Origin of the sequence: Synechococcus sp. 65AY6A5, from assembly GCF_002760415.1 — a bacterium.
Classification (GTDB): domain Bacteria; phylum Cyanobacteriota; class Cyanobacteriia; order Thermostichales; family Thermostichaceae; genus Thermostichus.
Genome location: NZ_AXUW01000001.1, coordinates 53857 through 107440 on the forward strand (window position 1 = coordinate 53857; position 53584 = coordinate 107440).

Consider the following 53584-nt stretch of genomic DNA (forward strand, 5'->3'; position numbering starts at 1 on the left):
GTCGCTCTGGGCGTCGTAGCCCCAGCAGTCGCGGGTCCAGTGGCTGTAGCGCCGGCCCCGCTTGTTGAGCAGGCCAGCCCGTTCTCCCAGGCCGTAGATGCGCTCGGCGGGGTGGAGGGATTTGACCAGGCGGATGTCATCGGATCCCCAACTGAGGCCGGCGGGGAGATCGGCACAAAAGACCTGGCCTTGGGGATCGCGAAAGCTAAAGCGGAGGGGATCCCGGTCGATCTGCAGTTGCACCTGAGAGGTGGCTAGGTGAACTTGGGTGGGGCTTTCCTGCAGCTCAAAAAAAGCCGGCGGCCACTCTTCATCCGCCAGAGCCACATCCCAAGAGCGGCGGGGCAAGAACTCGCCGCTGGGGCTAAAGCGCAGCCGCAGCAGACGAGGGGTGAGCACCTGCACAGACCAGCAGCCCTGCCTGCAGAGCAATTGGATCCCTCTGGGATGGATCTGGAGTTCCTGCAGGGATCCGCAGGTTTGCCGCTGGGGTGGGCGGGCGGGGAATTGGCCGAAGATCTCGCCGGGTTCCAGCATGGGTTGGGGACAGATCGCCGCCCTCAAGGCTAACCCAAGGCCGCAAGGGAACAGGGAGCTCCCCACTCTTGTGCGCAGCCAACTTTGCTCCCATCGGTACATCTTTTTGTGAAGAGCAGCAGCAATGATCGGCTAGCTCAGACCTCAAAATCCATCGCGAAAACGAGGCGGCAATGGCCATGCGGATCCCGGCGATACCACTCCTCTCCTTGTTGCTTTTGGGAGGGGTATTTGTCCCTGCTGCCGTGGGGGCCTACCCGGTTAGCCCGGAAACGGTCATGTCCCTGCAACAGGGGGATCACGCCCAAGCTCTGCCCAGAGCCAAAAGCCAGCAGCGCTTTCGGGTGGTGACGTTGGCAAGCGGGCTGGAGCATCCCTGGGGAATGGCCTTTCTGCCGGATGGCACCATCCTGGTTACCGAACGTCCGGGCCGGCTGCGCCGAGTTACCGAGCAGGGGTTGGATCCCCAGCCCATTGCCGGGGTGCCGGAGGTGTTTGCCCGCGGCCAGGGAGGGCTGCTGGATATCGCCTTGCACCCCAACTACGCGGAGAACGGCTGGATTTACCTGTCCTATGCGGCTCCTGGGCCGGGCGGCGGGGGGACGCGGGTGGCGCGGGCCCGCCTGGGGGAGAAGGGACTCCAGGATCTGGAAGTGATCTTTGACATGGAGCGCAAGACGCCTGCCCAACAGCACTTCGGCTCCCGCCTGGCCTTTGACGAAGAAGGGTTTCTCTACATCAGCACCGGCGACCGCGGCGAGCGGGATCGGGCTCAGGATCTGGGGGATGCTGCTGGCAAGGTGTTGCGCGTTACGGATACAGGCGGGATCCCGGCGGACAATCCTTTCGTGAATCAAGCGGGGGCTTTGCCGCAAATTTTTACCTACGGCCACCGCAACATTCAGGGAATGGCCCGCCACCCCGATACAGGAGCCATTTGGACGCACGAACATGGGCCGCAAGGTGGGGACGAGATCAACATCTTGGCCCCCGGCATCAACTACGGCTGGCCCCTGATTACCCATGGTCGGGAGTACAGCGGCGAACCGGTTGGTCAAGGACTGGCGGCAGCTCCTGGATTGGCTTCGCCGCTGCTGCACTGGACCCCCTCCATTGCCCCTTCTGGCATGACTTTCTACACAGGAGAGGCTTTCCCCGAATGGCGAGGCAACCTATTCGTGGGAGCGCTGGCCGGGCAACACCTGGCGCGCTTGGTGCTGGATGGGGATCGCGTTGTGGCAGAAGAGCGCCTTCTGGAAGGGGCGGTTGGCCGTATCCGGGATGTGCGCCAAGGGCCGGATGGCTTGCTTTACCTGCTGACGGATGCCCCCAACGGATCCCTGTTGCGCTTGCAGCCAAGCTCTTGATTGGGGTTAAGCTACATGGCCCCAGCCCCGGCAGAGTTTCTAACTCCCACTGCCGCCACTACAAGAACTTGACATCTTGCTCAAGGGGGAGTGGCTCTCCTGTTTGGGAGTCCGTATGGTGACAGGCAAAGCATTCCTCTGGAGTTAGCTTAATAACCTGACCTGGAGCGGGAAGAAAGAACATCCTTAGCTCTTTGGTCGGGATCAAGACGGTTTTGCCATTTGGGGCCTTGCGCTTGTGTTTTTCGTCAGTGAAGGTCCTGACAACGCAAGATATTGGATAGTATTCGCTGGTTTGGAGCTTGGCTTCCAGAAGCGCTCTCCAGTAGGGGCTGTACCCGAAAACCCACTGACCCTTGGAAAACTTGAGATCGAATGCTTGGCTCCAAATTCTGCTGTAAAAGGTGATAATAGACGTCTTGACTTTGTAGGCTCCTGTTATCTCCTCTAAGTGAGATAAAAACTCGCCGGCAGTCAATGATTGAGGAGGGTTGGTGAAGGGACTCATGCAGCATCTCCTGGCTTTTGGTTATAGTCAGGGGAGCCCTGCATCTTCCCAGCCTACCCCGATTGAAGCACCTGCCTAAGGGCAGGGAGGAAGCTGTCTGTCCTCGTTGCCGATAAGCGGTGGCTCCCCAGCAAAGGCGGGGGAGCCTGTAGACAGAAGCAGCACCCAGCAGGAGAAGGGGGAGCTCTGTCTGCTAAAGGTCAAAACCTATGGGCGGTACAAGATTCGAACTTGTGACCCCTTCCGTGTGAAGGAAGTGCGCTACCACTGTGCTAACCGCCCTTACTCTCACTCTAGCAACTGCTAGAGCTGGACTACTATCTTACACGATTCTTACACGATCGCGCCGCCTCTGCACAGCCGGTTGGCTTGAGAAGTTGAGCTGGAGGTTTGAATCCGGCTGGAGATGGCCGGGATCCCGCTTGGGGGCTACAGTGAGGGACAGAGGCTAGGGGCACTATGGCCTACTCACCGACTGAAGAGGCAATTGCTTTGCTTATCGATTTGGCGGAACGGGGCGAGATTAACCCGTGGGATGTGCAGGTTATCGACGTCATCGATCGGTTTTTAGCCCGTATGGCTCCCACTGCCAGCAGCCATGACCTGTCGGAGTCGGGACAGGCTTTTCTCCATGCCGCTATGTTGGTCTATCTCAAGGCGATGGCGCTGTCGAAGCCGGAAGACGAAGAAAGTGAGGAGACCAACCCGGTGCAGGTGGAGGAGGATCCCTGGCTGAGTTGGTCGTCGGCCCAACTGGATCGCGTGTTGCAACCCAGGGCCGTGCCCCGCCCGAGTCGGACTCGGCCCATCACCCTCAAAGAACTAATCGGCCACCTGCAGGAGCTGGAGACCTTGCTGGAACAGCGCCTTGAGCCTGCCTCAAGGCCCCTGGCTCAACGGGTTTCTCGCAAGCAAGCGCTATCAGCAGTCGCTCAGTTGGCCCACCCAGAAAACCTCGTAGAGACCGCCGCCGAGCTGGAATCTCTGCTTGCCCAACTTTGGCAGCAGGGTCTCGCCCAAATCAGCTTTGACGACCTGCAGCAATACTTTTGCCAAGAAAGCGCTCTAAAAGGCAGTGGCGGGGCTTCCCACCCGATTCAGGTGTTCTGGTCGCTATTGCTAATGGCTTCTCGCTCGCAGGTTGAGCTTTACCAGGAGGAGTTCTACGGCCCCTTGACCATTCGTCCCTGCCGTAGGGGATCCCTCCTAGAATAGATCCTACCCAGGGATCCCTTTCTGCCGCTTTCCATGAAGACTGCGGCTCAGTCGTGGTTGCCCTCCCGCTGGCCTTCCACATCGTTTCGGGCCCGATCCGCCCGTTTGAGGTCTTCTCCGTTCAGGCGCAGGGGCAGCAAAGACTCCGCTTCGCCGTCACGGACGGCAGAGGTTTCCCGATCCAGGTAATACTCTTCAAGGCGCTCGCTGCCGGCATGCTCTTCGCTGAGGGGCTCTGTGGCGCGAGGCGAAGAGGGAGAATGCAGTAACTCAGCAGGAGGACAATCCTCGGAAATGAGCAAATCCGAGGTGCTGAGCACCCCTTTCGGGATGGAGGAAAGGCGCTGGGCAACAGCTCCGATGCTCTCCAAACGAATCATCTCCTCCCAGGAGCAAATCTCCTCTTCGTCTTCCGTTTCGTAGCGAACCAGGATGGTATCCCCTTCGATATCGAGGATCTTGGCTCGTTCCAGCCAGCGTCCCTGATCGCGCAGGTAGATCCACACATCCTTGCCTTCGCGGCTGAGTTGATAGATCCTACGATGAAGCACGGTCCCCTCCTGAGATGAAAGATCCGGGCGAACTGTTGTGGGGGTTACCCAGTTCATCCTTCCATCTTAGCTGCTGGATCCCTCCGCTGTATGCTTTTTGCGCGGCGGGATGGAGCCTTTAATCTGGCTTTAATCTGGTTTTAATCTGGAAGGGATCCGGAAAGGCCGTCTCTCCATGCCCCAAGCCGTTTCAGAGTACTTAATAGTAACCATAGATACGGAAAACCATGCGCATTGCCATTGTCGGGTTGGGGTTGATCGGCGGATCCCTGGCCCTCAAACTCAGCGAAGAGGGTTATCCCGTCTGGGGGATCAGCCGCAATCGGGCCACCTGTCAGGCGGTGCTGGAACGGGGAGCGCTGCAGGGCTGTGGAACCGATTTGGCTCAGTTGGCTGATTTCGATCCCCAGGTGGTGGTGATCTGCACCCCCCTGGAGCAGGTATTGGTCACGCTGGCGGCCTTGGTGCCCCATCTATCGCCGCAGACGGTGGTGAGCGATGTCGGCTCGGTGAAACAACCGATTGTTGCTCCGGCAACGGAATTGTGGCCGCTGTTTGTTGGAGGGCACCCGATGGCCGGCAAGACGTTGCAGGGCATCCAGGCGGCGGAAGCCAGCTTGTTTCTGGGGCGGCCCTATGTACTCACTCCCCTCCCCCAGACGCAGCCGCAGGCGATCGAGGCGATGAAAGAACTGGTGACAGCGGTCGGTGCAGAAGTTGTCCTGGCCGATCCGAAACGCCACGACCAGGCGGTGGCCTGGATCAGCCATTTGCCGGTCATGATCGGCGCCGGCTTGATCGCTGCTGTCGGCCAAGAGGAGGATCCCGACATTCTGGAGTTGGCTCGCACCCTGGCCAGCAGCGGGTTCCGAGATACCAGCCGTGTCGGTGGCGGGATCCCGCAGTTGGGGCTGGAGATGGCCCGTCACAACCGACAGGCGCTCCTGGCCGCCCTGCGTGGCTATCAAGTCCAGTTGGGGAAAATAGAGCGGCTGATCGAAGGCGAACGGTGGGAGGAGCTGCTACAGATGCTGCAACGAACCCGCCAAGAATGGCAACAGTTCCGGGTCAATCAAATACCGTCCTGAGGGGCTACCTGTAGCTGCCGTAGGGGATCGCTGGCTCGACTTTGCCACTGCTCATTAGTGCCTTGTCTTCCTTCGCAGAGATTTCTAGGGTAGGAAACATATAGAGTAGGTCGACTAGCGATCAAGGCCTGTGAGCACCCTCCTTGCTGAAGATGACACCCTTTACCGCCAACATGTGCACAGCCTGCTGATGCAGCATCTGCCTCAGTTTGGCCCGGTGTACATGGCCTCCAACGGCAGAGAGGCATTGGAGCTCTACCGTCAGCACCGTCCCAACTTCCTGTTGTTGGACATCCGCATGCCCGAGATGAGCGGGATCGAGGTGGCTCGACAAGTTTGGTCGGAGCAACCCAGTACGCGCATCATCTTTTGGTCCCACTTTGCCGATGAGGTTTATGTGCGGGAACTGCACAAGATCGTGCCGCCGCAAACTGTCTACGGCTATCTCCTGAAGAATTGCACCGACGAAAAATTGGTCAGTGCCATCCAGGCCGTGGTGCAGGATGAGCAATGCGTGATCGATCGGGAGGTGCGGGGGGTCGATTCCCGTTCGCAAAACAAAATTACCGGCCTCAGCGATGCTGAGTACGAGGTGTTGATCGATATTGCCCTCGGCCTCACCGATCAAGCTATTGCCGCACGGCGGTTTTTGTCGCGGCGAGGGGTGACCAATCGTCTGCGCAATCTCTACGACAAGCTTGAGGTGAGCAACGACCAAATTGAGAGCGAGGAGTGGGGCACAACTTTTAGCTTGCGGGCCCGCGCCATTCGCCTTGCCTTCAAGCGGGGTCTGATCAACGCCCAACTCCTGGATGAGGAGGAGGTGCACTTGGATCACTGGCTCAGCCGCTACCGCCTAGAGCCTTTGGATTAGTATCCAACCGGGTAAAAAGGAGGGGCTTGCTCGGATGCCTCCAGAGGCTTGGCTTTGCTCTGCCCCTGCCCAGAAGCCGTGCTGGGGAGGGCAATTGGCACCTCGATCATCCGCTCCGGTACCAGAGGCACCATGTCGGAGCGATCGGCGATTTCCCGCAAGGAATTGGCGATGGACTCTTGGGTGAGGAGAAACTGTCGTTCGTTGCGCTGCATCTGCTGCCACACTTGGTAGCGCTGGCTCCATCGGCTTTGGGTATGCACCGTCCAACTGTACACACTCAGCACTGACAACCCCGAGACGATGGCCATGCCCGTGGAGATCTGCTTCCACCAGATCAGGTGCTCTCTCCAGGCGGGATCCCGGCTATGGGGATAGGCTGATTTCGAGGGTTGGGGGCGACGGGTTCTGACTTTGCCGGCGGGGAGGGGCGGGGTAGTCCTTAGATGGGAACGAGGGGCCAAGGTCGCGGTTTTGCGCTGGACAGGGAGAAAACTGCGGCCACGGCTCGCGTTCAAAGGCTGGCTGACCATAGGGGTTTGCACCTCACCCACACCAAGAAATTGCTGCCAACTGGGCCCCACTCTATCCGATCTCCACGCACCTCAGAGGGCCTCCAGGGGGGCAGGGCGGCAACTTAGCTGCTGCGGGCAGCCACTCGCAGTTTGGCGGAGCGGGCGCGGGAATTGCGTTGCTGCTCCAGCTCGGAAGGGCACAGGGGTTTGGGGGTGAGCACCTGCCAGCGGGGATCCGTACGAAAGGCCCATTTCACCAGGCGATCTTCCAGGCTATGAAAGCTGATCACGGCCAACCTGCCGCCGGGTTTTAGCCAATTGGGAGCCTGGGCCAGCAGGGTTTCCAGGGCTTCCAGTTCTCGGTTCACGGCAATGCGCAGGGCCTGAAAGATCCGCGTGGCCGGGTGGATGCGGCCCCGTCTTGCCGCCGGCGGCACCGCCTGCCAGACTACGTGGGCCAGTTGGGTGGTGGTGAAAAGGGGGCGGGAGCGTTCGATGTGGTGGGCGATGCGGCGGGCAAAGCGCTCCTCGCCATAGCGAACGAAAATGTCGATCAAGTCCTCGACGGGGCGGCGGTTGACCCAGTCGGCAGCCGTTTCCTGATCGGCAGTGGGATCCATGCGCATATCGAGCGGCCCCTCGGCGCGAAAGCTAAAGCCCCGCTCGGGGCAGTCCAGTTGGGGCGAGCTCACCCCGAGGTCGGCTACGATGCCATCGAAAGGGATCCCCTGCCCTCGCTCATCCCGAAAGCCGTGCCGCTGCAGGTCGAAATCGGCAAAGTTGAGGTGCCAGAGTTGGAGGCGATTGCCGGGGATCCCGGCTGCGGCCAGACGCGCCTGGGCCGCCTGCAGAGCCGTCGGATCGCGATCCAGCCCCACCACGCGATCCGCTCCCCTCTGCAGCAGCGCCAAGCTGTGCCCACCGCCTCCCAACGTCACGTCCAAAAACGCGCCGCCCTGCTGGGGTTGCAGGTAGGCCACCACTGCCTCCGTCAAAACGGACTCGTGGTGGTACAGAAGCATTTCCCCAAGCTCAGCTCTTGCCAAGTCCATAGGCGCAGGGGGTGGCTTTGATTCTTTCCCCGCTCCTAGCTTTACCTATTGCAGGATCGGTAGACAACTCTAGTACCATCAAACGCTAGCATTCACAACGTAAGGGCTTGCAAAAAAAAGGCCGAGGCCAGGCCCCGACCGAGGAATCCATGTTGTTAAGCTCATCCTCGAGGATAGGGTCGGCTGCCGTCAAAAGACGGGCTGTCTTCCAGTGGTTCAGGATCATCTGGGTGCAAGGCCGACCGCCGGCAAGAGCAGGGCAGGTTCCAGCCTAACGTATGATTAAGACTGCTCTTGCCTTTGTCTGTTCTTTAGTTTGGTGTTACGGCTGCTGTGCTGACCACCGCTTCTTCTGCCGACATCCTGACGCTCTCGCCCGCCCGCGGCCTGCGCGGTCAAGTGAGCATTCCAGGCGATAAGTCCATCTCCCACCGCGCCCTGATGCTGGGATCCCTGGCGGAAGGGGAAACCGTCATTCACGGCCTGTCGTTGGGGGAGGATCCCCGCAGTACGGCAGCCTGTTTTCGGGCCCTGGGGGCCGATATCCCAGAGCTCAACAGCGAGTGCGTCCGCATCCAGGGGGTGGGCTTGGATCGCCTGCAGGAGCCGGCAGAGGTGTTGGATGCCGGCAATTCCGGCACCACCCTGCGCCTGATGTTGGGGATCCTGGCTGGCCAGGCGGGTCGCTTTTTTGCTGTCACTGGGGATCGCTCCCTGCGCTCGCGGCCCATGGGACGGGTGGTGGAGCCGCTGCGGCAGATGGGGGCCAACATCTGGGGACGGGCCGGGGGCAACCTGGCACCTCTGGCTGTGCAGGGGGGATCCCTAAAGGGGATCCACTACCACTCGCCCGTGGCCTCGGCCCAGGTAAAGTCCTGCCTGCTGCTGGCGGGCCTGTTGGCAGAAGGCACTACTCAGGTTACAGAGCCGGCCCTTTCCCGCGACCACTCGGAGCGGATGTTGCGGGCCTTTGGCGCCGAGATCTCTGTCGATGTGGCGGCAAAAACCGTGGCGGTGGTGGGGGGATCCCGCCTAGTGGGCCAGACGGTGCAGGTGCCAGGGGACATCAGCTCGGCAGCCTTCTGGCTGGTGGCCGCCTCGATTGTGCCCGAGAGCGAATTGCTGCTACAGGATGTGGGTCTCAACCCCACGCGCACCGGTGTGCTGCAGGTGTTGCAGGAGATGGGGGCCGATATTCAGGTTGAGAAGCGGCGGGAGGTGGCCGGCGAGCCTCTGGGGGATCTGCGCGTGCGCTCGGCCCGTTTGCGGGGTTGCAGCATTGCCGGCGATCTCATTCCCACCCTCATCGATGAGATCCCGGTTTTGGCGGTGGCGGCAGCCTTTGCCGAGGGGACTACGGTCATTCGCGATGCGGCGGAATTGCGGGTTAAAGAGAGCGACCGCTTGGCGGCCATCGCCCAGGAACTCAGCCGGATGGGGGCCCAGGTCACCGAATATCCCGACGGCCTGGAAATCAAAGGGGGGATCCCTCTGCAGGGGGCCGAGGTGGATAGCCACGCCGACCACCGCATCGCCATGAGCTTGATGGTAGCTGCCCTGGCCGCCCAGGGATCCACCACCCTTCGAGGGGCCGACTGTGCCCGCATCTCCTACCCCGACTTCATTCCCACCCTGCAGCGGCTGATCAACCCTTCGTCCGCCTCCTAGCCAGCCAAGAGCCAACCTTTGCCAATGTCAGACCAGCCCATCGCCATCGAGCACCTCTGCTTCCGCGTTCCTCCCGGTGGCCAGAGGGCCTTTATCCTACAAGACGAGCAGGTTTGGGGGCCGGCCCTGCGCCAACAGCCGGGCTTTTTGGGCAAAGAAGTCTGGCTGGATGTAGAGGATCCCGAACTTGTCCACCTCATCCTCCGCTGGGCCAGCCGCGCCGCCTGGAAAGCTTTCCCCCCGGAGCAGGCGGAAGCCTTGGATCGGCAGATGCAGCCCTTCTACGTGCGCCTGGAGCAGGCCAAAGAATACCAGCTCTGGCAGCCCGGCCTGCCAGCAGAGGAAGCGGCCAACTAGGAAGCCTCAAAGCCCACCTCGGCAGCCGTTGAGTCGGCCCTAGTGGATGCTGCCGCCCGCTCCTGCTCCACCAACTCCCGCAGGCTGGGCATGGTTACCGCCAGAGCCCCTTCGCGCCGTTTGAGACCCGCCTCAAAGGTCTCGGGGGTCACGATCCCGCCGGAGATGAGCATCTTAAAAGCATCCTCCACCGGCATGAACACCTCCACCACCTGGTCTTCCGGCACGATGGCGTACCAGCCGGTGGTTGGGTTGGGCGTGGTGGGCACGAACAGGCTGAGGGAGCGCTGCGGCCCATCCGGTCGAATGGGAGTTTGAATGACGCCCGTTACAAAAGCTAACGCCCAAACCCCAGGCCGAGGATATTCCACCAGCACCACCCGTCGAAAGCGCTGGTTGTTGGGGGCAAACAAAACGCTAACCAATTGCTTCAGGGTTTTGTAGACCAGCCCCGCTATCGGGATGGCGTGGAGCAACTGCTCGCTTAGGTTGAGCAGCCACTGGCCAACAATGTTGCGGGCCATGAAGCCAATCAACAAAATGAGCAGGATTGGCGTCAGCAAGCCCACCGCCAGATCGATGAGGTTGATCAAAATCGGGTGCAGCCCCTGGATGGGATTAAACTGCTTGGGAATGCTGGTCAAAAAGCCAATGCTCCAGGTGGCCACTTCCACCGTCAGCCAAATGGTGGTTGCCAACGGGATCACCACCAGCAACCCCGCCACGAAGTAGTTCTTGAGATGCTGCTTCCACTGGGAAATCATGGTGAGATCGTTCCGTCGAGTCAAACAAGTGGACGCACCGAGCCGATGCAAGTGGAGCTTGCAGATGGCAACCATGATACCTGCCTTCTGCATCTCTCTCATGGGCATCAGCTGCAACTTGCCTGGAGAGAGGTTGGAGCTGCTCCAAAGCGCAAAGCCCCAAACTCGGCTGAGCTGATATTGTTATCTTAGGTCGATATAAAATTTTGTAAAGGCAGGGATCCCTCCTAGAGGCTTTGTGGTCAAGCCGTAGGATGCTCCCTCATCTCTGCCGGATGTCGTGTGGGAGGCCCTATGTCAGAGTCGGATTGGTTAGAGCACACCTGTCAGGTGGAGGTCCCGGTTCCTATCGAGCAGGTGTGGGAGCTGTGGGCCAACCTCGCCCTCATGCCGCGCTGGATGAAGTGGATCCGCTCGGTGGAGCTGCTGGATCAGGAGCTGTCGCGGTGGACACTGGATACGCGCGGCCTCACCTTCAGTTGGATCTCCCGCACCCATACGGTGGTGAAGCATCAGCACATCGGCTGGCAATCGGTGGAGGGGCTTCCCAATCGGGGGGCACTGCGGTTTTACGATCGCAAGGGCAGTACTATTGTCAAGCTGTCGGTGGCCTACAAGATCCCGGGGCTCCTCGGCAAAATCTTGGACGGCCTGTTTGTGGGCAAAGTGGTGGAGAGCACGATTCAAGCGGACTTGGAGCGCTTCAAAGCCTATGCTTTGGAGCAGGCAGGGCGGGCCGCCGACAATGCCTCCGCTGGCTAGCCTCGATCTTGCTGCCGTTTTCTGCTGCCCAGTGAACCGTTGCCAATCTTCGTTGCCCAAGGTCTGCTTCATGTCCGATCCCTCCCTCGAGCCTGTCATCACCTTTTCTCATCAACCGGTGGACAACCGCAACATTCGCTTCTCCCTGGAGCGGCAAGATCTGGATCTGGATCAGCTCCTGGTGTTGTTGAACCGCAACGCCTTTTGGGCCCAAAATCGCCGGCGGGAAGAGATGGAGCGGGCCATCGCCCACAGCCACCCGGTGGTCAGCGCCTGGGACGGGGAGCGCCTGATTGGCTTTGGCCGCGCCACCTCCGATGGGGTTTACCGGGCCGTCCTCTGGGACATCGTGGTCGATCACGAGTATCGACGGCAGGGCATCGGGCGCAAGCTGGTGGAAACCCTGATCAGCCATCCCCACCTGCAGTCGGTGGAGCGCATCTACCTGTTTACCACCCATCAGCGCGGCTTTTACGAGCGCATTGGCTTTGTGGAAAACCCCAGCACCACGCTGGTTTTGCACGGGCGTCCGCTGGATTTTTTGATCCCGGCTGCCGAACAGGAGCAGGTCTGACCAACAGGGATCCCTGGGGCAAGGGGAGGCGTAGGTCAGTGTATCTTGAACAACAGTGGGTTGGCTCCGCCTTGGGAAGAGGACGCGCTAGCCTGAAGCAAAAAGGGTGAGAGGGTGTACCTATGGCCAATCGCCTCGCCACGTGTTCCAGCCTTTACCTGCGCAAGCACGCCGAGAATCCGGTGGATTGGTGGCCTTGGATCCCGGAGGCCCTGGAGAAAGCCCGGGCCGAGGACAAGCCGATTTTTCTGTCCATCGGCTACTCCAGTTGTCACTGGTGCACCGTCATGGAGGGGGAAGCCTTCTCCGACCCGGAGATCGCCGCCTTCCTCAATGCCCATTTTTTGCCCATCAAGGTGGATCGCGAGGAGCGGCCTGATCTAGACAGCATCTACATGCAGGCGCTGCAGCTCATGAGCGGGCAGGGGGGGTGGCCCCTCAATGTCTTCCTCACGCCCGACGACCTGGTGCCGTTCTACGCGGGCACCTATTTTCCGGTGGAGCCTCGCTTTGGCCGGCCGGGGTTTCTGACCGTACTGCAGCGCATCCTGCAGTTTTACCGCCAGGAAAAAGACAAAATCGAGGACATGAAGGGCCAAATCTTGGCGGCCCTGACCACCCTCAGCGACCTGGTGCCGGAAGACCATATTCCCCCTGACCTGTTGCGCTCCGGGATCCCCAAAATCCAACCCTTGCTGGCCAACGCCGGGGCAGTGCAGCAGTTTCCCATGATGCCCTACGCCCAGTTGGTGTTGCGCTCGGCCCGCTTCGACCCGCCAGAAGGGATCCCCGGCTCGCCGACGGCGCTAGAACGGGCCAAGGAGCGAGGGATGGCCTTGGTGTTAGGAGGGATCTTCGACCATGTGGCCGGCGGGTTTCACCGCTACACCGTGGATCCCACCTGGACGGTGCCCCACTTTGAAAAAATGCTCTACGACAACGGCCAGATCTTGGAGTTTCTCTCCGAGCTGTGGGCCCACGGGATCCAGGATGCGGCCATCGAGCGGGCGGTGCGCCTGACGGTGGAATGGGTGGCGCGGGAGATGACCGCCCCTGCCGGGTATTTCTACGCGGCCCAGGATGCCGACAGTTTTGCCCGAGCAGAGGATGCGGAGCCCGAGGAGGGCGAGTTCTACGTCTGGCGCTGGCAGGAGCTGCAGGATCTGCTGGATGCAGAAACCTTCCGCGCCCTGCAGCAGGCTTTCTTCCTCTCGCCGGGGGGCAATTTCCCCGATCGGCCCGGCTGTATCGTCCTACAGCGCAGGCAAGGAGGGGAGCTGCCGCCGGAAGTGGAAACGGCTTTGACGACCCATTTGTTTCGAGCTCGCTACGGCTCCACCGAGCGGAGAACCCCCTTCCCGCCCGCAGTAGATGCCCAATCGGCCCGCCGGCAATCTTGGCCAGGACGCATTCCGCCGGTCACCGACACCAAGATGATCGTCTCCTGGAACGGCCTGATGATCTCCGGCCTGGCGCGGGCCTACCAGGTGTTTGGCGAGGAGGACTATCTGCGGTTGGCCCTGCGGGCCGCCCAATTCATCCTCAGCCAGCAGCGCCACCCCCAGACGGGATCCCTGCTGCGGTTGAACTACGATGGCACAGCCCAGGTACCTGCCCAATCGGAAGATTACGCTCTGCTGATCAAGGCCCTGTTGGATTTGCACCAGGCCTGCCTGCCGCGGACAGGCGATCCCAGCTCCCAGTACTGGCTGGAGGCCGCCATTCGGCTGCAGCAGGAGATGGACACGCGACTGTGGGATGAGGCCAGGGGGGGATACTTTGTCAGCGACGCCCAGAGCACCCCGGAGCTGCTGGTGCGGGAGAAGGAGTTTCAGGACAACGCCACCCCCGCAGCCAATGGGGTGGCTGTTGCTAACCTGGTGCGCCTGGCCGCCATCACCGGAGATCTGGACTACCTGGAACGGGCAGAACAGGCCCTGAAAACCTTTGCCCACATCATGAGCACCCAGCCGCGGGTCTGCCCCAGTTTGTTCGTCGGGCTGGATTGGTACAACAACTGGGTAAAGGCAACCCTAGAAGCGGAGCACATTGCTGCGCTGCAACAGCGCTCTTGGCCCACCACCGTCTTTGCCCTGCCCACCGCAGCCGAGCCGTTGCCGGCAGGAGCTGTGGGGTTGGTGTGCTGGGGCAGCAAGTGTCTGGCCCCCGCCGCTTCTCTTGAGCAAATCCAGTCGCAGATCGGCAAAGGGCAAAACCGAGCCTACTGACATTGGCTCATCCTCTTCCAGAAGAACTCGGGATCCCGCCCCGAGAATCTACTGGCTGGCCAGCTCAGCTTTCCCCGGGATTTTCCACCCCATAGAACTCAATGCGGTAGCTCTGGATGCGAGTGCCTGTCTTCTGCTCTACCTGGGCCAGCAGCTCCGGCGGCAGCTCCACATCTACGTCCAGGATGCGGTTGCTATCCAGGCAGTTGACATGGCTGTGAGGATGGGTACGATTGCCGTAGCGGCGCCCATCGGCGCGATCTAGGCACTCGATGATGTTGTGGCTGGCCAGAGCCTCCAGATTTTGATAGACGGATGTGTGGCCAATGGGCTTGCCCTGCCGATTGAGGCGGTCGTAGATCTCTCTGGCAGAAAGGTGCTCGCCGCATTGCCACAGCAGTTCCAAAATATAGCGACGCTGCCGGCTGAGGCGCAGATTGCACTCCCGGCATCGCTCCAAAGCAGCTTCCAAAGAATCCACAGGGCGAGGCATGGGCAAACCTCAAGTCATACCGAGTCTGAGATAGCTGGTTACTCATTCACACTAGTTTAACATTCCTAAATCGAAGTTTCCAAAGGCTGATCTCCAGATCTCCGTCGGGCATCGACCTGTCCAGGCAGTGTGCGGAGGAAAGGGCGCCAACGGGAGCGCGTCAATTATCAGTTATTTTCTTCAGTTATTTACAATACGATATCGCCTATCTACGAATATCGCTGGGGTGTTGAGGAGAAGCGGGATGCGGCGGCGCCAAATGATCTTAGGCCTGTTGGGATTGGCCGGCAGCAGTGGATTGGTGGGGGCCTATTGGGCCAGTCGGCAGCGCCCTGCTTCTGTGCCTCTATCCGCAGAGATGGGATCCCCTGCTTCCCCGCCTCCTACCCCTCGGCCTACGCCCACAGTTGTCCCCCATCCGGAAGCTCCCCGGGGCCTTTACATCCCAGCCCGCCGCGATCTGCGCCTGATGGTGATCAGCGACCTGAATGGCATCTACGGCTCGGTGGACTACGACCCGGAGGTGGATCGGGCCATCCGCCTCATCCCCTATTTCCAGCCGGATATCGTCTTGGGGGGAGGGGACATGGTGGCTGGCCAAGATCCCCGCCTGTCGGAGGAGCGCATCCGCGCCATGTGGGCAGCCTTTGACCGGCATGTGGCCGGCCCGCTTCGTGCTGCCAAACTGCCCTACGGCTTCACGCTGGGCAACCACGATGCGTCCTGTGCCCGCAGCACGCGCGGGGGCTTTCTCTTCCAAAAAGAACGGGATCTGGCCCGCGAGTTTTGGAACGACCCGGCCCACGATCCCGGTTTGAATTTTGTGGATCGAGGCGACTTTCCCTTTTATTACACCTTCGAAAAAGACGGGGTGTTTTACTTAGTTTGGGATGCCACCTGCAACTACATCCCGCCGGAACAGATGGCCTGGGCAGAAGCGGCGCTGGCCAGCGAACGAGCCCAGAAGGCCAAGTTGCGCATCGTCATCGGTCACCTACCTCTCTATGCGATTACCGTCGGACGCGACGATCCGGGAGAGGTGCTGCTGGAGGCAGACGCCAAACGGGCCCTGCTGGAGAAATATCGCGTCCACACTTACATCAGCGGCCACCACCACGGCTACTACCCCGGCCACAAGGGGCAACTGCAACTGCTCCATTGCGGCATCCTCGGCTCCGGCCCCCGCCCCCTCCTGAATAGCCCCCTGCCCCCCCGCAAGACCCTTACCCTCATCGATGTGGACTTCGACGCTCCGGAGGTTACCTACTACACCACCTACCACATGCGGGATCTGAGCGTGATCGACCAAGCCGAACTGCCCCGCTTCATCACCGGCCACAACGGCCTGGTGCTGCGCCGCGATGTTAACTGGGATAACCTCACCCCCGAAGAAATCGCCACCTGCCAAGCTCGTATTGGATCCCTGTGCCGCGACGACTGACTCTTAAGCTCAGGAGCGTTGCATCTCGGCAAAAGACTGATAGCTCCTCTGCGGATGGTAGAGATGGCGCTGCTGCACAATGTCCTGTATCGACACCTGGGAGAAGTGCCGCTTGTGCAGATGGGATCCCCGCCTGCGCTGGGCCAGGCACAAGTGTAGGAGGGGATGGACAAGGCCATAGAAGTCGTCGTCTTGGCAGCCCCGAGCGGCAAGGAGTGGGCCTCGAAGTGGCTTGCAGATGTGATATCATCAATTTCCAACCCTTGGGCAGATGCGCAGCCGCATCTTCAGCGAGGGCTGTTAACTCAGAGGTAGAGTACCACCTTGACACGGTGGGAGCCGCTGGTTCGATTCCAGCACAGCCCATTGTCAGAGGATCCCAAAGACTCTGCCAAAGTTCGAAAAGGCCTTGTCCGGCAAACCCTCTCGGCTTTCAGGGATCCCGACAATTCCATGCAACCTGCGAAAATCCAGGGGGGGACGGGCTCCTCTCTGCAGCGGCTGTTTTGGAGGGCTGGAGCGTTGGTCTGGGGTTACGGCCAATTTCTTCGGATCCCGGCCAGGGATCCCTATACTGGAGTAGGAGCCCTGGAAGGCGCCGGCGTGGCAAGGGTAGCATTAGGTCAAACTGCGAGAGGGGGAAACGACCGATGGGATTGTTCGATCGGGTCAGCCGGATCATCAGAGCCAACCTCAACGCGCTGATCAGCAGTGCCGAAGATCCGGAGAAAATCCTGAACCAAACCATTCAGGACATGTCTGAGGATCACTACCAAATGCGGCAGGCAGTTGCCCAGGCCATTGCTGCCCAGAAGCGGATCGAGCGGCAGTACGAGCAGGCGCAGCAGAACGTCGACGAGTGGCAAAGGCGCGCCGAGTTGGCCCTGCGCAACAACAACGAGGCCCTGGCCCGCGAAGCGCTGGTGCGCAAGAAAACCTTTGCCGAAACCGCCCAGAGCCTGAAGCGGCAGTTGGATGAGCAGACCAAACAGGTGGAAGTCTTGAAGGCCAACATGACCAAGCTGGAGAGCAAGATCGCCGAGGCCAAGACCAAAAAGGATATGCTCATCGCGCGGGCTCGGGCGGCCAAAGCTTCCCAACAAATTAACCAGGTTATCGGACGGGTGGACGCCACCAGTGCCTTCGCGGCTTTCGAGCGTATGGAAGAGAAGGTAAACGCCCTGGAAGCTCAGTCGGCGGCCGTGGCCGAGCTGGCGGTGGACAACTTGGAGCGACAGTTTGCCGCTTTGGAAGCAGGTGGCTCGGACATCGATCACGAGCTGATGATGCTGAAAGCGGCGATGGGGGGCCAATTGCCCGCCGGAGAGCAGAAAGCTCTGCCGAGAGATCAATCTGCTGCCACCAGCGAGAGCGAGGTAGATGTAGAGCTAGAAAATCTACGCCGCGAAATCGACCGGCTTTGAACGAATGGGAGGTAGCGTCTTCTTGAGAGTGTCTCCTCTGGGCTCAGGGGCGTTGGGGTATGCTAAGCAGGGGGACACAGAGTGGTAAGCTAGCCCAGAAGAGCTCTTGGCCTGCCTCTGGTGGGGTTAGGGTAGCCTTCTGCGTTTTTGCGAGAGAAACAAACAGCGATGACCACAGCGAGTATCAAACCTCTGCTGGACGCCAAGCAACTGTTGCAGGCTTATGCGTCTGGCCGGCGGGATTTTTCTGGAACCAACCTGAGCGGAGCCCAGTTGAGCGGCGCGAACTTGAGGGGCATTGTCCTGCGGGATGCCGACTTAAGTGGGGCGGATTTGCGCGAGGGGGATCTGTCGGGCGCAGATCTCTCAGGGGCCGACCTGCGCGGAGCCAAACTGCGGCGGGTGAACCTCATTGGGGCCAAGCTGGTCAAGGCCGATCTGCGGGGGGCCAACCTCTACCGGGCCAAGTTGCTCAGGGCCGACCTTAGCGAGGCCGATCTCAGCCGCGCCGATTTGCGAATTGGCGCCGATCTGCGGGGAGCCATCATCACCAACACCCGTTTTCGCGGCGCCCTCTACGATGAGTACACCAAGTTTCCGGAGGGGTTCAACCCCACCGAGATGGGCATGTAATCCCAGGCTTTCTAGGGAACCAGCTCCTGCCACAGTTGGGCTGCATCGGCGGCAGCCGCCACAAAGGGCGGGTTGTGCAGATCAGGCTTGTTGTAGCGCAAGGGATCCCCTTTTAGATCGGTGACGCTTCCCCCGGCTTGCTCGACGATGCAGTGGGCAGCAGCAGTATCCCACTCCATGGTTGGGTCGAAGCGGGGGTAGAGATGGGCGGATCCCTCGGCCACAAGGCAGAGTTTCAGGGCGCTGCCCACCGACTTCACCTCGAGGGAACCGTAGCGCCGCCGCAGCCGCTCGAGAAATTGCTCCGTCTCCGGGCCGCGGTGGGAGCGGCTGGCCACCACTTGCAGAGGGGCCTGGGCGGGCGGGCGGGCCCGGATGGGCTGATCTCCTCTATAGGCCCCCAGCCTTTGCACAGCCCTGTAGGTAAGGCCGAGAGCGGGGGCATGGACGACGCCTAAGATGGGGATCCCTGCCTCGACGAGGGCGATGTTCACGGTGAACTGGCCGCTGCGCCCGATAAACTCGCGCGTGCCGTCCAAGGGATCCACCAGCCAGAACTGCCGCCACTGTTGCCGCTCCGGATACGGGATCCCGCCGGATTCTTCCGAGAGCACGGGGAGGCCGGGGGTCAGATCTTGCAGGCCCCGCAGGATCAAGTGGTGGGCGGCCAGATCGGCTTCGGTGAGGGGGGAGGAGTCGGCCTTGTCCCTGACCCGGATCTGATCTTGCCGATAGATCTCCAAAATGGCCTGCCCGGCTGTTTCCGCAAGGCGGCTGACATGGGGCAGGAGATCGGCCAGATCCTGCATGGGCAAACTCTCCAGGTTTAGCGACGCACCGGAATGCCGTGGGCGGCCAAATCGGCTTTGATCTGGGCAATTGTCAACTGGCCGTAGTGGAGCAGCGAGGCCAACAGGGCTGCTTCTGCTCCCCCCTCTTGCAGAGCCTGGCGGATGTGGGCACATTCCCCTGCCCCCCCTGAGGCGATCACCGGCACCGCCACCGCCTCGGCCACGCGGCGGGTCAGCTCCAAGTCGTAGCCCGCTTGGGTGCCGTCGGCGTCCATGCTGGTCAACAAGATCTCCCCCGCCCCCCGCTCGGCCACGGTTTTGGCCCACTCCACCGCGTCCAGGCCCGTCGGCTCCCTCCCCCCGCGCACGTACACTTCCCAACCGCCACCCTGAGGTTTGGCACGGGCGTCGATGGCCACCACGATGCACTGGGATCCAAACCGACGGCTGGCCTGGGTGACCAGATCCGGATCCCGGACTGCCGCCGAATTGAGGCTCACCTTGTCGGCCCCGGCCCGCAACAGTTGCCGGATCCCTTCCAGATCGCGGATCCCACCTCCCACCGTGAGGGGGATAAACACCTGCTCCGCCGTGCGCCGCACCACCTCCAGCAAGATTTCCCGCTCTTCGTGAGTGGCGGTGATGTCTAGAAAAACCAGCTCGTCAGCTCCCGCCTGGTCGTAGGCCTGGGCCAGCTCCACCGGATCCCCGGCATCGCGCAACTGCACAAACCGGATCCCTTTGACCACCCGCCCCGCCGCCACATCCAGGCAGGGAATGATCCGCTTGGCCAACATCGCCTTCTCCTCCGCTGGCGCGATGGCCTAGCCAAAGGTGATGACTAAGAAAGGCTCCTGAAACTTGGCCCCGGTTACCTGCCGGCCTGCCAAGCTGGGGGGCAAGAACAAGTTGCGCCGCTGATCCCCGGCGGTGATGGTCAGTTCCGGCCCCGACTGGCTCAGCTCGATCTGGGCCTTGCTGAAGCCGGGAATAAACAGCTTGACGGTACGGGCTCCCTCGTCGATGGCCACCGGCGGCGGCACCTGCGGCACCGCGAAAATCCCTCCTACCGCCTCTTCCAAAGCCGACCAATCGGATCCCTGGCGCCGCGGCAGGATGCGCACAGGCAGCGGAGAAAAATCGGCAGCCGACACTTCCCCAGGAACCAGCGGCATGACCCAGAGGCCACCCACCGTCAGCCCCACCATCTGGGCGCTGCCCCAGAGGTAGCGGGCAGTCTGCACGGCCATCGGATCCGGGGTGGTTACCAGGTGGGCCAACACGCGACGAGGATCGGCGATGGCCTGGCGTCCCTCCTCGAAAATGTTGGTCATCCCCCCCAGCCGATTCGACAGATCCTCTAAAGACGAGAACTCCACTGTGCTGACCGATCGCAGCAGGGGCTCGACGAAAGGGCGCAGGGTTTTGGCCAAGTCGGAGCCCAAAAAAGCTTTAGAAGCCCGCCGCCAGTACCAACTGGCCACCTCCGGGATCCCAAAAGCCCGCAAGGTGGTCAGATCCCCCGGCCCATCGTAGAGAATACAGTCGTACTGGCCGCTGGCATCGTAGCGACGCAGGGCTTCCAGAGCCAGGGCCTGATCCATCCCCGGCAACACCCCCAGCTCCTGGCCGTAGATCTCCCGGAAAAAGGGAGTGCGCACGTATTGGGCTTCCAGCTCCTTGGCCGCCGTCCAGTGTTGCTCCAGGAGCTGAGTTGTGCGCAACTGCACCACACTTAAATTGGCGGCAATGGTTACCGGCTCGCCGGAAAGCGGGATCCCGCCCAAGAGCATCTCCAGCCCCGACCCCGGCTGATGGCCCACCAACAGCACCCGCCGCCCCTGCTGGGCTGCTGCCCGGGCCGCTGCCACGGCCAGGGTGCTCCGGCCTGTGCCCCCTTTGCCCAAGAAGGTAAGGATCTGGCTCATTCCCGCTCTCCAGACTCTCCGTAGATGTCGATGTACAGCGATTGCCCCGCCAACTGAGCTGCCGCCATCATTACCTGCCGAATGGCCTGCAGGGTGCGCCCGCCTCGCCCCAACACCCGCCCGCGATCCTTGGGGTCAAAAGCCAGCCGCAGCCATACCTTGCGCCCGCCACAAGTGGTTTCCACATCCATTTGCGGCGGGCCACCGCTGAGCAACGGCTCGATCAGGAGATGGACAAGGGCCTCGTAATCCGGCATGGGGAGCTAGACGACAGGGAAGAACAACTGCCGAGCCAAGCTTAACCGAAAGCGTAGCCGACCCTAGGCCTCAACCTGAGGCTTTTCCTCCTCAGGCTCCGGCTCCTGGGAGTTCGGTTCCGCTGCCGCCCCAGCCGGCTCGACTTCCCCCGGTTGCCCTGCCATCTCGGCAGAGGCCTCGCAAACAGCGGCAGGCTCCTCTGTGGACGGCGCCGGATCAGGGATCCCAGCCTCCGGCTTGGCGATAGCCGGGATGCGAATCGCGGCAACCACTCCGCCCTCGCCGGCTTTGAGCATCTCGTAGATGCCGGCCTTCCTGAGGAGGCTGTCCACCGTATCTGTAGGCTGAGCGCCACAACGCAACCACTTGAGCAGGCCTGCCGTCTCCAGAACCGTCTCCTTGGTGCGCGGGTTGTAGTAGCCCAACTCCTCCAGCGGACGACCCTCGCGGCGGGCCTTACTTTCGATGGCGACGATGCGATAAGTGGGTTGCCGTCTTTTTCCGTAGCGCTTGAGCCGCAATTTAACCATGGGGTGTCTGCTCCTCGGGGGTGCTCCGCAAGCTGTAAAGGGTTACCAAGAGAAAAAAAGATGAAGCAAGCCAAGTTGCCGCCCCTTCCCACATCCCAGCGGAAGTCTTGGCGGCTAGCTATGACACAGGCCCTCTATTGTAATCGATTTTTCCTCGGCTGAAAAAGGGTCGAATCGACACCAGGTGGCATCTTCGTGGCAAAGTTGAAGAGGAAACCCAAGCTCAGCAGCAACCCCTATGGTCAACTACGCCGACTTGACAGATGAGCAGCGCCAGCTCTACCTCAAAGCCTTGATCGCGGTGGCCTGCGTGGACGGCCAGTTGGACGAAGAGGAGAGCAACTTTTTCCTGCAAATTGCAGAAGGGATGGGCGTCGAAAAACAGGTGGCCCAAAGCTATCTGGCCGACGAGACAGGCGCAACCCTAGACCTCAGCCGGATCCCTCCTCTACACAATGCAGCCGGAGCCTTGATCCTGAGAGATTTGGCGGCGATGGCGGTGGTCAACAACGAGCTGGCGGAAAAAGAAGAGGCCCTGATTTTCGAGATCGGCAAAGCCATGCAGTTCAGCCAGGAAGAGATCAACGAGTTCTTGGACTGGGCCTTCATGGGCCTGCAATGGCAACTGAAAAGCGCCGCTCTGCTGGAGCGCTACGCTGCCGACGGCAACAGCTAGCCTTGGCTTGAGCAAAGCCCAGCCCACCCCCATGGGAAAGGCTTGTATCCACTAGCTGATGTAGCGATCCAGGGCCCGCTGCAGCTCTTCCAGTTCCACCTCGATGTTGCCACTTTCGATGGCGTGGCGGATGCAGTGACGGATGTGATCGTCAAGAATAAGGCGCGCCACCCGATCCAGTGCCCCCTTGACAGCGGCAATCTGCAGCAGCACATCCGGACAGGGCTGATCCTGCTCGATCATGGAGCGGATCCCGCGCACATGCCCCTCGATGCGAGCCAGACGATGGATCAGCTTGCGCCGCGACTGCGGGTCATGGTGGTGAGGCTGGGCTCGCCCCGATAGAGGTGGCCGCTCCAGTGCAAGCTCCCACTCCTCCTCCCAATCGGGTTCTGCAGGGAGGGGGGGGACAGAGCCGGTTGGCACTGGGGGAACGGGATCCGACATAAAAAAGCAGAGGACTGTTTGCATGATACCGCTCGCTTTTCCCCGAGAACGTTGGGGTGCTCTACAATAAGGGGAGATATGAAATTTTGTAAAACCTCTCATACTTTGGCTCCATGACCTCTGTGCTCTCCCCCTTTGGCCCTGTAGAAGCGGATCTGGAGCGTTTACGCCAGAACCTGTCGCGGCTGGTTAGCGCCAAACACCCAATTCTGGCCATGGCTGCCGAACATCTGTTTTCGGCGGGGGGGAAAGGGATCCGACCGGCGATTGTGCTGTTGATTGCGCGGGCTACTACGCCGGATGGGGAGATTACCCCGCAGCATTGGCGCCTGGCGGAAATTACCGAGATGATCCACACGGCCAGCTTGGTGCACGACGATGTCATCGACACTGCCGATGTGCGGCGGGGCATCGACACAGTAAATACCCTTTTCGACAACCGCGTAGCGGTGCTGGCGGGGGACTACCTCTTCGGCCAAGCTGCCTGGTATTTGGCTAACCTGGACAATCTGGAAGTGGTGAAGCTCCTGTCCAAGGTGATCATGGATCTGCCGGAGGGCGAGGTGCGCCAGAGCCTCACCCGCTTCGACCCGGATGTGTCCTTGGAAGAGTACCTGGCCAAGAGCTTCTACAAAACCGCCTCCCTCATATCCGGCAGTTCTAAGGCCGCCGGGCTGCTGAGCGGGGTCAGTCCTGAGGTGGCCGATCGCCTCTTCGACTTTGGCCGCGACCTGGGCATTGCCTTCCAAATCGTGGACGACCTGCTGGATTTCACCGCTTCGGCAGAGATGCTCGGTAAGCCGGTGGGATCTGACCTCATCCAGGGCAACTTGACGGCACCGGTTTTGTTCGCCCTGGAGGAGTTTCCCCAGATGCGAGAGCTGATCCTCCGAGAGCTGGCCGAACCCCAGGATCTCCAGCAGGCCCTGGAGTGGGTTTACCAGAGCAATGGGATCCCGCGCTCCCGCGAGTTGGCGCGAGACTATGCCCGTCGGGCTGCTGAGGCGTTGGAAGTTCTCCCCGATTCGGTAGCCCGCCGAGCTTTGTTTCAGATGGTGGACTATGTGCTGGAGCGGGCCCGCTGAGAGGTTTTCCCAGGTTTAGGTTCGACTCCCCGAGGCCTGCGCCCCTTCAGAAGAGAGCTCCGGATACTCTGGCGGGGTGAAAAAGTGCAGGCGATTGGGGGGCCAAAAGCGGAAGATGGTGTTGCCGATGATGTTCTCTTCCGGCAAAAATCCCCACACATGGGAGTCTTGGCTGTCGTTGCGGTTGTCCCCCATCACAAAATAGGAGCCGGGGGGGACGAGAAATTCGGATCCCTGGTTGGGCACGCCGGGGCAGCGCTCGCCCGGACAGGAGTAATTGGGGGGAGCGTAGATATAGTCCTCCTGGAGCGGGATGCCGTTGACGATCACCTTGCCATCGGCAATGCGGATGCGATCCCCCGGCAGGCCGATCACCCGCTTGATGTAGGCACCGTCGAAGTTCAGCTTGGCAGGCGGGTAGAAGACGATGATGTCGCCCCGTCTGGGGGAGCTGAAGCGGTAGCTGATCTTTTCCACCACCAGCCGATCTCCTTCTTCTAGGGTGGGCAGCATCGAATCGGAGGGGATCCAACGTGCTTCCGCCACAAAGGTGCGAATGCCGAAGGCCAACAGCAGCGCCAGCACCACTGTCAGCAAGTTCTCCCGCTGAGCCTGCCACCAAGCGCGGGATCTGGAGCCAGCGGAGGTTTCTCCTGGCGGCAGCTTGGGCTGGGGCAAAGACGTCGGATCTTTTGACGACATGGCGGCTAGCGCACAAGACTGCACGATCTCCAGATTATCGCACTCAACCGAGGCAGTAGGAGCAGAGGCTGTCCGGTCAAGCCGACGCTAGAGAGACAAAAGGCCGGGAGTAGCCTAGGATCGATAGGCGGAGATACCCTGCTCGTGACTTCCAAGCCCCATGACGATTTCGACAGAAGAGCGCCTAGAGCGGGTCGAGCGGCTGGTTGAAACCAACAGCCAAGCAATAGCTCGCCTCACCCAACAACAAGGGGAGATTCTGGATCGGATCGATCGGCTCTCAGGAGATACCCAAAAGCTCTCGGAGCGGGTCGAGAAGCTCTCGGGTGACGTCGAAAAGCTCACTTTTAAGTTCGACACCGCCCAAACCATTGGGGAACGGCTGGAACGTCTGGCCACCAGCCTGATTGCCGGGGCCACCATCAGCATTATTGCCGGGGTGATTTTGGTGCTGTTGCGGGAGGGATCCCGCTAGGAAGAAGCCGCTCAGGTTGTCGTGGGAATGGGACGCCTGGAGCGAGGAGGAGAGGCTTCTGGATTCCTACGGGCAGGGATTGGGGCAGGAGAGCAGTGGCCCGGCCTGTATCCAAATGCCCATAGGAGATCAACTGCCGGAATTGAGTTTTTCCCAGTCCTGCTGGCGGATGGCGATCATCTGGGCTTGGGCCTGAATGGCCGCCAGCATTTCTGTCATCAGGGGCCAGTCGCTGCCGGGGGGGGTGGGGTATTGCTTCAGCTTCTCGATTGTGGTGCTGAGGGCAGCTTGCAGTTGTTGCAGCAGTTGATGGGCCTGCTGGGCCAAAGCCACAGTCTCGGAGACGCGGAGGCGGTTTTGGCCTTGCTGATACTTGTGGAGGGTCTCCCCTCGCAGAATGCTGAGGATGGCGCCTTCCCTGGAGGAGGAAACCTGGCCACTCTTGGAGCGCTGGGGAATGATGCGCAATTGCAGCACCAGCGGCTCCCCCCGATACATCCGCTCTGCTTCCGCCTGCTGGGGCTCCCCGATCAGCCCTGCATCCAGGGCCATCATCCGCTTCATGGCGGCGATCAACTTTGCCCGTATCGACTCCGAGAGATCCTTAAATAGATCCCGCAAAATCCCCTGCTGGCGGTAGCGCACCCGACACACCAACCCCTCCTGGGGTTCAACAAAAATTTGCTCCGCTTTCTCCTCCAAAGCTCGCCGCAGCATCGAGTTCAGCAACTGCTGCGCCGTCTCTTCCGATTCGTCAACAGGAAGGGGCGGAGCAGTTGGCCGTGCCGGCAGCGGCTGGGTGGGGGTCAGTCGGCTGGGCGGCTCGGCCACGGGAGCAGGAACTTCCCGGGTGACGCGGCTGGCTTGGGCCTGGAGGCGTAGCTGCTCCACCTCTGCCGGGCTCGGCGGATGGCTGAAGTAGTAGGCAATTAAATCCTGCTGCTGCTCAAAAGTAATCGGGATCGGCTCAACGGAGATCTGGGAATAGGCGAGCATCTTGCTCACGTAGTCCAACGCCGCCAAATCCTGGGGATCCACCATGCCCAAGATCAAGCTGTCGGTGTCCAGAGCGAGGGGCACAACCTGGTAGTAGATGCAGATTTCTACCGGCAGGTATTGGGCAATCAGGACCGGCACCCGCGCCCGGTCAACAATGGAGTGTTGTCCCACCGCCAAAGAGGTATCTGGATTGGTCATGGCAAGCCCGCAGTGGATCCCGGAGGGGCGAGGTGTCGTTCTCGATCATAAAGCCTGTGCCCCTTAGCTCTGCGCCCCGCAATACCCTGACTCGTCTGACCGGCACAAGTAATGAATAATGTAATACTAGGAGCATTCATCACCAGCTACAGTGAAAGAAGTTGAGCCTTGTTAAGTCTGGGAGTTAACATCGACCACGTCGCCACCCTGCGCCAGGCTCGCCGCACCGTAGAGCCGGATCCGGTGGCCGCGGCGGTGATCGCCGAGTTGGCAGGGGCAGATGGGATCACGGTGCATTTGCGCGAGGATCGCCGCCATATCCAGGAGCGGGATGTGCGGCTACTGCGCCAGACGGTGCGCACCCACCTCAACTTGGAGATGGCCGCCACCGACGAGATGGTGGCCATCGCCCTGGAGATCAAGCCCGATTATGTCACCCTAGTGCCCGAGCGGCGAGAAGAGGTCACCACCGAGGGCGGTCTGGATGTGGCCGGGCAGGTGTCGCGTCTTAGCGAGGTGGTAAGCCAACTGCAGGGATCCGGCATTCCCGTCAGCTTGTTTGTCGATCCCGATCCCATCCAGATTGCCGCTGCTGCTCAGGTGGGGGCGCGCTGGGTGGAGCTGCACACCGGGCGGTATGCGGAGGCCTCCTCGGAAGCCCAACGGGAGGCGGAGCTGGCCCAGCTGCAGAAGGCTAGCCAACAGGCCATTCAACTGGGGCTGCGGGTCAATGCTGGGCACGGCCTCACCTACTGGAATGTGGGCCCGGTGGCGCGGATCCCGGGCATAGAGGAGCTGAACATTGGCCACAGCATCATCAGTCGGGCAGTGCTGGTGGGGTTGGAGCGAGCGGTGCGAGAGATGCGTCAGGCAATGGGGTTAGGAGTGGGCCCGGCATGAACTCGGAGTACTACGGCTACGACAACGGCTACGATTACGTTCTCGAGCAGGCTGAGATTGACCGCCTGCTGGATCTGCTGCCGGCCAGCATGCGGGAGAGCGTGAAGATCTTGCCGGCCTCGGAGCGGCAGACGGTGGTGATCAAGGGCCGCCGACAGATGCCCTGGGAACGGCAGATGCGGCTGTTCATCAAACCCTACGAGTGGCGACAGTTCACTCCCCTGCAGCGGGCAGGGCTGTTTCTCCACAAGGTGGGCTACTACAGCCGGGCAGCCTCGCGGCAGATCGACTTTTACCTGGCCATAGCGGCTCTGGGAGGGCTGAGCCTGATCTTCGAGGTCGTGCAGCAAGACCCGGTGGGGGCGACGGTTTCGGGAGGGTTGAGCGGCTTGGCGCTTTGGCAGTTGCGCCGCGACCAGACCAACGACCGCCGTCTTCTGGCTGCCGATGCCTACGCCGTGGATCGCCTGGTGTTGCGCGGGATCCCACGGCTGCAGGCGGTGGAGGCGCTGGGGCAGGCGCTGCACGTGGAGGCCCGTCTGGAGGGGCGCTCCGGCAACGACCTGCTGGACATGTTGCGCTATCAAAATCTGAAGCGGTTGGCCCAACGCCCGGCAGAAGATATCGTGTTGAGCTAGGGCTGGGGGGACTTAGCCATGCTCTCCCCCTCGCGGCTGGGATCCCTGGTGGGCCAGGGGGCATGGGGCCACCACCTCTTGCAGGTGGTGACAACCGACTCCACCAACCGGCTGCTTTTGCAGTGGGGGCGCCAGTTTCCTCAGCCCCTGCCGCCGGGCACGGTTTTGGTCAGCACCCGCCAACGGGCAGGACAGGGCCAGCACGGGCGGGTGTGGCACTCGGAGCCGGGGGGGCTGTATCTGTCGGTCTGGCTGGGATCCCCGCCTCTGCGGCATTCGCTGCTGGAGTTGACCCTGACGCTGGCCTGGGGTGTTGTGGATAGCCTACGACAGAAACTGGGGATCCCGCTGCGGCTGAAATGGCCCAACGACCTGGTGGTGGTGGATGAGCAGTGTCCGGGTTCTCTGCGCAAGCTGGGTGGCCTCTTGGTGCAGAGCCGCTTTGGGGAGAGAGGGCAACTGCTGGGGCTGGTGGCCGGCGTTGGGGTCAATGTCAACAATCCCGTGCCCGCTGGCGGGATTGCCTTGGCAGAAATTCTGGGATCCCGGCAGGACAGCACCGCAGTTGCCGCCTGGGTTTTGCAGGGGATGGAGCGCGGGTTTCAGATCTGGCTGCAGGAGGGGTTTGCCCCTGTGCGCTCCAGGTACGAAGCCTGGACGGTGAAGCCGCAAGTCCAATGGCTCCCTGGTGAGGCGTCGGCTACGGTTTTGGGCCTTGCCGAGGATGGCAGGCTGCGGGTACAAACTCCAGGAGGACAGATCCTCGTCCTTTCTCCCGACCAGGTGCGCCTGAGCTATCAAGCGTCTCTTGCCAGTGGCCCTTCGTTTCCTCCTGAGTGACCCGTGTTGGATCCCTTGCGCATGTCGGCAAAGTCTTTTTGGCTGCGTCTTCTCTCCCGGCCAGGCAGCCGGTTGGCGAGAAGGGCGCGGCTGCTGCGGCGGCTGGGCCTGGGCTTAGGGTTGGGACTGGGCCTGCTGCTCTGCTTCTCTTCCACCGCTCTGCTGGCGCAGACGCAACTCCATCCTCTGCCCCCTCCTCCCTCAATAGGCCCGGCTCTGGACACCCCTGGAGCAGAAGCCCTGCTGTTGGATGGTGCCATTCCCCTGCCGGCGGGCAGCCCAGAGTCTCCAGGCTTGGCGTCCAAACCTGGCAGCTCTCCAACCCTGGAGGCAGAAACCCGCGCAGAGACGGTGGTGGGGCGGGAAATTATTATGGAGCCGCCAGCAACCCAGAACTTGGCCGTCGATGCTCAGCCGGAAAGTGGGGTGCCGGTGGTGCTGATGGAGCGCAGCTCCGGTCGCCGCATCATCCTCATGCCAGGCGAAGAGATTCGTATTGAGGATCCCAGCCAACCCCAAACGCCTAAGCCGCCAGCGCCGGCATTGCCCGAATTGGCGACAGGTGAAGAACAGTTGCTCTATCCTTTGCCCCACCCCGTGCCGATTACCTCTGGGTTTGGCATGCGAATTCACCCCATCCGCGGCCAGCCAGAGTTCCATGCCGGCGTGGATCTGGGGGCCAGCCTGGGCACGCCAATCCTGGCTGCGTTGAGCGGCAAGGTGGTGAGCGCGGGATCCTTGGGAGGCCTGGGAATTACGGTTGTGCTGGACCATGGCGGCAGTCGGCGCACCCGCTACGGCCACATGTCCGAAGTCGCGGTAAGAGCCGGGGAAGTGGTGGAACAGGGATCCGTGATCGGCTATGTGGGGGCAACCGGGGCGGTAACCGGGCCACACCTGCACTTTGAGCTGTGGAAGCGGGCAGGGGGGCAAGGCTGGGTGGTTTTGGACGCCACAGAGGAGCTGAAGGTCGCCGTTGCCCAGTTGCCGGGTTAGCCAGAGCCGGCTTGGGTTAGCATAATTGAGCGGGATCCGAGTCGGCTGACAACCGGCCTACGGGGCCAGCTTTTGCGGACGTGGCGGAATGGCAGACGCGCTAGACTTAGGATCTAGTGCCGCAAGGCGTAAGGGTTCAAGTCCCTTCGTCCGCATGGCCAAACAAGCTCCTCATTCCCGGCCTTTTTCCTAGAGGGAGAAGGAGAAAACTGTGCTACTCCCTTTCCAGGCTGGGACAGCCGGTATAGCGGGACAAGCTCTCCCTGGGGCGAGGAGCGCAGTGTCCTGGGAGAGGAGTTGGGGTGAGGGAATGGTTTCAAACTTGTCCGAAGTGGCTGCAGGATCCCATAACCTTTTGGGCTGGTCTTGGGGAAAGTCTTCTGCCGCTAGCCGGGGAAGATCACTTGCAGGATTTGCTCAGGAGCAATCGAGTCGATCACCCCGTTGGCAGCCTTAACGGCGCGGAACGGCCCTTCGGAAGGCAGCAGCCGCTCCGGCTCAGTGGGGCCAAACACAGCCACCAGGGGAGTTTGGGTGGCTACTGCTAGGTGCATGGGGGCGCTGTCGGTACACAACAGCAGGGTGGAGCCAGCAATCAAGGCCGCCAGTTGGCCCAGGTGGGGAGGGCGGCTCACCGGCAGATCCGGCAGTTGCGACAGAAAGCCCTCCGCCAGCTGCTCATCTTCTGGCCCCAGCAGCAGCACCAGCGGCAGCTCCGGCCGCTTTTCCCGGAAGCCCTTGATGACCTTGACCCAGCTGGCGGGGGGGTAGATTTTCTGAATTCCCTTCTCCTGGGACAGTTGGCTGGCGCCGGGATGTAACAGCACGTAATCTTGGGCAGCATCCCCCAGCAGGCGCTTGCGTTCCTGCTCGGCCCACTCCAGGTCTGTCTTCTTTAGGCGAACCTGAGGCAGGCCTGCCGTCGCAGTGATGCCAAACCCCTGCAGCAGGTCGTGATACATGCTCGCTGCATATTGGGCCGGCTTCAGGGGCACCGGGTCGGTCAGCCAAGGTCGCCCAGGCCCTGGTGGAGCATAGCCAACCCGCTTCGGGATCCCAGTTAGCCAAAGCAGCAGCTTGACCCCTAAGCTTCTGCCCAGGCTCAGCACCGCATCGTACTGCCGTTCCCGGATTCGCCCCAGCAGATCGCTGATATCTCCCAACGAGAGCTGCTCTTTAAACGGAAAGGTTAGCACCCGATTCACCGAGGGACAAACCTCGTAGGCAGCTGCCGCCCGCGGCTCCACCAACACCTCTAGCTCCGCTTCTGGAAAGCGCTGCCGCAAACTTGCCAGGGTGGGAAAAAAAAGAATTTGGTCGCCAATCCCTCCCGGCACCAAAGCTAGAATTCGGGGGGCCAAAGGGGCTTTGCCGAGAACTGCTTGAGAAGCAACCTGCATAGAACATCCTGTCGATAGCTGTAGCCGACCTAGGGAATCCCTGGCCAGGGACGTACCGCGTTTACTCTATCTCAGATTGGGATAGATTCGGAGTGGGCTGGGATCCCAGCAGTCCACTTGTAGCGAAGATAAGGGAAGAATCACTTGGGGCCAGAGCGTTGTGGACGCCGAAAATCAGCTTTTCCGCCTCAGGGAAGAGGCATAGGCGATTTTAATCGCTGATTTCTCTCTCTGCTACACTGTACATACTGACCTACCTTCGTGAAAAACCTAGCCGGCAGCTAAGCAAGACAAACCAAGCAGAGCCTTGGCATTATGTCCTTGCTTGCGCTAGCGGGACAGGGCCGTGAGAGCTGTCTAGAGGCGGCTTGACAACGCCTTTACGAGTCCAGCAACGGACTGGGTAAGAATTCTCCAGCTTTCTTTAGTTGGTGGGAGTGTCGAAAGCTCTCATCCTCGATAATCGGCTGTGGCCGCTACCTTCCCAAAAGGCAGCACCGTGACGGATGAGCCTATTCCGCTGCTGGACTTGACCTTGCAATACCGCGCTCTGGCTGAAACCCTTCTGCCCGAGGTGGAGGCGTTGCTGGCCTCAGGCCAGTACATCGGGGGAGAGGCGGTGCGGCGTTTTGAGGAGCTATTCTCTCGGTTTCTTGGCGGCGGGGACCTGGAGGCTGTTGGCTGCAATTCCGGCACCGATGCTTTAGTGCTGGCCTTGCGCGCCCTTGGGATCCAAGCAGGTGACGAGGTGATCACCACTGCCTTTAGCTTTTTTGCCTCCGCCGAGGCTATCGACTTGGTGGGGGCACGGCCGGTGTTTGTGGATGTGGATCCCTGCACTTTTAACCTGGATCCCCAGCTTCTGGAAAAGAGCATTTCCCCCCGCACCAAGGCGGTGATCCCGGTGCATCTGTTCGGCCAGGCGGCCAACATGACCGAGATTCTGGCCATCGCGCGGCGACATGGGTTGGCCGTGATAGAAGATTGCGCCCAGGCGGTGGGGGCCTGTTGGGGGGGCAGGCCGGTGGGAACCTGGGGAGATATCGGCTGCTTCAGCTTTTTTCCCACCAAAAACTTGGGGGCAGCAGGGGATGGTGGGGCGGTGGTGACCCGGGATCCACAATTGGCCCGCAAGGTTCGCATTCTTAAAGAACACGGCCAGACTCGCCAATACCAGCACGAGCACATCGGCCTCAACAGCCGCCTCGACGCGCTGCAAGCCGTGATCCTGTCGGTTAAGTTGACCCACCTGCGGGAGTGGAACTGGCGGCGGCAGGGGATTGCCGAGTCCTATCACCGCCTGTTGCAGGGGATCCCTGGGCTGATCCTGCCCCAGGTGGCGGTGGGGGGCAACTCGGTGTGGCACCAGTACACGGTGCGGGTGCCTGGTTCCGACTCGACGGACTCGCGGCGGCGGGACCGGTTGCAAAAGCAGTTGCAGGAGCGGGGCATTGCCAGCCGCGTTTACTACCCCATCCCGCTGCATCTGCAGCCGGTGTACCGCAAAAAGTTGGGGTACAAACCTGGGGATCTGCCCAATGCTGAGCTCTGTGCTGCTCAAGTGTTGTCCTTGCCCTGTTTTCCTGAGTTGACTCTCCAACAACAGGAGCGGGTGGCTGCGGCCATTGCCCAAATCCTCACCGAACAAACCTGCTCCTAGTGCCTGATCCCTTTACGCTGCAAGATACGGGTATTCTTGCGCGGAGGGTTGGGGAGCAAGAATTAGCGGTACAGGGCTGCAGAGGAGGCAGGCAAATGTTATTGAAACTTAGCCAAACGGCACTTCAACTCCTGCAATCGTTGCAGTGGCCGCGGAAGTTGGGGATCCGCCCTCCCCAGTTGTCCTCAAGGCAGCGGGTTCGTTTTCTGCGCCGCTTCCGCTTTACCCGCATCGGGGGGCGGTTTGTTGGGATCACCCTCTTGGTAAGCATTGCCGCCTTCAACACCGGCAACAATCCCCTTTACTTGGTGCTGGGGATGCTGCTCAGCCTCATTCTCCTCAGCGGCATGCTCTCCGAGCTTACCCTCAAAGATCTGGAGGTGAGCCGGCAGTTGCCCAGCCGCATTTTTGCCGGCCAGCCGGTCTTGGTGGGGCTGACGCTGGTCAACCGCAAACGGCGCCTGCCCAGTTTTTCCCTACAGGTCAGCGAGCGCATTGAGGGGCTCAGGCGGGCCGATTGGCCTTCCAGCTACGTTTTGCGCTTGGATCCCGGCGCCAAGCTAGATACCTTCTATCAGCACACTTTTTCACGGCGAGGGGCGTGGCGGCTGCAGGGCTTTGAAATTGCCACCAGCTTTCCCTTTGAACTCTTCCGCAAGGCAGTGGAAATTGAGGATGCGCAGACGGTGATCGTGTTTCCTCGGCCTGCCCCTGTGCAGGGTTTGCTGCTGCCGGATCAGTTCAGCGGCGGCAGCCGGTTGCGCCCTCAGCCGGGCCAGGAGGGGGACTATCTCAGCTTGCGGCCTTATCGTCCCCAAGATGATGTGCGCTCGGTGCACTGGAAGATCTCGGCCAAACGGGATCAACTGGTCGTGCGCGAGCTGGAGCGTCCCCGTTCCCAGGCCATTGTCCTCTGTTTTGAAAACCGCTGGCAGCCGCGGGGAGAAGGCCCTGAAGCGCATCGCAACAAGCTGGAGCGGGCCGTAGAGCGCTGTGCCGGGATCCTCACCTATCTCATCCGGGAAGGCCACCCGGTGGCGTTGGCCACCTTGCAGGAGCGGACTCCTTTCGGAACGGATTTGGCCCATCTAGATTGCCTATTGGCCCTCTTGGCTCAACTGACGTTTGTCGGGGATCCGCAACTCAATTCTCAACTGAAAAGAGAGCCTGATCCCTCTGTCGGGTTTAACCTCACCCCCCAAGATCGCTGTGTGCTGCTGGCCCATCCCGGCCAGGATGGAAAATCTGCCCCGGCCCATCTCATCCACACGGGATCCCTGCTGCAATTTATCCCAATTGAGTGAACCTCAGACTCATTTTGATAGCGGAATCCGTCGGGGAGCGTTTGGAAAGCTTGAGTCGCGGATCTCTTTAAAGCTTTAGGTTGAACTGCTGGAAAAGTGTCTGAGTAGGTAAAGTCTGAGGCTCATGGGAGAGGATTCCAGGGGAGTCAAACTCCGCTACTCTAGCTCCCCAACTTTAGGATCCCTTTATCCCCCTTCCGGGCGGTGGTTGGTGGTGGGGATGTAGATGCGGCTGCCGGCCCACTGCAGTTTTTCTCGCAGGGTGCGGAAGTAGGAGAGGTCTTTTTCTAGGATCAGCAGCTTGGCCGGCAGGTGAGCCCGTTGAATTTGTACCCACTGGCCGGGGTTGACCGATTGGGCCAAGACGCCATCGCTCCAGAGGCGGGTCAGCCCTTCCGGATCGGCAAGGGGCCAGATCTCCACCGTAGCCGTGCCGCCGATGACGATGGGACGGCTGGACAAGCTGAGGGGACAGATGGGGGTGATGATGATGGCCTCAAAGCTGGGCTCCAGAATGGGGCCGTTGGCTGCCAGGGTGTAGGAGGTGGATCCCGTCGGTGTAGCCACCAGCACACCATCCCCGTGGTACTGATCCAAAATCTCGCCATTGACTTCGATTTCCAGGATGGCGGCGGGCAGGCGTTCCCGGTTGATGGGCTTGAGGCACATTTCGTTGAGGGCGTAGTACACGTCACTGACCGGGCGGCCCTGCCGCTTGCCCTCGCCAGGAATAGCCCCCTGCCCCAGTTGCACTTGCTCCCAAATCTGGGCCTGCAACATCATCCGGGCTTGCAGGACGAAGTCTCCGGCCTGGATGCGATCCCAGGGATCCTGGTGCAGCACCCGCTCTGACTGGGCCAAAAACCCCAGCCTGCCCCCCGACTGAATGGGCAAAATGGGGATCCCATGGGGGGCCAGGTGGCGGGCCGCCGCCAACACCGACCCATCTCCCCCCAGTACCACAGCTAGGTCGATGGGATCGGAAGTGGCCTCCAGGAAGACCGGGTAGGGGTTGTGGTGCAAGCCGGTGGGGGCTGTTAGCACCGTAACGCCGCGCCGGCGCAACTGCTCCGCACACAGTTGACAGGCGGCCTTGCTCTCCCGATCCCCCTCTTTGTAGGCAATCACCACCAAGCCCAAGTCCATAAGCCCTCGCGCAGGGATCCCTTCCGATCATCCCCCTTTGGGCTGAAGGTTGCCCAGAAGGCTGAATTTCCCCCAGCATTCCCTTGCGCTTTTTTCACATTTACTGGAGATCCTTAAAAAAATCTCTAAATAGTCATTCCAAATGGTAATAAAAAACGGCTTGTCGCAACGCTGTCGCGCACGCGCTGGCGGCGCAAAGCGCTATCCCTAACTCCCCTCTCCCTTTGGGAGAGGGGCTGGGGGTGAGGGGGGCTGGGAGAGGGGCTGGAGGTGGTCGCGCCGGCGGCGCGGAGCGCTTGGGCCTCCAGAGAGTCAAAGATTGGGATCCCTGAAGTTGGACTGAGCAATGGGCGGGTATGAATTCCAGCAATTGGTTTATCGTATGGACATCTTGGCCTGAGCTGCCTTTTCTTGCGCCTGCAAACCTATGTCTTTTGATCTCACCAATCGCATTTTGGGCGGTCGCTACCGGCTAATTCAAGAAATCGGTGGTGGCGGCATGGGATCCGTCTTTCGCGCCTTGGACTTACACAACAACCACCAAGAGGTGGCGGTCAAGATCCTGCACGCGCCCTTGCTGCTGAGCCGGGGCGACGCCCAGATCGATTTGCGCCGCCGCTTTGCCGAAGAGATCCGCATCAGCATCCTTCTGGGACAGCATCCCCGCATCGTCAAAGTTTTGGATCACGGCCAAGAGGGCGAGCAAGCCTACCTGGTGATGGAGTACCTCAAGGGGCAGGATCTGGGCAAGCTGATGCGGGAAAAAGGGGCTCTGCCGCTTCGGCAAGTCATTCGGTTGGCCCTGCAGGCTTGTGAAGGGCTGCACTTTGCCCACACGTTCCGCGCCAAGGTAGATGGCCGCGAGATTCGGGGCGTGATTCACCGCGACATCAAGCCCAGCAACCTGTTTCTCGAGCAAGTCTTGCAAGAGGGCCAACTCACGTCTCAACTGAAAATCCTCGACTTCGGCGTGGCCAAGACCCTGGCGGATCACACCCTCAGCCTAGGCACCCACAAAGGGGGCGGATTTATCGGCACGGCCCGTTACGCCTCTCCTGAACAGATACGGGGCAAGTCTCTGGATGCCCGCTCGGATATCTACTCGTTTGGGGTGGTGCTCTACGAGATGCTGACGGGATCCATGCCCTTTCAATTGGAAACCGACTCGTTGCACAGTTGGATCCACGCCCATTGCTACGAAAGCCCCCTTGAGATCAACCCGGAGACAACTCCGCAGCCGATCCCGCCCGCCTTGGCAGCGGTGGTGATGGATTGCCTGAAGAAAAACCCGGACGAACGCCCGCAGACGATGCAGGAGCTGGGGGAGCGGCTGCTGCAGGCCTATGAGCTGACGGTGGCCACTCAACTCCCCAGCAGCCAGGCCAGTACCGTGATTCTTCCCACCGGCGGTGCCAAGGCTCAAAACGAGGCTCCACCCTCTTCCGATCCCAGACCGCCGATCAAAACCACCGGCAATACAGGATCGGCTTCTGGAGCCTTTGAAGACATCCGCGATGAAGATCTGGATCTTGTCGAAGATGAGCCCATCCCGCCTGCAGGTGCAGGGATCCCCTATTACATCGCCGAGCGGGAACCTCTCCCCTCAGATCCCTCGGCAGAAGCTGCGCCGGATCCCTCCCCCAAAGTTGAAGGCGAAACTGCCGAAACGCCCTCTACAGTCATCCAGGCCAGCAACACGCTTCCGGCTGCTCCCCCTCAGGATCCCCCCGTCCCACCACGAACGGATACTCCCCCTACCCGTCCCCTGCCGCAAGCCGCCCCCCCAACGGTTCTCCAGCCTTCCGGCAGCAGCCTAAAGTGGGTCTTGGCCGGGGGAGGCGCTGTGGCTTTGTTGGCCGCCTTTTGGCTCTGGCCGCGCCCAACAATCCGCGATACTCAGGAAGAGCCGGAGCCGATTTCTACCGCTGAAGTCACCCCAACACCTACCCCCGAGCCCGCCCCGACTCCGACACCGCCACCCACCCCGACTCCGACACCGCCACCCACCCCGACTCCGACACCGCCACCCACTCCAACTCCGACACCGCCACCCACTCCAACTCCGGCACCAACACCCACTCCCACCCCGGTGCCAACACCAACGCTTACCCCTATCCCTCGCTTTACCCCGCTCGTCCCCCGTACTCCTACCCCTACCCCCACCCCGATCCCGACGCCCACCTCGACGCCAGCCCCAGCAACACCAACGCCTGCGCCAGAGTTTGCCTTGAGCGGTCAGTGGCTCTATGAGGGAGGATCCTTTGTCTGGCAGGGATCCCTGTGTAAGGTTAATGTTGCAACCGGCATTGAGGAAACCGTCTCCATTCGGCAAGACGGCAACCAGATCACCATTTCCTCACCCAGCTTTTCCGAGCGCGGCGGCCAGCTTATCGGCAACCAACTTTCTGTTAGCGGCAGGATAGGGGGTAGCGGTACCCCAACCATCACGTGGAGCGGCACCGTCAGCGCCGACGGGCGCTCCATTCGCGGCACGGCCACCTGCGGCAGCGCCAGCTTTGCCATTAAGCTCACACGCCAGAGTTAAATACCCACGCCGCCACCTCGGTCACCGCCGCCTCCCGATTCCCTATCCTCCGGTTTCTGCTGGATGGCAGGGGGAGGGGGAGGGGTGGCAAACGTTTCGCTCACCACCTGGAGGGTATATGGCCCTCGTCCAGGGCTGCCCGGCCCAGCGGTTGGGGAAGCATTTTGCGCCCAGTAACTTTGCACCTGGATCAAGTAACAGCGGTCTTGCCGCACCGGGATCGTGAGCTGGGAGGTGGTAAAGTTGCCAGGGGCGGCATCATCGTTAACAAAAAGGATATTCCGATCCAAGTTTCTGCCGGTATCAAAGGCACCGATGACCAACAGCGGATCGAAAGCCGGGCTGGTCAGCCGGATGGTAACTCCGGTAACGTTGGCTGCAGAAGGAAAGTAGAGAAATCCATCTGAGTAAAAGGTGAAGGTGCCGGGCGGCGGTGGAACTTCCCGGGCATTTTGAATCTCGCCGGCGCTATCGTAGTAGAACTCCAAAAGGCTATTCGGCCCCAAGGTTCCGCTGCGGCTATCTCCTGGGCGGCGCAGGCCAATCGCTGCGAAAAACTCTGGGCTAAAGGCTTGCTCGCAAACATTGACCGGAGGCGGCACCGTCCCCCCACCTCCCCCACAGCCTGCCAAGAGTACAGTCGAGGCCAGTAAACCCCAGAAAAATCCCACCTGGGATCCAAAAACCTTCGATGCCGGCAATGGCATAGACACTCCTCTGCCACAGGATCATTAGCTTCTCCAGAATACAGCCACCTCGGCAAGCTGCAGCGAACAGAGCTCAGCCAACGATGCTCTCCTCTTGATTTGGGGTGCTGTCTTTCTGTTGAGCTGCTTCTGGATCCCTAGAGCAGCGATGTCCAGCAAGAGCGACTCCGTTTTCTCTCCGGCTTAGTGCCTCTTCGCCAGATGTTGGGTAGAGTTGGCGGTAGCCATCGCTGCCGTATTGGTTATGAACAGTCCGCTGAGTAGCCCGAATCGGGATCGCGATCCCTTCTTTTCCCAACGCCCTAAGCGGGGCAGCCTGGGCTGGAGCCTCCCCCTTGGAGGGTGGGGACTTGCCTTGTTGTTTGGATCCCTGCTGTTGAGGGCGTGGAGCAGCCAGCCCTTGACCTGGGCACAGGAAGCAGAACAACAGCCAGAGCCAGAAGTCTTCCTGCCGGTGAGGGACATCGATCCGGCGGCGCAGATTCGGGTGCGAAACGAGCTGGTTAAACTCTGCGGAGATTATCGCTGCGAAGGCTATCGCTTTCAGGTGCGAGTTTTGGTCAGGCCTGAGGATACGCTGGAAACTCTGCTGGAGCGGCTGGATGCGGAGATGCTGCGGGAGGTGGACCGGGTGTTTCAAACTCGGCCTGACTTGAACCGTGTCATCGTCGATGGCTATGTCTTTGTGGGCACCCCCTCTTTCGCCAGTCGAGAGGTGCTGCTGCAAACGCTGTTTGTGCCCCGTCACCGCTGGGCGGTAGGCCGCTTTGGGCCAGAGCAGGATGGAATCTTCTATGCCGAGCTGCTGGAACAGGTAAGGCCCTTTTTAACTCGGCCGCAAACCCCAACCCCTCCGCCTGGAGCCGTGTTTGAAGAGCCTGTGCCTCCTTTGCCTCCCACGCCAGCTCCTATAGAGACACCAACGCCTACACCTCAAGCAACGCCGGAAGCTCCACCGCCACCGGGGGGCGTGATCGAGCGGCAACCCATTCAGCCCTGACCTGCACCTCTGGGGTTGAGACCTGAGCAGGTGGTGATCTAGGCTTCAGAGTTAGGGGATCCCTCCCCGTGGATTGCTTGACTGGTGGGCACAGCATGGCAGGACACAGTAAATGGGCCAACATTAAACGGCAAAAAGCCCGCGTAGATGCTAGAAAAGGCAGCCTGTTTACCAAACTTTCCCGAGCCATCATTGTGGCAGCGCGCAGCGGCCTGCCAGACCCGGAAGCAAATTTTCGGCTGCGCTCAGCGGTGGAGAAAGCCAAAGCGGCAGGCATGCCCGCCGAGAACATTGAACGGGCCATCGCCAAGGGATCCGGCAACTGGGCCGACGACAGCCCCCTGGAGGAAATTCGCTACGAAGGCTACGGCCCTGGGGGGGTAGCTGTCTTAATCGAGGCCATGACCGATAACCGCAACCGCACGGCTGCCGAGGTGCGGGAGGCCTTCAGCAAAGTTGGCGGCAGCTTGGGGGAAAGCGGCTGCGTCAGCTGGCTGTTCCGGCAAAAAGGGGTGATTAGCCTAGAGGGGGTGACAGATCCCGAAGCTCTGCTGCTAGCGGTAGCCGAAGCAGGAGGGGAGGATCTCAAGGTGGAGGGAACCGCCGCAGAGGTCTATTGCGATTACACCCTGCTGGAGCAGGTGGCCACCTCCCTTAAAAAAGAGGGCTACCAGGTGCAAGAGGCGGCCATTCGCTGGATCCCCTCTACGGAGGTGCATGTGGAGGACCCCGAGACAGCCAAGCTGGTACTGACCCTCATGGAGCGGCTGGACCACTTGGATGATGTGCAAAATGTCTACGCCAACTTTGAGATCGACGAGGCATTGATGGAGAGCCTGGCCTAAAGGTTCTAGCGCAGCTTGACGGCGGTGCCGGCGGCGGTAACGAGGATCATGGTCGTGCTCATGTTGGTATGAATGCTAACGCCTAGGATGCCATTTGCTCCCAAACGTTTGGCTCGCTGCTCCAACTCTTCCAAAACCTTTTTCTGGGCATTCTCGAGAACTTCTTCATAGGTTCTTGTGCGTCCCCCGATGATGTTGCGGAGGCTAGCAAGGAAGTCCCGTAGAACATTGGTGCCATAAACTACTTCGGCGGTAACAATGCCCAAGTAACGCTCAACCTCTCTACCTTGGAGCACGTCTGTAGTGGTCAGCAGCATGGCTTGTTTCCGCGTCACCCCCTCACAAGCTAGCCAATCCTCTCCAAGGTGGCAAGCTCTCCAACCAAGTGGTGGGAGCTAGAATGAGCTACATCTAGGGCACCGTTTTTCAGCTAGCCAATGACAGCCCTAGTTCGCGTAGTGGGGAGCTTGAATCTGGACTTGGTGGTGCAGGTACCACGCCATCCCGGCCCTGGGGAAACGGTGCTGGGATCCGACTACGCCACCTACCCTGGGGGTAAGGGAGCCAACCAAGCGGTGGCAGCGGCACGGGCGGGAGCCCAGGTGGAGATGTGGGGGGCGGTGGGATCCGATGGCTTTGGCCGTTTCCTAAAGGAGAACTTGGATCAAAATGGCGTCGATACCCGCCATCTGCGAGAGCTGGAAGGGCCCAGCGGCATTGCCCTAATTACTGTGGATCGAGCAGGGCAAAACCGGATCGTGGTCAGCCCTGGGGCTAATGGTCGCTACACACCCGCCCATCTGCCCCCCTGGACAGCGGCAGCTCTGGTATTGTTGCAACTGGAAATCCCCTTGGCCACGGTGCAGGCGGTAGCCGAGCAGGCCTTTGCCCAAGGGATCCCCGTCCTGCTCAATCCAGCCCCTGTGGTGCCCCTGCCGGGATCCCTGTTGCGCCAGGTGCGCTACTTGGTGCTCAATGAAAGCGAAGCCGCTGCCCTTGCCCAATCTCCAGTGGAGACGCCAGCGCAAGCCGAAAAAGTGGCCCAAGCCTTGCAACAGCAGGGGATCCCGACAGTGATCATCACCTTGGGGGGAGCGGGCTTGGTCTGGGCCGATGGCGGAGAAAGCGGCTACCTGCCGGCCCACCCTGTGGCGGTAGTGGATACCACCGCTGCCGGCGACAGCTTCTGCGGCGCTTTGGCCGCCTGCCTGGCTGCTGGCAAATCCCTGAGGGAAGCCCTGCGGTTTGCCAATGCCGCTGCGGCCTTGTGTGTAACCCGCCCTGGCGCTCAGCCCAGTTTGCCCCACCGCGCCGAGATCGAGGCGTTTCTGGCCGCTTCAGGCTCTCACCGTCAATCCCCTTCCTAGGGGATTTTAGGCACGACATGCTACACGGAAAAGGCCTCTTGGCGGTGCTGCTGCAGCCGCTCCAGGCTGAGAGGGCCTTCGATGTGTTGCCAGGGAAGGGAATCCGCCGGATCCCAGTTGTGGTACACGTAGAAGTCCAGGGGCGGCAGTTGCCCTTTGAGCTCTTTGAAGGCGCGGCGGTAGCTGCCCAGGGAATCGCCCCACTGCCGTGCTAGCTGCAAAACCTGGGCCACCCGCCGATCCCCTCTTGAGATCAAGGCCTGGATGACCGACCAACTGTAGCTTTCCGGGCGGAACTCCACGCCCAGGGGGCGCAGGTGTTTTTGATACCACTGCAGCTTTTTCTCCGCCTGGGGATCCACCCCCTGCCACTGGAAGGGGGTGTGGGCCTTGGGCACAAAGGTGCTGCAGCCCAGGGTGAAGCGCAGGCGGGGAGCCACCTTCTTGAGCTCCTTGAAAAGAGCAACCGTGGCCTCCAGGTCGGCCTGGGTTTCCGCCGGGATCCCCACCATGCCGTAGAACTTGATCCCCTTCAGGCCGCCGGCCTGGGCGTGGGCAGCCGCCGCCAGGATCTCTTCGTTGGCCAGCTTTTTGTTGATGACCCGGCGCAGCCGCTCCGAGCCGCTTTCGATGGCCACGGTAATGGACTGGCTGCCGCGGCGGGAAAGCACTTGCGCCAAGCGAGGCGTAACCGTGCCCGTGCGCACCGAGGCCAGGCTAAGGCGCACCTGCTCAAAGCGATCCTGCGCCAGGTACTCCAGCAATTCCTCAAACTGGGGGTGCTGGGTTACCGAAGCCCCCAAAAGGCCAATCCGTTGGGTAACCTGCAGCCCCCGCTCCACCGCCGGGATCAGATGTCCCTCCACATCCGCTGCCCGAAAAGGCAATGTTAGATAGCTGGCCAGGCAAAAGCGGCACATCTCCGGACAACTGCGCACCACCTCCACCATGTAAATGCTCTCCCAGGCCGCCTTGGGGGTAACCACGGTGGACACCGAGAGGGTGTTGCCGCGGAAGGTGTGCTTGCGGATGGAGCTGGGGATCCCGTCCAGCTTGGGGATCACCTTCTCCACTGGGCCGTCGGGCCCGCGGTAGCGCACCTCGTAGAGGCTGGGCACGTAGATCCCCGGCACCTGGGCCAGCGCCTGCAGCTTTTCGGCGCGGGATCCCCGCCGTACCTGCCGATAGGTCTGGATCATCTGCTCCACCAGCCCCTCCCCGTCCCCCAGCAGGATCAAGTCAAAGAACGCAGCAAAGGGCTCAGGGTTGGCCGTCAACACCGGGCCGCCGCCGAAAACCAGGGGGTGCGCTTCTTCCCGCGCCTCGGCCTGGAGGGGGATCCTCTGTCGTTCCAGCAGATCCAGGATGTGGACGTAGTCCAGCTCCCAGGAGAGGGAAAAGCCCAGCAGCTCAGGATCCCGCGGCAGCGGCTCGGCCAGGTCGGTAAACAGGCGGGCGACCGACACATCACGGCGGCTGGCCAGCAGGCTCCAGATGACCTGGTAGCCGAGGCTGGTGATCCCCACCGAGTAGGTGTTGGGGAAAGCGTAGATCAGCCGCACCGCGTCGGGCTCGGGCGTGGCCGGGGTGAAGAGAAGCTGCTCGAGGGCAAAGTCTGAGGTGGCCAAGATCCCAGCGGCAACAAGAGCCTACTTTCCCAGCTTAATCGGGGTTTTGCCAGCCCGCCCCCAGGGCCAGGAAGGACGGCAAGATCGTCCAGAATAAGAGGGATCCCGACCTGCACCTGCCGATGACCTCTCCGCTCAACCAACGCATCCGCCGCTTCTACGATGCTTCCTCTGGCCTTTGGGAGCAGGTGTGGGGAGAGCACATGCACCACGGCTACTACGAGCCGGGCCAGACCGGCAAGGATCGCCGCCAAGCCCAGATCGATCTCATCGACCGAGTCATTCAATGGGGCCAGATCGGGGATCCCAAGCCCCCCCGGCACATCCTCGATCTCGGCTGTGGCATTGGGGGGAGCAGCCTGGAGCTGGCGCGGCGCTTTGGCGCCGAGGTAACAGGCATTACCCTCAGCCCTGTCCAGGCCCAGCGGGCCGAGGAGCGCGCTCAAGCAGCCGGCCTGAGCAACAGGGTGCGCTTTTGGGTGGCCGATGCCCTGGACATGCCCTTTGCCGACAACACCTTCGATCTGGTCTGGGCTCTGGAAAGCGGCGAGCACATGCCGGATAAGCGGCGGTTTCTGGCCGAGTGCTGGCGGGTCTTGCAGCCGGGCGGGCAGATGATGGTGGTTACCTGGTGCCACCGCGAGGGATCCCTGAGCCGCCAGGATGAGCGCCTTTTGCAGCAGATCTACGACGTGTACTGCCTGCCCTATGTCATCAGCTTGTCGGAGTATGAAGCGCTGGCCCACCAGGTGGGGTTCGAGCGGTTGCGCACCGCCGACTGGTCGGAGCGGGTGGCCCCCTTTTGGGACGAGGTGATCGCCTCGGCTCGCGATTGGCGGTGGATCCCGGCTTTGCTGCGCAGCGGCTGGGTCACCGTCCGTGGGGCGCTGGGGCTGGGCCTGATGCGGCGGGCCTATGCCAGCGGCTTGCTGCGCTTCGGCCTGCTGAGCGGCTTCAAGCCTGCAAGTTAGGGATCCCATACCCCCCTCTCCCTTGGGAGAGGGGCTGGGGGTGAGGGTAGCGGCGCTGGCCAAATACCAGGGAAAGTAGCTCAGAAGTCCGGCTGGGGCGGCGTTGCGCCGGCAAGTTCTAGGTACTTTTGCTTCACCGCCTGAATATCCTGCCACATCAGCCACTTGGGGCTGCCGGGGGTGCGGTCGGGGTTGCGCAGCAAATAGGCCGGGTGGAAAATCGGCATACACCAGCGCCCCTGCCACTGGATCCACTCGCCGCGGATCTTGGTGATGCCGCGCTTATCCCCCAAAAGAGAGCGCACCGAAGTGGCCCCCGTCAACAGAATGATCCAGGGATCCACCAGGCGAATCTGCTCCAGCAGATAGGGCCGACAGGCGTCCATCTCCTCCTGGGTGGGCACGCGGTTGTGGGGAGGGCGGCATTTGACCACGTTACAGATGTAGGTATCCTGCTCCGGATCTAGGCCCACCGAGGCCAGGATCTTGTCGAGCAACTGGCCCGACTTGCCCACAAAGGGCAGCCCCTGCAGATCCTCGTTTTCCCCCGGCCCTTCTCCGACGATCACGATCTTGGCCTTGGGGTTGCCGCGGTGCACCACCACGTGGGTACGGTTGGCCGCCAATTCACAGCGCTGGCAGACCCGGCAGTGCTGCTCCAGTTGTTCTAGTTCTCGATAGGTACCGGGGGGAATGGGCACCTGGGCCGAGAGCGGGATCTGATCCCATTGGGGAAGCGTCTCCGCAGCGGGGGCAGGTGGCTCTAGGGGATCGTCAAATAGGCTGGGCTGAAGCTCCGAGGATCTTTTCTTGGCAGCCATTGCAAGGTGAGGGATCCTTGTGCAGCGATCTTCGGCTGCTCCTCTGCCCTTGTCAAGCTTGGAGTCTCTTTCCCCAAAAGGGCAGCCTTTACGTCTTGTTAAACTGAGGGAACAAAAGGTGGCGGCATCTCAGCCTGCCCTTTCCCTCTTTTGAGTGCTCTCGGCCTCCTATGCTGCTTTTGTCCAAAGAACTGCCCAACCTCGACTATCGTCCCACCCTGCAGCGCTTCGACGAAGACTGGCGGGATCCCCTTGCAACTCTCTTAGGCTGGGGGCGGGCTGCTGGCGCCGACCTGGTGGAGATCTTCCTGGAGCGGGTTAACTCCATCAGCTGCCTGGCCGAAGACGACGCCATCACCAGCATCACCCCTCGGCTTGCCACTGGCGCCGGCGTGCGGGTGTTCCGCGGCCTGGCCGACTGCTACGTCAGCACCAACGATCTCTCCTTTGCCGGCCTCAAAGCCGCCCTGGAAAAAGGCCTGCTCTTGATGGGCCTTACCCCCCCAGGCCCTGCCGCCTTGGTCTCCCCTGTCAACTTGGGGATCTTGCAGGACTACGCCGAGCGCCGCCGCAAAGACGGCTGGCTCAAAGAATGCAGCTCCCTTGCCGAGATGGGGGAGATCTTGGGGCGGGCCAACGCAGAGCTCAAGCGGCAAGCTCACCACATCCAGTCCCGCCGCACCAACTACTTCCGCGACTGGCAGGAGATCCTGGTAGCCTGCAGCGACGGCACCTTTGTGCGCGACATCCGCCTTACCCAGTCGGTCAGCTCTACCCTGCTCTGTGCCGACGGGGATCATCGCGCTTCCGTTAGCCAGCGCGCGGGGGGCACCGGGGATCCCGACTTTTTGCGCCGCTGGGATCTTGTGGCCCACAGCCAGGAGCTGGCAGAGGCTGCCGGCCAGATGCTCTATGCCGACTACGTGGAATCGGGCACCTACCCCATTGTGATGTCCAACGCCTTTGGCGGCGTCATCTTCCACGAGGCCTGTGGGCATCTCTTGGAAACCACCCAAATTGAGCGCAAAACCACCCCCTTTGCCGACAAAAAAGGCCAGAAGATTGCCCACAAAAACCTCACCGCCTGGGACGAGGGGCTTTCCGAGGGGGCCTTTGGCAGCTTGGATGTGGACGACGAGGGCATGCCCGTCCAGCGCACTTTGCTCATTGAAAAGGGCATTTTGAAGAACTTCCTGGCCGACCGGGCCGGCTCGATGCGCACCGGCCATCCCCGCACCGGCAGCGGTCGCCGGCAAAACTACACCTTTGCCGCCGCCAGCCGCATGCGCAACACCTACATCGCCCCCGGCGACGCCGAACTGGACGACCTGTTTGCCTCTATCGACAAAGGCATCTACTGCAAGCGCATGGGGGGCGGCAGCGTCGGCCCCACCGGCCAATTTAACTTTGCCGTGGAAGAAGCCTATCTCATCCAAAACGGCAAGATCACCAAGCCCCTCAAGGGAGCCACTTTAATCGGGGAAGCCAAGGATATCCTGACCAAGATCTCCATGTGCTCCAAGGATCTCCGCCTGGCCCCTGGCTTCTGTGGTTCTGTCAGCGGCAGCATCTACGTCACCGTCGGCCAGCCCCACATCAAGGTGGACGCCATCACCGTGGGCGGGCGCTAGGCCCAGGGATCCCCCATGGCTTACGACAACGTCTGCAAGTACCTGGCAGAGCGCTTCCCGGAGCAGTTTGCCCGTTGGCTAGTGGGAGAAGTGGCTGAGCCGGTGCAAATGTTGCCCACAGAACTTTCGGAGGAACCTGTTCGAGCAGATTCTGTTATTTTGCTGGGGCTGCAGCAGGGCATTTTGCACCTGGAATTTCAAACAGATCCAGATCCTGAAATCCCCTTTCGCATGGCCGACTATCGGCTGCGCCTTTACCGGAAATATCCACAGCTACCTGTGCATCAGGTGGTGATTTATCTGCGCAAAACGACCTCGGAGCGAGTTTTCCAAACTTCCTTTCGCCTAGAACGGCTGAGCCACGAGTTTGAGGTCATTCGCCTGTGGGAATGCAACTTGCCAACCAACGTCGATTGGCCAGCCCTGCTGCCTTTTCGGGTCTTAAGCCAGGTGGAGGATCCTGTAGAAACCTTACGAGAAGTCGTTGCCGAGCTGGAGCGCTTGCCAGACCCCAGCAAGCAGCGAGAACTGGCAGCAGCAACAGCCGTTTTGGCGGGACTAGCATTGGATCGGGGTTTGATTCGGCAAATCATGAGGTCTTTGGATATGAGGGAATCGGTGATCTACCAGGAGTGGCGCTCGGAAGCTTTGCGGGAGGGGCTGGAAGCAGGGCGCAAAGAAGGTCTGCAACTGGGCCTGCAGCAAGGGCTGCAACAGGGATTGCAACAGGGATTGCAACAGGGACTGCAACAGGGACTGCAGCATGGAGAAGCAACGCTGGTTTTGCGGCTTTTGCGGCGGAAGCTGGGATCCCTTGACCCGGCCCTGGAAAACAGGATTTGGGCCTTGCCCCCGTCGCAACTGGAGGCGCTGGGGGAAGCGCTGCTGGATTTCAACAGCGTGGAGGACTTGACCGCCTGGCTGGCCCGTCGGTAGAGAAGGAATGACATGCTGCAAGTTGAACTCTTGGCCGAACAGGCGCAAAGGTGCGCCAAACACCTGGGGATCCCCCAGTTTGATCTCTACGGAGCCGCAGTGGATGAGACCAGCGTGCAGGTGGAGCAGGGGGAGCCCCGTCAGGTAAAAGCTTCTCACCGCTGCAGTGTGACGGTGCGGGCCTGGAACGACCAGGGCCAGGTAGGGGTGACCTCCACCACCGATGTGGACGAAGCAGGGCTGGAACTAGCTCTGCAGACGGCCTTTGAGGCCAGCCACTTCGGCGTGCGGGAACACGCGCCCCAATTCAGTCCAGAAGCGAAGCTGCCCATTCTCCAGCCCTGTAATGACAAAAGGCCCCTGGCGCTGGCCAGCGAGCTCCTAGATCAGCTGGTGGCTGCCGAGAAGGCTTTGCTGGGATCCCATCCCGCCATCCAGGGGGTGCCCTACAACGGCCTGGCCCAGCGACAGATCGACCGCTTTTACCTCAACAGCGACCAAGCTCTGCGCCAGGAGGGCCACACTCTGGCCTCGGTCTTTCTCTACGGCAAAGCAGAACAAGAAGGCCGCAAGCCCCGCAGCGCCGGCGCCATGCGGGTGGCCCGCAGCCTAGAGGAGCTGGATATCCAGGGGTGCGTAAAAGAAGCCGCCGAGAAGCTCATCAGCCACCTGGAGTACGCGCAGATCCCTTCGGGGAAATATACGGTGGTTTTTTCTGGGGAAGCTTTTTTAAGCCTGTTGGGGGCTTTCTCCAATCTCTTCAACGCCCAGAACATCTTGGACAACCAAAGCCTGTCCACCCCCGACTCGCTGGGCCAGCAGATTGCCTCGCCGCTGCTTTCGGTGTGTGACGATGCCTTGCACCCGACTAACGTAAGCGCGATTAGCTTTGACGGCGAAGGCACCCCCACCCGCCGCGTTTCCCTGATTACCAACGGAGTTCTGACCCACTTTTTGCACAGCGCTGGCACCGCCAAACGCCTGGGGGCCCAGCCCACGGGGCACGCCAATATCGGCGCCAAGGTGACGGTGGCAGCCCACTACTACCACGTCTTTGCCGGGGCTCCGCCAGAGAGCACCTACGACCTGGCCACGGCTGAAAATGTGGTCTGGATTGACGAGCTGCAGGCTCTCCATGCCGGAGTCAAGCCTCTGCAGGGATCCTTTTCCCTGCCCTTCCAGGGCTGGTGGGTGCGCCAGGGGGAGCGCATCAGCATCGAGGCGGCGACAGTAGCGGGGGATTTTCTAGCACTCTTGCAGTCCATTTTCTACGTCGAGCCGGAGCCACAAATCACTCCTAGTGGTCTGTGTCCCCGCATTTGGGTAGCCGATCTTTCCATCACCGGCCAATAGCCCCATGAAACTCACCCGCATCGACCTCAACAGTTGGCTAGTCCATACCCAGACCCAGACTTTCCTGCTGGATCCGTGGCTGGTGGATCCCTTGGTGTTCTTTGGCCTGCCCTGGTTCATCCGCCTGCAGCACCGCCAGATGCCGCCGTTCACGCCGGAAACCCTGCCCAAAATCGACGGTATCCTCCTCAGCCAAGGCCAACCCGACCACTGCCACCCCCCCACCCTGCAGCGGCTGGACAAGCAGATCCCGGTTTTCGCTTCTCCAACAGCCGCCAGGGTGGCGCGGAGCCTTGGCTTTATGAGGGTGCAGGCCCTGGATCCCTGGCAGTCCGTGCAGTGGGGAGATCTAGGCATCACAGCGGTTCCTGGCGCCCCCCTGGGGCCGGTGCGGGAACTGGGCTTTTTGCTGGAGGAGCTGCCGACCCAGACGCGGCTTTACTACGAGCCCCACCTTTCCCAACCGGATGTCCGCCCGCGGCTGCAGCAGGAGTTCACCCCCATCCACACCCTGCTGATCCCGGTGGTAGGGCAGATCTTTCCCTTCTTGGGCGAGGTGATCATGGGGCCGCAGCGGGCCCTGCAGGTGGTGGCCGCCCTGCGCCCGCAGCAGGTGATTCCCACCGCTATGGGAGAGGTGGACTACCACGGCTGGTTTGCCGCCCAGATCCGCCCCCTGGGGAGCCTAGAGGAGTTCCGGGAAAAGCTGGGATCCCTGAACGCTGCCACCGGCCAATCCATCCAGTTGTGCTGCCCTGCCCCGGGGGAGACGGTATCCCTTCCCGCTGAGGTTAAGACGTGAGCCCTCCTTCTCAGGCCGCCCCCGATCTCGTGGCCATCCTGCGGGCCGATTACGCCCGCTTTCCTTGCGATCAAACCTACTCCATCTACGATCCCCAAGTTTATTTTCGGGATCCCCTCAACGAGTTTCGCGGCCTGGATCGCTATCGGGCCATGGTCGAAAGCCTGGGACGCTGGCTGCAGGATATCCACCTCGAGCTGCACGACATCCACCAGAGCGGCAACCACATCCGCAGCGAGTGGACGCTGAGGGGATCCCTGGCTTTTTTGCCCTGGCGTCCCCGCCTGTGCGTCCCCGGCTGGACAGAAATCCAGATCAACGAAGCAGGGTTGATCGGATCCCACATCGACCACTGGCGCTGCTCCCGCTGGGAGGTGATGCTGCAGATTTTGGGAGTCGGGGCTGCCAAATGAGCTGACTGCCGGTCCACACCTCTGCTAGGATTACAAAGCTGACTTTTTAGGCTCGCTAAAAAGTCGTTTTCTCTCCTCTGGAGAGATGGCCGAGTGGTCGAAGGCGCAGCACTGGAAATGCTGTGTGGGGCAACTCACCGTGGGTTCGAATCCCACTCTCTCCGTCATCGAGGCCCGCCTCAGGTAGAAGCTGCAGGAGACCCCCTATATCCCTCCACCCCCCAGTCCCCTCGTGTGGCAGGATATGGCCAGTTGCTGAAACCTGAAGAAATTATGGCTTTGCAACTCACCAGCTCCGCTTTTTCCCACTCAGAATCCATCCCCTCCCGCTACACCTGTGATGGGGAAGATCTCTCTCCACCCCTAGCCTGGTCGGGGGCACCTTCGGAAACCCAGAGCTTTGCCCTAATCATGGATGACCCAGACGCGCCCAGGGGCACCTTTGTCCACTGGGTGGTCTACAACTTGCCCACCAGCGTTAGCAGCCTGCCAGAAGGGATCCGCGGCGATGCCGATTTGCCCCAGGGGGCTGTGCATGGGCAAAACAGTTGGGGGCGTAACGACTACGGTGGCCCTTGCCCTCCCAGCGGCACCCACCGCTACTTCTTCACCCTCTACGCCCTGGATCGGCAACTGTCTTTGGCTGCAGGGGCGACGAAGGAAGCCCTGCTGCAGGCTATGGAAGGCCACCTCCTTGCCCAGGCCCAACTGATGGGCACCTATCAAAGAAAAAGGTAGGGGATCCGCGGTTAAAGCCCCGGCTTGCCGCCGCGCCTAAGCCAGACAAGGGTTTGGCAGCTCCCTTCTGCCGACGAGTCCTAGGGGCAAGGGGATCCCCTTCGCTGGGAAGGGAGAACCTCAAGCAAGGGGCGCCCCCAGTCGGGAGCTGGGCCTTGCCGAAAGCAAATCCAACATCTCCGCTCTCCAAAAAATTTGCCCCGCCGCCGTTTTTCTACCCACGACAGGGATCCCCAGGTGGGCCTGCAACTGCCAGATCAAAGCGGGTTCTTCTTCTGGGGAGGAGGCCGACTCAGATTCCAGCAACACCCATCCCAGGCAGTGGGCCTTGGCTTGGTGAAGCAAGGCTGCAAAAGCGGCTCCCTGGCTGAGAGCAGCCTCTTGGGGCAGCGTCAAGAGCACGTCAAACCCCCAGGCATGGGCTAGGTCAGCCCAGGTTTGGCCGGGCCCTATCGGATCGGCCAGGCTGCCAGGCACCACCAGCAGCGGGGCCTTCTCTCCCTTCCAGGCAGCAATCTGCTGCCAGAGGGTTCTAAGCTGGGCTTCGGAAGGTCTGGGATCCACTTCGAGCAGGCCCCAAGGGCGTTGCACCGCCTGCTGCCAGGAGTCTGCCACTCCTGGTGCTGCCCGACTTCCAGGCCAGGTGTCTGCTACCATCACTCTCATGGTTCCCCCGTCTCGGCTTCCCAGAGGCTCAGAAACTCGGGTTGCACCTCAAAGCCAAACACCAAGGCCATGTCCCGCAGCATCGAGACAGATCCCAGTTTCTGCTGCTTAAACCAGCGCATCAGCACAAAAATCTTCTGGTAGACGAAGATCTCCAACGCCTCCGGGTTGTAGACGATCCCTTCGCGGGGGTTGAATTGGTGGGGCACCAGCATAGCGGCGTAGCGGGCCAGCTCGCCGCTGCGCCAATCGAGAAAGTAGGGCATCCAGGGGTAAACCGTATCCCAGCGGATGAACCACAGGCGCACTTCTGGGATCTCCGACAGCTCCCGCGGATCGTCGGGGCTGCGCGGCCAATCGATGGCGCACTGTACCTGCTGAGCGGCGCCAACGGGATCCGCCATCAAGGTTTTCACCAATTCATGGCCCGGGGTCAAATCCAAGGCCTGGATGGCTTTGGCAGGTAGGTGGAAGGTAATTGGCACGGCGACAAGCAATCGCTTTAACCCAGTCTTGATCCAGGCGAGGGCTTCCGCAAGCAAGATACCCCATCCGTCAACCCCTTGCAGCTTATCTCAGCTCTGGGCCATTCCCTCCTGCCAGCGGGATCCCCAGCCGAGCTAGGTCGAGGACAAAGCCTGCTGCCACCAAGAACACCTGATCTGCCAGCGGGGCCAGCTTTTGGGTGAGCTCTCCCATCCGATCGCGAAACCGACGCCCCAGCGGATAGGCGGGCACCACTCCCCAGCCTACCTCTTCTGAGACCAAGATCGCCTTTCCTGCCCAGCTCTGCAAGGCCGACAAGAAAGCGTCCACCAAGGGATCCCACTCCTCCGGGGAACACTCCAGACCCTGCGCCACCCAGCCGCCTAGAGAGTCCACCAGGGCACAACAGGGCTGAGACAGCTTTTGCAGGTCGGCCCCCAGGTCGGGCCCGGTTTCCCAGGTTTGCCAAGTGGGAGGACGCCGTTGCCGGTGCTGCTGAACCCGCTCCGCCCACTCTGGGTCGGCTTGGGGATCGGGCTTGGGGCCGGTGGCCAGATAGACGACCGGCAGGCCGGAAGCAGCCGCCAGGCTCTCCGCCAGCCGACTCTTGCCGCAGCGGGCAGGGCCACAGATAAGCACAATTGGCATTGCCTGAAGAGGAAAGTCTATTGCTAGAGTAGCTTGGCAGTCGGTAGACCCCCTACGCTTCTGCTTCAGTTGCCGTGCAAACCCTGGAACCCCCCTGCCTGGAGCTTGGGCATATTCTACTTAGGCTCACGTTTTGGAAATTGATCTTGGCAGACCCCAATCCAGCAGCCGGAGGTTTTATGGCCATCTGCATTGAACATAGTCCTCAACTGGAGGACAAAACGTACTTTGCCTACTACCAAGGCTTGGAACCATTTCCCTTGCTTACTGTCGGCCCCCTGACCTATGCAGTGGAGCTCTTCATTCATTGGATGGGAGAGCCTTCGCGGGTAAAGATTGGCCGCTGCTGCTCAATTGCAAAAGGGGTTCATTTTTTTGCAGGCTATGAGCACCACACTGAATGGGCAACTACTTATCCTTTTACTCATCTACCTGAGTTCTGGAGCGAACTGCGGGCTTTGGAAGGTCACCCTCTGACCCGGGGAGATATTCAGGTTGGGCATGACGTTTGGATCGGCTATGGCGCTATGATTCGCTCAGGGGTGACGATTGGAAACGGGGCGGTTGTTGGAATGGCTGCCGTGGTGACGAGAGACGTCCCGCCATATGCAGTTGTTGCAGGGGTGCCAGCCAAAGTCGTTCGCTACCGCTTTTCACCCGACGTCATCGAGCAGCTCAACCAGCTTGCTTGGTGGGATTGGCCTCTTGAAGCCATCAGAACCTCCGGGGTACTCCCGCCACAGCGCAGCTTGGCGGGCTGGAGGATAGGCGGTGAGACGAAGGGGTTCAATGCCCCTGAGTCTCACAATCTGGGCGTTGCCTGCTGCTCGACATACTTCTTCAACTCCTCAACGGTGACCCCACCACAAGAGGCAACAAAATAGGTCCCTGTCCAAAATACAGGCTTGCTGTAGAACCGTGCCACCTCTGTGGCGAACTCTTTGCGAATCAACCGGCTGGAGACTGTTTTCAGGTTGTTCACCAGCTTTGAGACCTGAACATC

The 53584-nt window shown here is 61.0% G+C and carries 57 protein-coding genes, 4 tRNA genes and 1 pseudogene (1 of these 62 cut by a window edge); 36 read left to right on the top strand and 26 right to left on the bottom strand.

The features are described from left to right. Nucleotides 1-537, bottom strand: partial view of a glycoside hydrolase family 31 protein gene (locus SYN65AY6A5_RS00180; protein ID WP_240530370.1) — the 5' portion only. It extends 1833 nt beyond the left edge of the window; the window shows 537 of its 2370 coding nt (coding positions 1-537); it begins with the start codon at nucleotides 535-537; the stop codon falls past the left edge of the window. 173 nt (nucleotides 538-710) lie between these two features. Between SYN65AY6A5_RS00180 and SYN65AY6A5_RS00185 the strand changes: the two genes are divergently transcribed. Further along, on the top strand, nucleotides 711-1904 hold the full coding sequence (locus SYN65AY6A5_RS00185) for a PQQ-dependent sugar dehydrogenase (protein ID WP_228375286.1): 1194 nt from the start codon (nucleotides 711-713) through the stop codon (nucleotides 1902-1904). Nucleotides 1905-1962: 58 nt separating this feature from the next. Here SYN65AY6A5_RS00185 and SYN65AY6A5_RS00190 read toward each other — a convergent pair whose 3' ends face one another. Beyond that, nucleotides 1963-2412, bottom strand: a complete 450-nt coding sequence (locus tag SYN65AY6A5_RS00190; protein ID WP_041438520.1) for a hypothetical protein — start codon at nucleotides 2410-2412, stop codon at nucleotides 1963-1965. Nucleotides 2413-2622: 210 nt separating this feature from the next. After that, a tRNA-Val gene (locus SYN65AY6A5_RS00195) sits at nucleotides 2623-2694 on the bottom strand. Between the two features lie 177 nt (nucleotides 2695-2871). On the opposite strand from SYN65AY6A5_RS00195, the gene SYN65AY6A5_RS00200 reads away from it, so the two are divergent. Beyond that, the gene (locus tag SYN65AY6A5_RS00200; RefSeq protein WP_011431109.1) at nucleotides 2872-3627 is read left to right on the top strand and encodes a ScpA family protein; all 756 of its coding nucleotides are present in this window, start codon (nucleotides 2872-2874) and stop codon (nucleotides 3625-3627) included. Nucleotides 3628-3887: 260 nt separating this feature from the next. On the opposite strand, the pseudogene SYN65AY6A5_RS14200 reads toward SYN65AY6A5_RS00200, so the two are convergent. Further along, nucleotides 3888-4178: pseudogene (locus tag SYN65AY6A5_RS14200) on the bottom strand (DUF6679 family protein); the annotation flags it as partial. A gap of 227 nt (nucleotides 4179-4405) precedes the next feature. Between SYN65AY6A5_RS14200 and SYN65AY6A5_RS00210 the strand changes: the two are divergent. Further along, complete coding sequence (locus SYN65AY6A5_RS00210) at nucleotides 4406-5266, top strand: prephenate/arogenate dehydrogenase (protein WP_011431107.1); 861 nt, start codon at nucleotides 4406-4408, stop codon at nucleotides 5264-5266. 130 nt (nucleotides 5267-5396) lie between these two features. Next, on the top strand, nucleotides 5397-6140 hold the full coding sequence (locus SYN65AY6A5_RS00215; RefSeq protein ID WP_099812881.1) for a response regulator transcription factor: 744 nt from the start codon (nucleotides 5397-5399) through the stop codon (nucleotides 6138-6140). Here the strand turns inward: SYN65AY6A5_RS00215 and SYN65AY6A5_RS00220 are convergent. Both SYN65AY6A5_RS00220 and rsmH read right to left on the bottom strand, forming a co-directional pair. Then, the gene (locus SYN65AY6A5_RS00220) at nucleotides 6137-6451 is read right to left on the bottom strand and encodes a hypothetical protein (RefSeq protein ID WP_206336836.1); all 315 of its coding nucleotides are present in this window, start codon (nucleotides 6449-6451) and stop codon (nucleotides 6137-6139) included. The genes SYN65AY6A5_RS00215 and SYN65AY6A5_RS00220 overlap by 4 nt on opposite strands. Before the next feature lie 326 nt (nucleotides 6452-6777). Then, entirely contained in the window at nucleotides 6778-7707 is a 930-nt protein-coding gene (gene rsmH / locus SYN65AY6A5_RS00225; RefSeq protein WP_011431104.1) for a 16S rRNA (cytosine(1402)-N(4))-methyltransferase RsmH, read from the bottom strand. A 333-nt stretch (nucleotides 7708-8040) separates the two neighbouring features. Between rsmH and aroA the strand changes: the two genes are divergently transcribed. Continuing rightward, nucleotides 8041-9375 carry a 3-phosphoshikimate 1-carboxyvinyltransferase gene (aroA, locus tag SYN65AY6A5_RS00230; protein WP_011431103.1) on the top strand — a complete coding sequence of 445 codons (1335 nt, stop codon included), beginning with the start codon at nucleotides 8041-8043 and terminating at the stop codon, nucleotides 9373-9375. 24 nt (nucleotides 9376-9399) lie between these two features. Next, nucleotides 9400-9732 carry a TIGR03792 family protein gene (locus tag SYN65AY6A5_RS00235; protein ID WP_099812882.1) on the top strand — a complete coding sequence of 111 codons (333 nt, stop codon included), beginning with the start codon at nucleotides 9400-9402 and terminating at the stop codon, nucleotides 9730-9732. Here the strand turns inward: SYN65AY6A5_RS00235 and SYN65AY6A5_RS00240 are convergent. Next, complete coding sequence (locus SYN65AY6A5_RS00240; RefSeq protein ID WP_168173335.1) at nucleotides 9729-10496, bottom strand: DUF502 domain-containing protein; 768 nt, start codon at nucleotides 10494-10496, stop codon at nucleotides 9729-9731. The two genes, SYN65AY6A5_RS00235 and SYN65AY6A5_RS00240, sit on opposite strands and share 4 nt — an antisense overlap. A 294-nt stretch (nucleotides 10497-10790) precedes the next feature. Between SYN65AY6A5_RS00240 and SYN65AY6A5_RS00245 the strand changes: the two genes are divergently transcribed. The 3 genes from SYN65AY6A5_RS00245 (at nucleotide 10791) to SYN65AY6A5_RS00255 (ending at nucleotide 14060) form a co-directional block, all read left to right on the top strand. Then, nucleotides 10791-11258, top strand: a complete 468-nt coding sequence (locus SYN65AY6A5_RS00245) for an SRPBCC family protein (protein ID WP_011431100.1) — start codon at nucleotides 10791-10793, stop codon at nucleotides 11256-11258. Between the two features lie 70 nt (nucleotides 11259-11328). Continuing rightward, the gene (locus tag SYN65AY6A5_RS00250) at nucleotides 11329-11832 is read left to right on the top strand and encodes a GNAT family N-acetyltransferase (RefSeq protein ID WP_099813335.1); all 504 of its coding nucleotides are present in this window, start codon (nucleotides 11329-11331) and stop codon (nucleotides 11830-11832) included. 122 nt (nucleotides 11833-11954) lie between these two features. Next, entirely contained in the window at nucleotides 11955-14060 is a 2106-nt protein-coding gene (locus SYN65AY6A5_RS00255; protein WP_099812883.1) for a thioredoxin domain-containing protein, read from the top strand. Nucleotides 14061-14124: 64 nt separating this feature from the next. Here the strand turns inward: SYN65AY6A5_RS00255 and SYN65AY6A5_RS00260 are convergent, their stop codons facing one another. Further along, nucleotides 14125-14553: a Fur family transcriptional regulator gene (locus SYN65AY6A5_RS00260; RefSeq protein ID WP_011431097.1), complete on the bottom strand. Its 429-nt coding sequence runs from the start codon at nucleotides 14551-14553 to the stop codon at nucleotides 14125-14127. A gap of 244 nt (nucleotides 14554-14797) precedes the next feature. On the opposite strand from SYN65AY6A5_RS00260, the gene SYN65AY6A5_RS00265 reads away from it, so the two are divergent. From SYN65AY6A5_RS00265 to SYN65AY6A5_RS00280, 4 genes are all read left to right on the top strand, one after another. Continuing rightward, nucleotides 14798-15994, top strand: a complete 1197-nt coding sequence (locus SYN65AY6A5_RS00265) for a metallophosphoesterase (RefSeq protein WP_011431096.1) — start codon at nucleotides 14798-14800, stop codon at nucleotides 15992-15994. 294 nt (nucleotides 15995-16288) lie between these two features. Continuing rightward, nucleotides 16289-16360 (top strand) — tRNA-Val (locus SYN65AY6A5_RS00270). Nucleotides 16361-16644: 284 nt separating this feature from the next. Further along, nucleotides 16645-17418, top strand: coding sequence for a PspA/IM30 family protein (locus tag SYN65AY6A5_RS00275; RefSeq protein WP_011431094.1), 774 nt, complete (start codon nucleotides 16645-16647; stop codon nucleotides 17416-17418). 168 nt (nucleotides 17419-17586) lie between these two features. Next, nucleotides 17587-18051, top strand: a complete 465-nt coding sequence (locus SYN65AY6A5_RS00280) for a pentapeptide repeat-containing protein (protein WP_011431093.1) — start codon at nucleotides 17587-17589, stop codon at nucleotides 18049-18051. A gap of 11 nt (nucleotides 18052-18062) precedes the next feature. Here SYN65AY6A5_RS00280 and cysQ read toward each other — a convergent pair whose 3' ends face one another. From cysQ to rpsP, 5 genes are all read right to left on the bottom strand, one after another. Next, on the bottom strand, nucleotides 18063-18860 hold the full coding sequence (gene cysQ / locus SYN65AY6A5_RS00285) for a 3'(2'),5'-bisphosphate nucleotidase CysQ (protein ID WP_011431092.1): 798 nt from the start codon (nucleotides 18858-18860) through the stop codon (nucleotides 18063-18065). 17 nt (nucleotides 18861-18877) lie between these two features. Next, nucleotides 18878-19639, bottom strand: coding sequence for an imidazole glycerol phosphate synthase subunit HisF (gene hisF, locus SYN65AY6A5_RS00290; RefSeq protein ID WP_011431091.1), 762 nt, complete (start codon nucleotides 19637-19639; stop codon nucleotides 18878-18880). Between the two features lie 27 nt (nucleotides 19640-19666). Further along, the gene (locus SYN65AY6A5_RS00295) at nucleotides 19667-20770 is read right to left on the bottom strand and encodes an ArsA family ATPase (RefSeq protein ID WP_011431090.1); all 1104 of its coding nucleotides are present in this window, start codon (nucleotides 20768-20770) and stop codon (nucleotides 19667-19669) included. Continuing rightward, nucleotides 20767-21027: a KH domain-containing protein gene (locus SYN65AY6A5_RS00300; protein ID WP_011431089.1), complete on the bottom strand. Its 261-nt coding sequence runs from the start codon at nucleotides 21025-21027 to the stop codon at nucleotides 20767-20769. The genes SYN65AY6A5_RS00295 and SYN65AY6A5_RS00300 overlap by 4 nt, the downstream gene beginning before the upstream one ends. A 63-nt stretch (nucleotides 21028-21090) precedes the next feature. Further along, nucleotides 21091-21558 carry a 30S ribosomal protein S16 gene (gene rpsP, locus SYN65AY6A5_RS00305; RefSeq protein WP_011431088.1) on the bottom strand — a complete coding sequence of 156 codons (468 nt, stop codon included), beginning with the start codon at nucleotides 21556-21558 and terminating at the stop codon, nucleotides 21091-21093. A 238-nt stretch (nucleotides 21559-21796) separates the two neighbouring features. Here rpsP and SYN65AY6A5_RS00310 point away from each other — a divergent pair, with 238 nt between their 5' ends. Continuing rightward, on the top strand, nucleotides 21797-22234 hold the full coding sequence (locus SYN65AY6A5_RS00310) for a TerB family tellurite resistance protein (protein WP_099812886.1): 438 nt from the start codon (nucleotides 21797-21799) through the stop codon (nucleotides 22232-22234). A gap of 51 nt (nucleotides 22235-22285) precedes the next feature. On the opposite strand, the gene SYN65AY6A5_RS00315 is transcribed toward SYN65AY6A5_RS00310, so the two are convergent. After that, nucleotides 22286-22705, bottom strand: a complete 420-nt coding sequence (locus SYN65AY6A5_RS00315; protein WP_228375284.1) for a metal-sensing transcriptional repressor — start codon at nucleotides 22703-22705, stop codon at nucleotides 22286-22288. A gap of 89 nt (nucleotides 22706-22794) precedes the next feature. Here SYN65AY6A5_RS00315 and sds point away from each other — a divergent pair, with 89 nt between their 5' ends. Then, a complete protein-coding gene (sds, locus tag SYN65AY6A5_RS00320; RefSeq protein WP_011431085.1) occupies nucleotides 22795-23766 on the top strand; it encodes a solanesyl diphosphate synthase in 972 nt (323 codons plus the stop codon). A gap of 15 nt (nucleotides 23767-23781) precedes the next feature. On the opposite strand, the gene lepB is transcribed toward sds, so the two are convergent. Beyond that, the gene (gene lepB / locus SYN65AY6A5_RS00325; RefSeq protein ID WP_011431084.1) at nucleotides 23782-24468 is read right to left on the bottom strand and encodes a signal peptidase I; all 687 of its coding nucleotides are present in this window, start codon (nucleotides 24466-24468) and stop codon (nucleotides 23782-23784) included. Between the two features lie 160 nt (nucleotides 24469-24628). Between lepB and SYN65AY6A5_RS00330 the strand changes: the two genes are divergently transcribed. Beyond that, complete coding sequence (locus SYN65AY6A5_RS00330; protein WP_011431083.1) at nucleotides 24629-24943, top strand: hypothetical protein; 315 nt, start codon at nucleotides 24629-24631, stop codon at nucleotides 24941-24943. Nucleotides 24944-25072: 129 nt separating this feature from the next. On the opposite strand, the gene SYN65AY6A5_RS00335 is transcribed toward SYN65AY6A5_RS00330, so the two are convergent. Then, a complete protein-coding gene (locus SYN65AY6A5_RS00335; protein WP_011431082.1) occupies nucleotides 25073-26140 on the bottom strand; it encodes a general secretion pathway protein in 1068 nt (355 codons plus the stop codon). 168 nt (nucleotides 26141-26308) lie between these two features. On the opposite strand from SYN65AY6A5_RS00335, the gene SYN65AY6A5_RS00340 reads away from it, so the two are divergent. From SYN65AY6A5_RS00340 to SYN65AY6A5_RS00360, 5 genes are all read left to right on the top strand, one after another. Then, the gene (locus SYN65AY6A5_RS00340) at nucleotides 26309-27040 is read left to right on the top strand and encodes a pyridoxine 5'-phosphate synthase (protein WP_099883687.1); all 732 of its coding nucleotides are present in this window, start codon (nucleotides 26309-26311) and stop codon (nucleotides 27038-27040) included. After that, nucleotides 27037-27678: a DUF3318 domain-containing protein gene (locus SYN65AY6A5_RS00345; RefSeq protein ID WP_099883689.1), complete on the top strand. Its 642-nt coding sequence runs from the start codon at nucleotides 27037-27039 to the stop codon at nucleotides 27676-27678. The genes SYN65AY6A5_RS00340 and SYN65AY6A5_RS00345 overlap by 4 nt, the downstream gene beginning before the upstream one ends. A gap of 18 nt (nucleotides 27679-27696) precedes the next feature. Continuing rightward, the gene (locus tag SYN65AY6A5_RS00350; protein ID WP_099812887.1) at nucleotides 27697-28518 is read left to right on the top strand and encodes a biotin--[acetyl-CoA-carboxylase] ligase; all 822 of its coding nucleotides are present in this window, start codon (nucleotides 27697-27699) and stop codon (nucleotides 28516-28518) included. Between the two features lie 21 nt (nucleotides 28519-28539). Further along, nucleotides 28540-29514, top strand: coding sequence for a M23 family metallopeptidase (locus SYN65AY6A5_RS00355; RefSeq protein ID WP_099812888.1), 975 nt, complete (start codon nucleotides 28540-28542; stop codon nucleotides 29512-29514). A 74-nt stretch (nucleotides 29515-29588) separates the two neighbouring features. Next, nucleotides 29589-29669: transfer RNA gene (locus SYN65AY6A5_RS00360), tRNA-Leu, on the top strand. A 231-nt stretch (nucleotides 29670-29900) separates the two neighbouring features. Here SYN65AY6A5_RS00360 and SYN65AY6A5_RS00365 read toward each other — a convergent pair. Then, on the bottom strand, nucleotides 29901-30914 hold the full coding sequence (locus SYN65AY6A5_RS00365; RefSeq protein WP_049749781.1) for a glycosyltransferase family 9 protein: 1014 nt from the start codon (nucleotides 30912-30914) through the stop codon (nucleotides 29901-29903). A gap of 499 nt (nucleotides 30915-31413) precedes the next feature. On the opposite strand from SYN65AY6A5_RS00365, the gene SYN65AY6A5_RS00370 reads away from it, so the two are divergent. Both SYN65AY6A5_RS00370 and SYN65AY6A5_RS00375 read left to right on the top strand, forming a co-directional pair. Then, nucleotides 31414-32574: a DegT/DnrJ/EryC1/StrS family aminotransferase gene (locus SYN65AY6A5_RS00370; protein WP_011431076.1), complete on the top strand. Its 1161-nt coding sequence runs from the start codon at nucleotides 31414-31416 to the stop codon at nucleotides 32572-32574. A gap of 95 nt (nucleotides 32575-32669) precedes the next feature. After that, complete coding sequence (locus SYN65AY6A5_RS00375; protein WP_099812889.1) at nucleotides 32670-33878, top strand: DUF58 domain-containing protein; 1209 nt, start codon at nucleotides 32670-32672, stop codon at nucleotides 33876-33878. 186 nt (nucleotides 33879-34064) lie between these two features. On the opposite strand, the gene SYN65AY6A5_RS00380 is transcribed toward SYN65AY6A5_RS00375, so the two are convergent. Further along, on the bottom strand, nucleotides 34065-35024 hold the full coding sequence (locus SYN65AY6A5_RS00380; protein ID WP_011431074.1) for an NAD(+) kinase: 960 nt from the start codon (nucleotides 35022-35024) through the stop codon (nucleotides 34065-34067). Between the two features lie 427 nt (nucleotides 35025-35451). Between SYN65AY6A5_RS00380 and SYN65AY6A5_RS14615 the strand changes: the two genes are divergently transcribed. Next, nucleotides 35452-37569 carry a serine/threonine-protein kinase gene (locus SYN65AY6A5_RS14615; protein WP_099883691.1) on the top strand — a complete coding sequence of 706 codons (2118 nt, stop codon included), beginning with the start codon at nucleotides 35452-35454 and terminating at the stop codon, nucleotides 37567-37569. Here SYN65AY6A5_RS14615 and SYN65AY6A5_RS14215 read toward each other — a convergent pair. Further along, nucleotides 37566-38276 (bottom strand): hypothetical protein, encoded by a 711-nt coding sequence (locus SYN65AY6A5_RS14215; RefSeq protein WP_099812891.1) that lies wholly within the window; start codon nucleotides 38274-38276, stop codon nucleotides 37566-37568. The two genes, SYN65AY6A5_RS14615 and SYN65AY6A5_RS14215, sit on opposite strands and share 4 nt — an antisense overlap. Nucleotides 38277-38676: 400 nt before the next feature. Here SYN65AY6A5_RS14215 and SYN65AY6A5_RS00395 point away from each other — a divergent pair, with 400 nt between their 5' ends. Together SYN65AY6A5_RS00395 and SYN65AY6A5_RS00400 are read left to right on the top strand one after the other, a co-directional pair. Beyond that, a complete protein-coding gene (locus tag SYN65AY6A5_RS00395) occupies nucleotides 38677-39276 on the top strand; it encodes a hypothetical protein (RefSeq protein WP_240530953.1) in 600 nt (199 codons plus the stop codon). 95 nt (nucleotides 39277-39371) lie between these two features. After that, on the top strand, nucleotides 39372-40121 hold the full coding sequence (locus SYN65AY6A5_RS00400; RefSeq protein ID WP_099883695.1) for a YebC/PmpR family DNA-binding transcriptional regulator: 750 nt from the start codon (nucleotides 39372-39374) through the stop codon (nucleotides 40119-40121). 5 nt (nucleotides 40122-40126) lie between these two features. Here the strand turns inward: SYN65AY6A5_RS00400 and SYN65AY6A5_RS00405 are convergent, their stop codons facing one another. After that, complete coding sequence (locus tag SYN65AY6A5_RS00405) at nucleotides 40127-40438, bottom strand: YbjQ family protein (protein ID WP_099884462.1); 312 nt, start codon at nucleotides 40436-40438, stop codon at nucleotides 40127-40129. A 120-nt stretch (nucleotides 40439-40558) separates the two neighbouring features. Here SYN65AY6A5_RS00405 and rbsK point away from each other — a divergent pair, with 120 nt between their 5' ends. Beyond that, nucleotides 40559-41488, top strand: a complete 930-nt coding sequence (gene rbsK / locus SYN65AY6A5_RS00410; protein ID WP_099883697.1) for a ribokinase — start codon at nucleotides 40559-40561, stop codon at nucleotides 41486-41488. A 20-nt stretch (nucleotides 41489-41508) separates the two neighbouring features. Here the strand turns inward: rbsK and SYN65AY6A5_RS00415 are convergent, their stop codons facing one another. After that, nucleotides 41509-43116 (bottom strand): radical SAM protein, encoded by a 1608-nt coding sequence (locus SYN65AY6A5_RS00415; protein WP_099883699.1) that lies wholly within the window; start codon nucleotides 43114-43116, stop codon nucleotides 41509-41511. A 122-nt stretch (nucleotides 43117-43238) separates the two neighbouring features. On the opposite strand from SYN65AY6A5_RS00415, the gene SYN65AY6A5_RS00420 reads away from it, so the two are divergent. Next, nucleotides 43239-44087 (top strand): methyltransferase domain-containing protein, encoded by an 849-nt coding sequence (locus SYN65AY6A5_RS00420; RefSeq protein ID WP_011431064.1) that lies wholly within the window; start codon nucleotides 43239-43241, stop codon nucleotides 44085-44087. A gap of 80 nt (nucleotides 44088-44167) precedes the next feature. Here the strand turns inward: SYN65AY6A5_RS00420 and SYN65AY6A5_RS00425 are convergent, their stop codons facing one another. Further along, a complete protein-coding gene (locus SYN65AY6A5_RS00425; protein WP_099813338.1) occupies nucleotides 44168-44788 on the bottom strand; it encodes a uracil-DNA glycosylase in 621 nt (206 codons plus the stop codon). A 290-nt stretch (nucleotides 44789-45078) separates the two neighbouring features. Here SYN65AY6A5_RS00425 and SYN65AY6A5_RS00430 point away from each other — a divergent pair, with 290 nt between their 5' ends. The 7 genes from SYN65AY6A5_RS00430 (at nucleotide 45079) to SYN65AY6A5_RS00460 (ending at nucleotide 50781) form a co-directional block, all read left to right on the top strand. Next, nucleotides 45079-46539, top strand: coding sequence for a TldD/PmbA family protein (locus SYN65AY6A5_RS00430; protein WP_011431062.1), 1461 nt, complete (start codon nucleotides 45079-45081; stop codon nucleotides 46537-46539). Between the two features lie 15 nt (nucleotides 46540-46554). Next, complete coding sequence (locus tag SYN65AY6A5_RS13900) at nucleotides 46555-47475, top strand: DUF4351 domain-containing protein (RefSeq protein ID WP_168174228.1); 921 nt, start codon at nucleotides 46555-46557, stop codon at nucleotides 47473-47475. A gap of 12 nt (nucleotides 47476-47487) precedes the next feature. Beyond that, complete coding sequence (locus tag SYN65AY6A5_RS00440) at nucleotides 47488-48828, top strand: TldD/PmbA family protein (RefSeq protein WP_011431057.1); 1341 nt, start codon at nucleotides 47488-47490, stop codon at nucleotides 48826-48828. 4 nt (nucleotides 48829-48832) lie between these two features. Continuing rightward, nucleotides 48833-49630: an MBL fold metallo-hydrolase gene (locus SYN65AY6A5_RS00445; protein ID WP_011431056.1), complete on the top strand. Its 798-nt coding sequence runs from the start codon at nucleotides 48833-48835 to the stop codon at nucleotides 49628-49630. Beyond that, on the top strand, nucleotides 49627-50043 hold the full coding sequence (locus SYN65AY6A5_RS00450; protein WP_011431055.1) for a DUF2358 domain-containing protein: 417 nt from the start codon (nucleotides 49627-49629) through the stop codon (nucleotides 50041-50043). The genes SYN65AY6A5_RS00445 and SYN65AY6A5_RS00450 overlap by 4 nt, the downstream gene beginning before the upstream one ends. 79 nt (nucleotides 50044-50122) lie before the next feature. After that, nucleotides 50123-50207 (top strand) — tRNA-Ser (locus SYN65AY6A5_RS00455). Nucleotides 50208-50295: 88 nt separating this feature from the next. Further along, nucleotides 50296-50781: a YbhB/YbcL family Raf kinase inhibitor-like protein gene (locus tag SYN65AY6A5_RS00460; RefSeq protein ID WP_240527831.1), complete on the top strand. Its 486-nt coding sequence runs from the start codon at nucleotides 50296-50298 to the stop codon at nucleotides 50779-50781. 120 nt (nucleotides 50782-50901) lie between these two features. Here SYN65AY6A5_RS00460 and SYN65AY6A5_RS00465 read toward each other — a convergent pair whose 3' ends face one another. The 3 genes from SYN65AY6A5_RS00465 to cobU form a co-directional block, all read right to left on the bottom strand. Beyond that, complete coding sequence (locus SYN65AY6A5_RS00465) at nucleotides 50902-51396, bottom strand: hypothetical protein (protein ID WP_240530954.1); 495 nt, start codon at nucleotides 51394-51396, stop codon at nucleotides 50902-50904. Nucleotides 51397-51443: 47 nt separating this feature from the next. Then, nucleotides 51444-51944 carry a CRR6 family NdhI maturation factor gene (locus SYN65AY6A5_RS00470; protein WP_240527833.1) on the bottom strand — a complete coding sequence of 167 codons (501 nt, stop codon included), beginning with the start codon at nucleotides 51942-51944 and terminating at the stop codon, nucleotides 51444-51446. Between the two features lie 73 nt (nucleotides 51945-52017). Beyond that, nucleotides 52018-52581, bottom strand: a complete 564-nt coding sequence (gene cobU / locus SYN65AY6A5_RS00475) for a bifunctional adenosylcobinamide kinase/adenosylcobinamide-phosphate guanylyltransferase (protein ID WP_099835790.1) — start codon at nucleotides 52579-52581, stop codon at nucleotides 52018-52020. Nucleotides 52582-52760: 179 nt separating this feature from the next. Here cobU and SYN65AY6A5_RS14620 point away from each other — a divergent pair, with 179 nt between their 5' ends. After that, a complete protein-coding gene (locus SYN65AY6A5_RS14620) occupies nucleotides 52761-53465 on the top strand; it encodes a CatB-related O-acetyltransferase (protein ID WP_168174229.1) in 705 nt (234 codons plus the stop codon). Here the strand turns inward: SYN65AY6A5_RS14620 and SYN65AY6A5_RS00485 are convergent. Continuing rightward, on the bottom strand, nucleotides 53384-53584 hold a 201-nt coding region (locus SYN65AY6A5_RS00485), incomplete at its 5' end, for a transposase (RefSeq protein WP_143597118.1). The genes SYN65AY6A5_RS14620 and SYN65AY6A5_RS00485 overlap by 82 nt on opposite strands.

Coding starts and splice junctions, on each gene's coding strand:
- SYN65AY6A5_RS00335 (WP_011431082.1), bottom strand. CDS start 26,140: ATGACCAATCCAGATACCTCTTTGGCGGTGGGACAACACTCCATTGTT.
- cysQ (WP_011431092.1), bottom strand. CDS start 18,860: ATGCAGGATCTGGCCGATCTCCTGCCCCATGTCAGCCGCCTTGCGGAA.
- SYN65AY6A5_RS00280 (WP_011431093.1), top strand. CDS start 17,587: ATGACCACAGCGAGTATCAAACCTCTGCTGGACGCCAAGCAACTGTTG.
- sds (WP_011431085.1), top strand. CDS start 22,795: ATGACCTCTGTGCTCTCCCCCTTTGGCCCTGTAGAAGCGGATCTGGAG.
- rpsP (WP_011431088.1), bottom strand. CDS start 21,558: ATGGTTAAATTGCGGCTCAAGCGCTACGGAAAAAGACGGCAACCCACT.
- SYN65AY6A5_RS00310 (WP_099812886.1), top strand. CDS start 21,797: ATGGTCAACTACGCCGACTTGACAGATGAGCAGCGCCAGCTCTACCTC.
- SYN65AY6A5_RS14615 (WP_099883691.1), top strand. CDS start 35,452: ATGTCTTTTGATCTCACCAATCGCATTTTGGGCGGTCGCTACCGGCTA.
- SYN65AY6A5_RS00375 (WP_099812889.1), top strand. CDS start 32,670: ATGTTATTGAAACTTAGCCAAACGGCACTTCAACTCCTGCAATCGTTG.
- SYN65AY6A5_RS00405 (WP_099884462.1), bottom strand. CDS start 40,438: ATGCTGCTGACCACTACAGACGTGCTCCAAGGTAGAGAGGTTGAGCGT.
- SYN65AY6A5_RS00185 (WP_228375286.1), top strand. CDS start 711: ATGGCCATGCGGATCCCGGCGATACCACTCCTCTCCTTGTTGCTTTTG.
- hisF (WP_011431091.1), bottom strand. CDS start 19,639: ATGTTGGCCAAGCGGATCATTCCCTGCCTGGATGTGGCGGCGGGGCGG.
- SYN65AY6A5_RS14620 (WP_168174229.1), top strand. CDS start 52,761: ATGGCCATCTGCATTGAACATAGTCCTCAACTGGAGGACAAAACGTAC.
- SYN65AY6A5_RS00295 (WP_011431090.1), bottom strand. CDS start 20,770: ATGAGCCAGATCCTTACCTTCTTGGGCAAAGGGGGCACAGGCCGGAGC.
- SYN65AY6A5_RS00220 (WP_206336836.1), bottom strand. CDS start 6,451: ATGGCCATCGTCTCGGGGTTGTCAGTGCTGAGTGTGTACAGTTGGACG.
- SYN65AY6A5_RS00420 (WP_011431064.1), top strand. CDS start 43,239: ATGACCTCTCCGCTCAACCAACGCATCCGCCGCTTCTACGATGCTTCC.
- SYN65AY6A5_RS00445 (WP_011431056.1), top strand. CDS start 48,833: ATGAAACTCACCCGCATCGACCTCAACAGTTGGCTAGTCCATACCCAG.
- SYN65AY6A5_RS00190 (WP_041438520.1), bottom strand. CDS start 2,412: ATGAGTCCCTTCACCAACCCTCCTCAATCATTGACTGCCGGCGAGTTT.
- SYN65AY6A5_RS00355 (WP_099812888.1), top strand. CDS start 28,540: ATGTCGGCAAAGTCTTTTTGGCTGCGTCTTCTCTCCCGGCCAGGCAGC.
- SYN65AY6A5_RS00235 (WP_099812882.1), top strand. CDS start 9,400: ATGTCAGACCAGCCCATCGCCATCGAGCACCTCTGCTTCCGCGTTCCT.
- SYN65AY6A5_RS00200 (WP_011431109.1), top strand. CDS start 2,872: ATGGCCTACTCACCGACTGAAGAGGCAATTGCTTTGCTTATCGATTTG.
- SYN65AY6A5_RS14215 (WP_099812891.1), bottom strand. CDS start 38,276: ATGCCATTGCCGGCATCGAAGGTTTTTGGATCCCAGGTGGGATTTTTC.
- rbsK (WP_099883697.1), top strand. CDS start 40,559: ATGACAGCCCTAGTTCGCGTAGTGGGGAGCTTGAATCTGGACTTGGTG.
- lepB (WP_011431084.1), bottom strand. CDS start 24,468: ATGTCGTCAAAAGATCCGACGTCTTTGCCCCAGCCCAAGCTGCCGCCA.
- SYN65AY6A5_RS00315 (WP_228375284.1), bottom strand. CDS start 22,705: ATGCAAACAGTCCTCTGCTTTTTTATGTCGGATCCCGTTCCCCCAGTG.
- SYN65AY6A5_RS00275 (WP_011431094.1), top strand. CDS start 16,645: ATGGGATTGTTCGATCGGGTCAGCCGGATCATCAGAGCCAACCTCAAC.
- SYN65AY6A5_RS00260 (WP_011431097.1), bottom strand. CDS start 14,553: ATGCCTCGCCCTGTGGATTCTTTGGAAGCTGCTTTGGAGCGATGCCGG.
- SYN65AY6A5_RS00365 (WP_049749781.1), bottom strand. CDS start 30,914: ATGCAGGTTGCTTCTCAAGCAGTTCTCGGCAAAGCCCCTTTGGCCCCC.
- SYN65AY6A5_RS00430 (WP_011431062.1), top strand. CDS start 45,079: ATGCTGCTTTTGTCCAAAGAACTGCCCAACCTCGACTATCGTCCCACC.
- SYN65AY6A5_RS00330 (WP_011431083.1), top strand. CDS start 24,629: ATGACGATTTCGACAGAAGAGCGCCTAGAGCGGGTCGAGCGGCTGGTT.
- SYN65AY6A5_RS00250 (WP_099813335.1), top strand. CDS start 11,329: ATGTCCGATCCCTCCCTCGAGCCTGTCATCACCTTTTCTCATCAACCG.
- SYN65AY6A5_RS00245 (WP_011431100.1), top strand. CDS start 10,791: ATGTCAGAGTCGGATTGGTTAGAGCACACCTGTCAGGTGGAGGTCCCG.
- SYN65AY6A5_RS00380 (WP_011431074.1), bottom strand. CDS start 35,024: ATGGACTTGGGCTTGGTGGTGATTGCCTACAAAGAGGGGGATCGGGAG.
- SYN65AY6A5_RS00255 (WP_099812883.1), top strand. CDS start 11,955: ATGGCCAATCGCCTCGCCACGTGTTCCAGCCTTTACCTGCGCAAGCAC.
- SYN65AY6A5_RS00265 (WP_011431096.1), top strand. CDS start 14,798: ATGCGGCGGCGCCAAATGATCTTAGGCCTGTTGGGATTGGCCGGCAGC.
- cobU (WP_099835790.1), bottom strand. CDS start 52,581: ATGCCAATTGTGCTTATCTGTGGCCCTGCCCGCTGCGGCAAGAGTCGG.
- SYN65AY6A5_RS00345 (WP_099883689.1), top strand. CDS start 27,037: ATGAACTCGGAGTACTACGGCTACGACAACGGCTACGATTACGTTCTC.
- SYN65AY6A5_RS00240 (WP_168173335.1), bottom strand. CDS start 10,496: ATGATTTCCCAGTGGAAGCAGCATCTCAAGAACTACTTCGTGGCGGGG.
- SYN65AY6A5_RS00440 (WP_011431057.1), top strand. CDS start 47,488: ATGCTGCAAGTTGAACTCTTGGCCGAACAGGCGCAAAGGTGCGCCAAA.
- SYN65AY6A5_RS00350 (WP_099812887.1), top strand. CDS start 27,697: ATGCTCTCCCCCTCGCGGCTGGGATCCCTGGTGGGCCAGGGGGCATGG.
- SYN65AY6A5_RS00300 (WP_011431089.1), bottom strand. CDS start 21,027: ATGCCGGATTACGAGGCCCTTGTCCATCTCCTGATCGAGCCGTTGCTC.
- rsmH (WP_011431104.1), bottom strand. CDS start 7,707: ATGGACTTGGCAAGAGCTGAGCTTGGGGAAATGCTTCTGTACCACCAC.
- SYN65AY6A5_RS13900 (WP_168174228.1), top strand. CDS start 46,555: ATGGCTTACGACAACGTCTGCAAGTACCTGGCAGAGCGCTTCCCGGAG.
- SYN65AY6A5_RS00210 (WP_011431107.1), top strand. CDS start 4,406: ATGCGCATTGCCATTGTCGGGTTGGGGTTGATCGGCGGATCCCTGGCC.
- SYN65AY6A5_RS00400 (WP_099883695.1), top strand. CDS start 39,372: ATGGCAGGACACAGTAAATGGGCCAACATTAAACGGCAAAAAGCCCGC.